Genomic DNA, 47,246 nt, shown 5'->3' with positions numbered 1-47,246 from the left:
ACCAGCGGCCCGCCGCGTCCTGCGACACGGTCACCGTCGACGGCGCCGCGCCCTGCGGCAACGGTCGGGACCAGACGATGTCCAACGGTTCGGACATCTTCGCCAGGGTCAGCCGGCCGGCGCGCCACCGGAACCCGCTGGCGGTGTACTCCGCCGACCGCCGCGACCGCTTCCTCGACTTGAACGACGGATACCGGGCCCGTCTCGCCCAGAAGTCCACAGTCTAGCGATTCGGTGGTGAACCGTGAGGTTGGTGTGCGGTGGACACCGATCCACCTCGGCGACGGACCGGCTTTCCCTGTCCCGCTCCGCAGGAGTTCCGATTCCTCCCCCGGCCGCAACGCCGGAGTATCCACGGAAGGAGTTGATGACCTGACCAGGACCGGACGGGCGGCGCCCGATGTCGCCTAGCCCGTTCCTCGATCCCGATCTGGTCCACGGCGACCTCTACCGGGCCAACGATCGGCTCGCGGACCGCACCCGCACGCCTCGCGAAGGCAGAATCGCCGGCGGGACGCTGGCTTCGGCCCGAAACCCTCAGCTGAGCTAGGTGGGCAAGTGGACAGGAATCAGCCCACCACAGCCCGGACATCCGGGCTGTGGTGGGCTGATTTCGGCAGGTCAGCGTCCTCGCAGGTCAGCGCTTGACGTGCTCCGGAAACCGGGCGATCTGGGCGAACTCGTCGGCGTCCAGGCTGGCGCCGCCGATCAACGCGCCGTCGACGTCGACCTCGGCCATGATCGCGGCGATGTTCGCCGCCTTGACCGAGCCGCCATACAGGATCCGGGTCTGGTCGGCGGTGGCCTGGTCGTACGACTCGGCCAGCCGGGCCCGGACCGCCCCGCACACCTCCTGTGCGTCGGCCGGGGTGGCGGTCTTGCCGGTGCCGATCGCCCAGACCGGCTCGTACGCGATGACGACCTTGACCACCTGCTCGGCGGTCAGCCCGGCCAGTGCGGCGTCGACCTGGTCGCGGCAGTGCGCGACGTGACCGCCGGCCTCCCGCACCTCCAGGCCTTCGCCGACGCACAGGATCGGGGTGATCCCGTTGGCCAGCGCGGCGGCCACCTTGGCCTTGACCACCGCGTCGTCCTCGTTGTGGTACGCCCGCCGCTCCGAGTGGCCGACGGTGACGTACTGGCAGCCCAGCTTCGCCAGCATCGCCCCGGAGATGTCACCGGTGTAGGCGCCGGAGGCGTGCGGCGACAGGTCCTGAGCGCCGTAGCCAATGGCCAGCTTGTCCCCGTCGATCAGCGTCTGCACGCTGCGCAGCGCGGTGAACGGCGGCAGCACCGCCACCTCGACGTCGGTGAGCTGCTGCTCGTTCAGGCTGAACGCCAGCTTCTGGACCAGCGCGATGGCTTCCAGGTGGTTGAGGTTCATCTTCCAGTTGCCGGCCATCAGCGGCCGGCGGGCAACGGTCTCAGGCACTGCTCTCACTTCTCCAGGGCGGCGATGCCGGGCAGGGTCTTGCCCTCCAGGTACTCCAGCGAGGCGCCCCCGCCGGTCGAGATGTGCCCGAAGGCGGACTCGTCGAGGCCGAGGGTGCGCACCGCAGCCGCCGAGTCACCGCCGCCGACGACGGTGAAGCCGTCGACCTTGGTGATCGCCTCGGCGACACCCCGGGTACCGGCGGCGAACGGCGCCAGCTCGAACACGCCCATCGGGCCGTTCCAGAACACCGTCCGGGCCCCGGCGAGGGCCTCGGCGAACGCGGCGACGCTGCGCGGGCCGATGTCCAGGCCGAGCCGGTCGGCCGGGATCGCGGCGGCGTCGACCACGTCGTGGTCGGCGTCGGCGGCGAACGCGGTGGCGGCCACCACGTCCACCGGCAGCACGATCTTGCCGGCGGCCCGCTCCAGCAGGTCACGGCAGGTGTCGACCATCTCGGCCTCCAGCAGCGACTTGCCGACCTCGTGGCCCTGGGCCTTGAGGAAGGTGAAGCACATGCCGCCGCCGACCAGCAGCTTGTCGACGGTCGGCAGCAGCGCCTCGATGACGGCGAGCTTGTCGGAGACCTTCGACCCGCCGAGCACCACGACGTACGGCCGCTCCGGCGCGCCGGTCAGCTTGCCGAGCACCTCGACCTCGCGGTGCACCAGCAGGCCGGCGACGTGCGGCAGCCGCGCCGGTACGTCGTACACGCTGGCGTGCTTGCGGTGCACGGCGCCGAACGCGTCGTCGACGTACGCGTCGGCGAACGCCGCCAGCTGGTCGGCGAAGGCACCCCGCTCGTCGGCGTCCTTGCTGGTCTCCCCCGGGTTGAACCGCAGGTTCTCCAGCAGCGCGACCTGCCCGCCGGTCAGGGCGGCGACGGTGGCCTGCGCCGAGGCACCGACGGTGTCGGTGGCGAACGCGACCGGCGCACCGAGCAGCTCACCGAGCCGGGCGGCGACCGGGGCCAGGGTGTACTTCGGGTCCGGGGCGCCCTTGGGCCGACCCAGGTGGGAGCAGACCACCACGGCCGCGCCGGCGTCGCGCAGCGCGGTCAGGGTGGGCAGCACCGCCCGGATCCGGCCGTCGTCGGCGATGACCCCCGGGTTGTCCTTCTCGAACGGGACGTTCAGGTCGGCGCGCAGCAGCACGCGCCGACCCGACACACCCTCGGCGAGAAGGTCGTCGAGAGTGGTTACCTGGCTCACAGGGACGCGCCCACCAGCTTGACCAGGTCCACCAGGCGGTTGGAGTAGCCCCACTCGTTGTCGTACCAGCCGACGACCTTGACCTGGTCGCCGATCACCTTGGTCAGGCCGGCGTCGAAGATGCACGACGCCGGGTCGGTGACGATGTCGGCCGACACGATCGGGTCCTCGGTGTAGGTGAGGATGCCGGCGAGCGGGCCCTGCGCGGCGGTCTTGACCGCGGCGTTGACCTCTTCGACGGTGGTCTCCCGGCCGACGGTGACGGTCAGGTCGGTGGCCGAGCCGGTCGGGATTGGCACCCGCAGCGCGTAGCCGTCCAGCTTGCCCTTGAGCTCCGGCAGCACCAGGCCGATCGCCTTGGCGGCGCCGGTCGAGGTCGGCACGATGTTCAGCGCGGCGGCGCGGGCCCGACGCAGATCCTTGTGCGGGCCGTCCTGCAGGTTCTGGTCCTGGGTGTACGCGTGGATGGTGGTCATCAGGCCACGCTCGATGCCGAACGTGTCCTGCAGCACCTTCGCCATCGGGGCGAGGCAGTTGGTGGTGCAGGAGGCGTTCGAGATGATCGTGTGCTTCGCCGGGTCGTACTGGCCGTCGTTGACGCCGAGCACGACGGTGAAGTCCTCGTTCTTGGCCGGGGCCGAAATGATCACCTTCTTGGCGCCGCCGTCGACGTGCGCCTTGGCCTTGGTGGCGTCGGTGAAGAAGCCGGTCGACTCGATCACCACGTCGGCGCCGAGCTCGCCCCACGGCAGCTTGGCCGGGTCGCGCTCGGCGAGCGCCTTGATGGTCTGCCCGCCGACGGTGATCTCGTCGCCGCTGGCCTTCACCTCGTGCGGCAGCCGGCCCAGGATGCTGTCGTACTTGAGCAGGTGCGCGGTGGTCGCGGTGTCGCCCAGGTCGTTGAAGGCGACGATCTGGATGTCCGCGCCGGAGGCGAGCACCGCCCGCGTGAAGTTACGGCCGATACGGCCGAAGCCGTTGATGCCAACCCGGATGGTCACAGGTCCCATCTCCTTGCTTCTCGCCCGTCCGGGCCGGAGCCGGACGGATTGGTGTGCGCCGACCGCGTGGCGGGCCGGGCGCCGATCAGATGATCCGGCTGGTCACGCCGCAGCCGTACGTGGCTCGGGCGGGACACCCGAGGCGGTGGTCGCGGCGGGAGAGCCGGGTGCCGGCCCCGTCGCCGTACCCTGCGACCCTATCCGAGAAGCCCGTGCCGTGTTGCGCCGGGGCGTCCGGTCACCCTGGTTCACAACTGGTGTTCACCCGACGAGCATCTCCGCCGTCACCGCGTCCTCGGTGTCCGGAATGCCGAGATCGCGGGCCCGCTTGTCGGCCAGCGCCAGCAGCCGCCGGATCCGCCCGGCGATCGCGTCCTTGGTCAGCGGCGGGTCGGCCAACGCGCCCAGCTCCTCCAGCGACGCCTGGCGGTGCTCCAGCCGCAGCCGGCCCGCCGACGTCAGATGCCGCGGGGCGTCGTCGGCGAGGATCTCCAACGCCCGGGTCACCCGTGCGGCGGCGGCCACCGCCGCACGGGCCGAACGGCGCAGGTTGGCGTCGTCGAAGTTGGCCAACCGGTTCGCGGTGGCCCGCACCTCCCGGCGTACCCGCCGCTCCTCCCAGGTCAGCACGCTGGAGTGCGCGCCGATCCGGGTGAGCAGCGCGGCGATCGCGTCACCGTCCTTGACCACCACCCGGTCGACGCCGCGCACCTCGCGTGCCTTGGCGGCGATCCCCAGCCGCCGGGCGGCCCCGACGAGCGCCAGCGCCGACTCCGGCCCCGGGCAGGTGATCTCCAACGCGCTGGACCGGCCCGGTTCGGTCAGCGACCCGTGCGACATGAACGCGCCCCGCCAGGCCGACACGGCGCAACAGACGTTCGCCGACACCAGGTGCGGCGGCAGGCCACGCACCGGCCGCCCCCGCACGTCCAGCAGCCCGGTCTGCCGGGCCAACGCCTCGCCGTCCTTGACCACCCGGATGATGAAGTGGTTGCCCTTGCGCAGCCCGCTCGGGCTCAGCACGTGGATCTCACTCGAGTAGCCGTAGACGTCGGCCACCTCCCGGCGCAGCCGCCGGGCCACCGCGTTGGTGTCCAGCTCGGCCTCGACGACGACCCGGCCGGCGACGATGTGCAGCCCGCCGGAAAAGCGCAGCAACGCGGCCATCTCGGCACGACGGCAGCACGGCTTGGGCACATCGACCCGGCTCAGCTCGTCCTTGACGGCAGCGGTCATCGCCATAGTCATTCACCTCACGGGGGCCGGTTAGACGGCGGGTACCGATACGTACGTGCTTAACGAGCGGACCCCAGGACAGGCACCAGGGCGGCACCCAACGCGACCGGATCGTGCCGGGGGCTGCCGTCGGCGACCGCCAACGGGGCGAGCGTCAAACGCGCACCCAGCGATTCTGCCGCACGGGCCGCCGGGCCGGGATCGCCGACCGCCGTGCCGTCGGCGAGCACTGTGTCGACCTGCAGCTGCGGCAGGTACCAGCTGAGCGCGGCGAGGTGGTCGGCGACCGACAGCCCGAGGGTCTCCTTCTCCGCCGCCAGGTTCAGGGTGACCAGCCGCCGGGCCGGGCTGGCCACGATCGCGGCGGCCAGGTCCGGCACCAGCAGATGCGGGATGACGCTGGTGTACCAGCTGCCCGGCCCGAAGATCAGCCAGTCGGCGTCGCGCACCGCCGCCAGCACCGGCTGGCAGGCGGCCGGCGCCTTCGGTTGCAGCCGTACCGACTCGACCCGGCCCCGGGTGACCGCCACCGCGTGCTGGCCCCGGACGGTGACCACGTCGGTCGGCCGGCGCGGGTCGCCGCCGCGCACGTCGGCTTCGATCGACACCGGCTCGCAGGACATCGGCAGCACCCGGCCGGTCGCACCGAGCAGCCGGCCGACGTGGTCGAGCGCGGCGACCGGGTCGCCGAGCAGCTCCATCAGCCCGCAGAGCACCAGGTTGCCGACCGCGTGCCCGGTGAGCGGATCGGGTCGGTCGGTGGCCGGTGCCTCCCCCGGCACCGGCACGAACCGGTGCTGGAACAGCTCGGCGGTCAGCTGGTCGGCCGGCGCCGGCCCGGCGAGCGCGGCGAGCGCCTGGCGCAGGTCGCCGGGGGGCAGCGCGCCCCGGTCGGCCCGCAGCCGACCGCTCGACCCGCCGTCGTCACCGACCGTAACCACCGCGGTGAGGTCCAGCGCCAGGTCGGCACCGGCATGGCGCAGGCCACGCAGCGAGGCGGCCAGCCCGTGCCCGCCGCCGAAGGCCACCACCCGCAGTACGCTCACTCGCGCCCCAGGTCGCGGTGCTGGGCGTTGACCGACAGCCGGGCCTGACGCAGCCGTACGGCGAGCTCCTCGGCGATCGCCACGCTGCGGTGCTTGCCGCCGGTGCAGCCGACCGCCACGGTCAGATAGCGTTTGCCCTCCCGCTCGAACCCGGCGGTGGTGGCGTTGACCAGCTCGGCGTAGTTGCGGACGAAGTCGTCGGCGCCTTCCTGGCTGAGCACGTACCCGCTGACCGACGTCTCCCGGCCGGTGTACTCGCGCAGGTCCGGGACCCAGTACGGGTTGGGCAGGAACCGCGCGTCGATCACGAAGTCGGCGTCCGGCGGCAGCCCGTACTTGAAGCCGAACGACAGCACGGTGATCCGCAGCCGGCGGGCGTCCTCGCCGCCGAACAGCTCCTCGACCCGGCGCCGGAGCTGGTTCTCGTTCAGATGACTGGTGTCGATGATCACATCGGCCTGGTCGCGGGCCTCGGCGAGCAGGTCCCGCTCGGCGGCGATGCCGTCGGCCAGCCGGCCGTCGCCCTGCAGCGGATGCGAGCGCCGGACGCTTTCGAACCGGCGGATCAGCACGTCGGCGGCGGCGTCGACGAAGACCACCCGGGGCTGGTAGCCGCGCTCCTTGAGCGCGCGGATCGCGCCGACCAGGTCGGTGGAGAAGGCGCGGCTGCGCACGTCCAGCACCATCGCGGTCCGCCGGGCCGCCCCGCCGGCCCGCATCGCCAACTCGGCCATGTCGAGCAGCAGCGCCTGCGGCAGGTTGTCCACCACGTAGTAGCCGACGTTCTCCAGGGCCCGGGCCACCGTGCTGCGTCCACCTCCGGACACCCCGGTGACCACGACCAGCCGGGCCTCGTTCTGGTCGGCCGCGGTGCCGGCCGGTTCGCCGTCGTGCACGGCGCTGCTGGCCAGGTCGTCGACCGCCGCGACGCCGTCCGGTGTGTCGTCGGCCGGCCGGGTGATGTCGTCGCCCGGGTTCAGGCTGTCCTGCCTCACGGTCCTCCTGCCTCGGGTACGCGGCGCGCCAGGTGCGCGCAGGTCGGCACCACAGATGGGATTCTAGGTGCGATCCGCGCCGTCATCCGGCGACCCGGCGAGCGCAGCGACGATCGTCTCCGCGGTCCGCCGTCCGATGCCGGGTACCTCGGTGATCTCGTCGACGGTCGCCGAGGCGATCCGCCGGACCGAACCGAAGTGCCGCAACAGCGCTTTGCGGCGGGTCTCGCCGAGACCGGGCACCTGGTCCAGCCCGGAGGCGGTCATCCGCTTCGACCGGCGCTGCCGGTGGTAGGTGATCGCGAACCGGTGCGCCTCGTCGCGGATGCGTTGCAGCAGGTAGAGCCCTTCGGAGGTGCGCGGCAGGATCACCGGGTAGTCGTCGCCGGGCAGCCACACCTCCTCCAGCCGCTTGGCCAGCCCGCACAGCGCCACGTCGTCGACGCCGAGCTCGGCCAGCACCGTCGCGGCGGCCTGCACCTGCGGCGCACCGCCGTCGACGACGACCAACTGCGGCGGGTACGCGAACCGGCGCGGCCGCCCGGTCTGCGGGTCGACACCCGCCGGAGGCTGCCCCACGTCGACGGTCGGCTGCGGCGATGCCCCGTCCGGGGTCGCCTGCGGCGGCACGTCGGCCGCGGGCCCCTGCGGCGGCGGCTCGTCGGCGGGCTGGCGGTGGCGGGCGAAGCGTCTACGCAGCACCTCGCTCATCGCGGACAGGTCGTCGGTCGCGCCGCGGACCGCGAACCGACGGTACTCGGCCTTGCGGGGCAGCCCGTCCTCGAACACCACCAGGCTGGCCACCACGTCGGTGCCCTGGATCTGCGACACGTCGAAACACTCGATGCGCAGCGGCGCGGTTGCCAGCCCGAGCGCCTCGGCGATCTCCTCCAACGCCTGGCTGCGGGTGGTCAGGTCACTGGCCCGGCGCAGCTTGTGCCGGGTCAACGCCTCGCCGGCGTTGCGGGCCACGGTCTCCATCAGGGCGCGCTTGTCGCCGCGTTGCGGCACCCGCAGCGTCACCCGGCTGCCCCGGCGGGCGGTCAGCCAGTCGGCGAGCGCCGGTGCGTCCGCCGGCAGCTCGGGCACCAGCAGCTCCCGGGGCACGTCGGTCTCGCCCTGCTCGGGGCCGTACACCTGGGTGCAGAAGTGGTGCACCAGGTCGGCGGTGGTCAGCTGCTCGACCTTCTCCACGACCCAGCCGCGCTGACCGCGCACCCGGCCGCCGCGGACGTGGAAGACCTGCACCGCGGCCTCGAGCGGGTCCTCGGCGAAGGCGACCACGTCGGCGTCGGTGCCGTCACCGAGCACGACGGTCTGCCTCTCCATCGCCTTACGCAGCGCTGCGACGTCGTCACGCAGCCGGGCGGCCCGTTCGAACTCCAACGCCTCGGCGGCGTCGTGCATGTCCCGCTCCAACCGGCGCACCATGGTGTCGGTGCGCCCGGCCATGAAGTCGCAGAACTCGTCGACGATCGCCCGGTGCCCGGCGGTGTCGACCCGGCCGACGCACGGCGCCGAGCACTTGCCGATGTCGCCGAGCAGACACGGCCGCCCGACCTGTCCGGCCTGCCGGAACACCCCGGCCGAGCAGGTCCGGGCCGGGAAGACCCGCAGCAGCAGGTCGAGGGTCTCGCGGATCGCCCAGGCATGCGAGTACGGCCCGAAGTAGCGCACCCCTTTTCGTTTCGCCCCGCGCATCACCTGCAGCCGGGGAAACTCCTCGTCCAGCGTCACCGCCAGGTACGGATAGGACTTGTCGTCCCGGTAGCGGACGTTGAACCGGGGGTCGTACTCCTTGATCCAGAGGTACTCCAGCTGCAGCGCCTCGACCTCGCTGCCGACGGTCACCCAGTCGACCGACGCGGCGGTGGTGACCATCTGCTGGGTGCGCTGGTGCAGCTGCCACAGGTCGCCGAAGTAGGAGTTGAGCCGGCTGCGCAGGCTCTTGGCCTTGCCGACGTAGATGACCCGCCCGGTGGGATCACGGAACCGGTAGACCCCCGGCGAGTCCGGGATGGTGCCGGGGGCAGGGCGGTAGCTGGACGGATCTGGCATCGCCGTCAGCGTAGTCCAGGGCTGTGACAGCTCCGGTCGTCCGCGTCCGCGTGGGCGGCACGCACCCGGCGGACGCGGACGACCGGACCCGTCAGGCCACCGAGATGGTCTCGCCGTCGACGGTGACGGTCTTCTCCTCCAACGGCGACGGTGCCGGGCCGGAGAGCACCGAGCCGTCGGAGATGGAGAAGCTACTGAAGTGGCAGGTGCAGTTGATGGTGCCGTCGTCGAGGTTTGCGACCGGGCAGCCCTGGTGGGTGCAGATGTTGCTGAACGCCTTGAACTCACCCTCGACGGGCTGGGTGACCACGGCCCCCTGAGCAGCGAGGATCACGCCACCGCCGACCGGGACCTGGCTGGTGGTCAGGCCGTCGCCGCCGGAACCGGTGTCGCCGCCGGTCTCCGTGCCGCCGGTGGGGTCGTTGCCGGCCGGAGTGTCGGTGGCGCCGGCACCCAGAATGTCGTCGTCGCCGGTGCCGCACGAAGCGAGCGCCACGGTCGCTCCGACCCCGCTTGCGCCGATCAGCAGCGCCCGGCGGCTGGTCGGACCGGTGTCGGTCGTCGTCTGGTGCTCAGTCATTCAGCTTGCCTCCTGTCAGTTGCCACGGCTGGTCGTCCATGGCCACGCCAGTAGAAACGGCGAGGCGTCACGAACGGTTCATCCCGGAATGACGGCAGGACCATGATCCATGCGCAGCCGTAGACGCCGCTGTACGTCGCTGTGTCAATGCTGTGCGACCGCTTCGGCGGCGCGCCGTGCACCGGAGGAGCCACGCTTCGCCCTGGTCGACGTCCCGGTCGTGCGGCCGGCCGCGCCGTTGGCCTTTGCCGCGCGGGCGGAGGCGGCGGCCGATCCGGCGGCGGAGCCGGTAAGCCCGAGGACCGGGCGCAGGAACGCCCCGGTGTGGCTCTCGGCGACCTCGGCGACCTCCTCCGGCGTGCCGGCGGCCACCACGGTGCCGCCCCGGTGCCCGCCCTCCGGTCCCATGTCGATCAGCCAGTCGGCGGTCTTGATCACGTCGAGGTTGTGCTCGATGACCACCACCGTGTTGCCCTTGTCGACCAGGCCAGCCAGCACGGTCAGCAGCTTGCGGATGTCCTCGAAGTGCAACCCGGTGGTCGGCTCGTCGAGCACGTAGACGGTCCGGCCCGTGGAGCGTTTCTGCAGCTCGGAGGCGAGCTTGACGCGCTGCGCCTCGCCGCCGGACAGGGTCGGCGCCGGCTGCCCCAGCCGCACGTAGCCCAGCCCCACGTCGACCAGGGTCTTCAGGTGCCGGTGGATCGCCGGGATGGCCTCGAAGAAGTCGGCCGCCTCCTCGATCGGCATCTGCAGGATCTCGGCGATGGTGCGGCCCTTGTAGTGGACCTCGAGGGTCTCCCGGTTGTACCGGTCGCCCTTGCAGACCTCGCATGGCACGTAGACGTCCGGCAGGAAGTTCATCTCGATCTTGATGGTGCCGTCGCCCGAGCACGCCTCGCACCGGCCGCCCTTGACGTTGAACGAGAACCGCCCCGGACCGTAGCCGCGCACCTTGGCCTCGGTCGTCTCGGCGAACAACCGGCGGACGTGGTCGAACACCCCGGTGTAGGTCGCCGGGTTCGACCGTGGGGTACGGCCGATCGGCGACTGGTCGACGCCGACGACCTTGTCGACGTGGTCCAGCCCGGTGATCCGGGTGTGCCGGCCGGGCACCAGTCGGGCGTTGTTGATCTGGTTGGCCAGCACGGTGTAGAGGATGTCGTTGACCAGCGTCGACTTGCCGGAGCCGCTGACCCCGGTGACGGCGATCAGCTGGCCGAGCGGGAACGTGACGGTCAGGTTGCGCAGGTTGTGCTCGCGGGCACCGTGCACCACCAGTTCCCGGCCGGGCGTCGCCGGCCGCCGGGTGGCCGGCACCGGGATGACCTTGCGACCGGACAGGTACGCCCCGGTCAGCGACTCCTCGCTGGTCAGCAGCTCGTCAACCGGCCCGCTGTGCACGATCCGGCCGCCGTGCTCACCGGCGCCGGGCCCGATGTCGACGATCCAGTCGGCGGTCCGGATGGTGTCCTCGTCGTGCTCGACGACGATCAGCGTGTTGCCCAGGCCACGCAGCCGCACCAGAGTCTCGATCAGCCGGTGGTTGTCCCGCTGGTGCAGCCCGATCGACGGCTCGTCCAGCACGTACAGCACCCCGACCAGGCCGGAGCCGATCTGGGTGGCGAGCCGGATCCGCTGCGCCTCGCCGCCGGACAGGGTGCCGGCCGGGCGGTCCAGCGACAGGTAGTCCAGGCCGACGTCGACCAGGAACCGTAGCCGGGCGTTGATCTCCTTGAGCACCCGCTCGGCGATCATCTTCTGCCGGTCGGTGAGCACCAGCCCGCCCAGCAGGTCGGCGCACTCGCCGACGGACAGCCCGGTCACCTCGGCGATGTTGCGTCCGGCCACGGTGACCGCGAGCACCTCGGGCTTGAGCCGGGCGCCGCCGCACGACCCGCACGGCACGTCCCGCATGTAGCCTTCGTACTTCTCCCGCGACCACTCCGACTCGGTGTCGGTATGCCGCCGCTCGATCCACTGCACCACGCCCTCGAAGCCGGTGTAGTAGGACCGCTCCCGGCCGTACTTGTTGCGGTAGCGGACGTGCACCTGGTCGTCGGCGCCGTACAGGATGGTCTTCTGTGCCCGGCTGGGCAGCTTGCGCCACGGGGTGTCCAGGTCGAAGTGCTCCGCCTCACCGAGCGCGGCGAGCAGCCGGGCGAAGTACTCCTGGGTCTGCCCGCCGGACCACGGCTGGATGGCGCCGTCGCGCAGGGACCGCTCCACGTCCGGGACGACCAGCTCCGCGTCGACCTCCTTCTTGGTCCCCAGACCGACGCACTCCGGGCAGGCACCGTACGGCGCGTTGAACGAGAAGACCCGCGGCTCCAGGTCCTCGATCGCCAACGGATGGTCGTTCGGGCAGGCCAGGTGCTCCGAGAAGCGCCGCTCGCGGGCCGGGTCGTCCTCGGCGAGGTCGACGAAGTCGAGCAGCACGATGCCGCGGGTGAGGCCGAGCGCCGACTCCACCGAGTCGGTCAGCCGGCGCCGGGCGCTCGCCTTGACGGTCAGCCGGTCGACGACCACCTCGATGGTGTGCTTCTCCTGCTTCTTGAGCTTCGGCGGCTCGGTCAACGGGTGGACCACCCCGTCGACCCGGGCCCGGGCGTACCCCTTGGCCTGCAGGTCGGCGAAGAGGTCGAGGTACTCGCCCTTACGGCCGCGCACCACCGGGGCGAGCACCATGAACCGGGTGCCCTCGGGCATGGCCAGCACCCGGTCGACGATCTGCTGCGGGGTCTGCCGGGAGATCCGTTCGCCGCAGACCGGGCAGTGCGGCTCGCCGACCCGGGCGAAGAGCAGCCGCAGGTAGTCGTAGACCTCGGTGATCGTGCCGACGGTGGACCGCGGGTTGCGCGAGGTGGACTTCTGGTCGATGGAGACCGCCGGGGAGAGCCCTTCGATGAAGTCGACGTCCGGTTTGTCCATCTGGCCGAGGAACTGCCGGGCGTACGACGACAGCGACTCGACGTACCGCCGCTGCCCCTCGGCGAAGATGGTGTCGAACGCGAGGCTCGACTTGCCCGAGCCGGACAGCCCGGTGAACACGATGAGCGCGTCACGCGGCAGGTCGAGGCTGACGTCGCGGAGGTTGTGCTCACGCGCGCCACGGATGATCAATCGGTCGGCCACGGTCCGCCTGCTCCCGTAGAGGCGCACAAAGGTGCGTTTTCTGTCAGGTGTCTGAATCGTCACATTTGACGGCGCCGGGTCAGTAGGTCTGCGCCGACCCGGCCGATGCCTCGGCAACTGTAGCCCCGGGCTCCGACAACTCTGCCCGACCACGTCGTCACCCGATCGGGGTATCCCGGTACCGGTCCCGCCAATACCGCCCGGGCGATCCGGATCTCCCGGCATACTGCACATACTGGTCAAGTCACCCATTGACCTGGCGTGGAGCAGGGGTTCCTCCACGTGTCAGCGGGCCGGCCCGTCCGATCGGGGGGTGGGACGGGTCGGCCCCCGCTGCCGTCCGGCCAGCACTGACCGGCCAAGCCGGCAATGTCGGGCCGGTCGGCGGCACCGTATTCTCTGATCCCATGTCCGACGCGGTCTCCGACGCCACGGTCGACGCGAAAGCTACGCCCGATGCGAGAGTCATGCTCGATGCGAAACCCAAGCCCGACGCGTCCGTATACGGCGACGGGTCGCCGCCCGGCGCGACGGGGCAGCAGTCCTCCCGCCGCCGTGGTGGCCGCTGGCTGCGTCTCGCCCTGCTCGTCGCGGGGCTGTCGCTACTCCTGGTGGCCGGTGGTACCGCCACCGCCGGATGGCTGTACGCCCGATCCGTCGAGTCGCACGTCGACAAGGTGGAGATCTTCACCGCACTGCCCGAGGCGCAACGCCCGGTCAAGGCCGTCGAGCAGGCGAAGAACTTCCTGATCGTCGGCAGCGACTCCCGGGATCCGGACACCTCCGGTTCCCGCACCGACACGATCATCCTGGCGCACCTGCCGGCCGACCGCAGCGGCGTACAGATGATCTCCATCCCCCGGGACACCTGGGTCCAGGTTCCGGACCCGGACGGCGGCGGCCGCCAGGACAAGATCAATTCCGCGTACGCAACCGGCGGGACGCCGCTGCTGGTGCAGACCGTGGAGGCGTTCACCGGAGTCCGGATCGACCACGTGGTGCTCATCGACTTCGCCGGCTTCGCCGAGATCATCGACGCCGTCGGCGGAATCGAACTCGCCGTCGACGAGTCGTTCACCTCGGTCCACCCGCCGTACCGGCAGTTCACCGCCGGGCTGCAGCAGATGGACGGCGACACCGCGCTGGACTACGCCCGGCAGCGCAAGCAGTTCGCCGACGGCGACTTCACCCGGGTACGGCACCAGCAGGAAATCATCGCGGCGGTGCTGGACCAGGCCAGCGGCAGCGGGCTGCTCACCAGCCCGGGCCAGCTGGACGACTTCCTGCGCGCCACCGCCGACGCGGTCACCGTGGACGAGGGCACCTCGGTGTTCGACACGGTGTGGGCGCTGCGGCAGCTGCGCAGCACCGACCTGACCATGCTCACCTCGCCGTCGGCGGGCACCGGCCAGCAGGCCGGGCAGAGTGTCGTCTTCCCCGACGAGGCGGCCGCAGCAGACCTGTACGCGGCGGTCCGTGGCGACACCGTCGACGACTGGCTGCGCGAGCACCCGACCGGCCGCTGACCCGGCCCGTCACCGCTGCCGGTAACGTGCCCGGTTGTCCTTCGAGATCCGCTTCCACTTGGCCCGCTCGGCGGCGGCCAGCCGCGCGTCCCGGCGACGCATCTCGTGCGCGACCTCCCGCTGCAGGCGCTGCCAACTCTCCCAGCGGCGCACCGGCAGGTCGCCCGACTCGATCGCGGCACGCACCGCGCAGCCCGGCTCACCGCTGTGCGCGCAGTCGGCGAACCGGCAGGCGGCGGCGAGCTCGGCCACGTCGGAGAACGCCTCGTCCAGGCCGTCGGCGGAGTCCAGCAGACCCACCGCCCGTACGCCCGGGGTGTCCAGCACCGCCCCGCCGCCGGGGATCGGGATCAGCGCCCGGTAGGTGGTGGTGTGCCGGCCCTTGCCGTCAACCCGGCGGATGGCCTGCACCCCCATCACCTCGGTGCCGGCCAGGGCGTTGACCAGCGTCGACTTGCCCGCCCCGGACGGCCCCAACAGTCCCAGAGTGCGACCGGGCGCCACGAGCCGGGACACCTCGTCGATGCCGTCACCGCGTTGCGCGCTGACCGTGATCACCGGTACGCCCGGTGCCACGGCGGACACCTGGTCGCCCACCGCCGCTGGGTCGACCGCAGCATCACACTTGGTCAGCAGGACCACCGGCTCGGCGCCGGACTCCCAGGCCAACGCCAGGAAGCGTTCGATGCGGCCCAGATCGGGTGCCGGGTGCATCGGTTCGACGACGGCGGCCGTGTCGACGTTGGCGGCGAGCACCTGCCCAGTGGAGTCCTTGTCGGCGGTACGGCGCACCAGCGCGGTCCGCCGGGGCAGCACCTGCTCGACGGTGGTCCGCTCGTCCGGCCAGGTCCGCACCAGCACCCAGTCGCCGGCGCAGGGCAGGGCCACCGGGTCGGACGCGGCGGCGGTGAGGACCGCGCCGGCGACACTGGCCCGCATCGGTCCGTCGGCCACCAGTACGGTGCACACCCCGCGGTCCACCCGGGCCACCCGGCCGGGCTGGTGGTCGGTGTCGGGAGCCGGCAGGGCACGGTCGTGGAAGGCGTCCCAGCCGAGGGACGCGAGATCGAACGTCATGAGAACCCTTGTCAGGTCGTGGGGTGCCCGCCGGCCGGACCGGCCGGACGACCCCGGTGGGAAGGAGAGGCGGACGGACCGCAGGGGACAGTCACGGTCACCACCACCTCCCTCCGGAGAGCTCTGCCTGACGCGTCACGGCAACGGTAGCCTTCTGACGGCAGCCGGGGAAAGCCAATTCCGCCCAGCCACAACCAGCAGGAGGTTCCGGTGCCCTACCAGGGAGACGTCACCGTAGGCGGCGCGCCGGACGTCCGGGAGCTGACCGGGCTCACCATCACCAAGATCGCGGTCGGGCCGATGGACAACAACTCCTACCTGCTGCGCTGCACCAGCTCCGACGAGCAGGTGCTGATCGACGCGGCGAACGAGGCACCCCGGCTGCTGGAGCTGATCGGTCCGGCCGGGCTCGCCGCCGTGGTCACCACCCACCAGCACATGGACCATTGGGTGGCACTGGAGGAGGTGGCCGCCGCGACCGGGGCCGCCTCGCTCGCCCACCCGGCCGACGCCGACGGGCTGCCCCTGGTCACCGCCACCATCGCCGACGGCGACCGGGTCGCGGTCGGCGACTGCGAACTGGAGGTCGTCCACCTGGTCGGACATACGCCCGGCTCGGTCGCCCTGCTCTACCGGGATCCGCGCGGGGTGGCGCACCTGTTCACCGGCGACGCGTTGTTCCCCGGCGGGGTCGGCAACACCCGCGGCGACCGGCGCAACTTCTTATCGCTGATCGACGACGTCGAGCGCAAGCTGTTCGACCGGCTGCCCGACGACACCTGGTTCTACCCCGGTCACGGGAAGGACTCCACGCTCGGTGCCGAGCGTCCGGCGCTGCCGCAGTGGCGGGCCCGCGGTTGGTGACCCGTCACCGGCGACGCGGCGACGGTCAGATCGTGCGGCGACCGCCGGTCACGGCGAGCACCTCGCCGGTGGTGTAACTGGACTCCTGCGAGGCGAAGAAGACGAACGACGGGGCCAGCTCCGCAGGCTGCGCCGGCCGACCGATCGGCGACGTGGTGCCGAACTTGCCCACCGCCTCCGGCGGCATGGTCGCCGGGATCAACGGCGTCCAGACCGGCCCGGGCGCCACCGAGTTGACCCGGATCCCCTGGTCGACCAGGTTCGCCGCCAGCCCTTTGGTGAAGTTCACGATGCCCGCCTTGGTGGTCGCGTAGTCCAACAACGACGGCGACGGATCGAACGCCTGGATCGACGACGTGTTGATGATGCTGGACCCCGGCGGCATGTGCGGCACGGCCGCCCTGCAGATCCAGAACAACGCGTACAGGTTGGTCTTCAGCACCCGGTCGAACTGCTCGGTGGAGATCTCCGCGATCCCCTTCTCCTGCGCCATCTGGTACCCGGCGTTGTTGACCAGGATGTCGATGCCGCCGAGCTCCTCGACGGCGCGTCGCACCAGCTCCACGCACTGATGCTCGGTGGTGATGTCGCCCGGTACCGGCACCGCCCGCCGGCCGGCCGACTCGACCAGCCGGACCGTCTCCCGGGCGTCGCGCTCCTCCTGCGGCAGGTACGACAGCACGACGTCGGCACCTTCCCGGGCGAACGCGAGCGCCACCGCGCGGCCGATCCCCGAGTCCCCGCCGGTGATCACCGCCCGCCGGTCGGTCAACCTGCCGGAGCCCCGGTAACTCTCCTCGCCGTGGTCCGGCGGCGGGTCCATCCTGGCCCCGGTGCCCGGCGGTGGCTGCTTCTGCACCGGCTGCCCCCGCCGCTGACCGTACTGCTCCGTCGGATCCTGCCGGATGTGCTGGTCGGCCATGATCGTTCGCTCCTCACGGTACGGGCGCAACGGGTGTGAACACCGCAGCCGTACCCACACCACCCCGGACCGAAACCGTCGGCTGGTCCCCCGGCACCGGCATCCACCCCCGGCAGGTTTGAGCCACCCGCCGGCGGGCAGCCGTCGTTCGGCATCACCAGACCCGGCTCTCCACGGCCGGCCGGGACAGGACGGGCGGCGTGACCGGATGGGCACACGGGACGCAACGGACACCGCCGGCGCGATCCGGGCGGCCCCGACCCTCGGACCGCCCCGGCTCTGGCCGCTGGCCGTGCTGACCGTCGGGGTGACCCTGCTGGCGGCCACCGGCGCGCTGCCCCGCTGGCCCGGCCTCGCGCACCTGGTCGCCCTGCCCCCGGTCGACCTGTACACCGACCTGCGGCTACTGCTGACCAGAGCGCCGTCCCGGCCGTGGTTCGCCGCCGGGCTGATCGGGGCGCTGGCGGTACGGGTGAGCGTGCTGGCGCTGATGCTCGGCGGACTGGACCGGCAACGGTTACGCCTGGCCGCCACCGTCTACCTCACGGCGCTGCCGGTCCTGCTGTTCGCCGCCGAGGCCACCTACATCGCCGCCGCCGTCCTCTACTCCCGGCTGTTCTGGGCCGGCGTCGGGCTGATGGCGCTGGTCGTGGCCGTCGTCATCACGCTGCCCTGGCAGGGCACGACGCGGCTGCGCCGGGCCTGGCGGCGCGCCTGGCGCCACGGGCTGCGGGTCGAGGTGACCGTTCCGTACGCGGCCGCCCTGATCGGCCTCGGCGTGCTCGCCGAACAGGTCCCGGCGCTGCAGCTGGTCGCGGTGCCGGTCTCCGGGGCGTTGACCGCGGTCGCGGTCCGGCTGCTCGCCCGCCCGGCACCGGCGTTCCCCCGGCTGCGACTCGCCGGCGCCACCATGCTGTTCCTGGTCGCGACCGCCGTGTTCATCGCCACCAGGTCGGTGCCGGTCACCGACCCGGCCGCACCACGTGCCGGCTCCATCCTGCTGATGAGCGGAATCAACTCCGCCTCCGGCCGGGGCACCATCTTCGGCACCCGCACCGACGTCCTCGGCTACACCTGCGCGCAGACGTTCTACTTCTCCTACGCCGGCCCCGGCGACGGCCAGCCGCAGGGCCGGGCCCGCTGCCCGATCCGCACCGGCGCCCCGTACGACCGGACGGACACCCAGCGGCCGTTCGCCGAGCAGGTGGCCATCTTCGCCGACCAGGTCCGGGACCTGCCCCGCCCGCTGGTCGTCGCCGCCCACTCGCACGCGGTGTGGGTGGCCTGGGAGGCGGTGACCGGCGCAGTCACCGCGCAGGTCGACGAGCTGATCCTGATCGGGCCGTTCCCGGACAGCCCGGCCGGCTACCTCCCGCCTGGGCGCGACGGACCCGGTCGGGTCGGCAGCGACCTGTTCCGGCTGCTGGTGCCGATCTCCGACTGGGTGGACTTCCACTTCGAGCCGGACGCCCCGGCCGCCCGGGAACTGCTCGCCCCGGCCAACGGCGGGGCCACCGTGCTGACCGAGCCGCTGCCACCGCCGGTGCGGGCGGTGGCGGTCACCTCGGCGACCGACCTGCCACTCATGCCGCACGGCTGGCGGCTGCCGGTCGCCCGCAACGTCTGCCCGGTCCGCGAGGCACACCCCTTCCTGCCGGACACCCCGGCGTTCTACCACGAAGTCAACCGGTTCCTCGACGACGAACCGCCGCTGCCCTGCCCACCGTGGCGGGACTGGGGCCGGCCGATGGCGCTGCCGTTCGGCGTACCCCCGATGGACTGACCCCTGCCCACCGAGACCGGGAGGAAACCCATGGCCAGACATCTCGACGACCGGGCCGTCGTCGTCACCGGAGCGTCCAGTGGAACCGGCCGGGCCTGCGCCCACCGCTTCGCCGCCGCCGGCGCCACCCTGGTGCTGCTGGCCCGCCGCCGGGACGCGCTGGAGACGGTGGCGACCGAATGCCGCGGGCGGGGCGGGCAGGTGCTGGTGGTCCCGCTCGACGTGACCGACGCCGACGCCGTCGCCGACGCCGCCCGGCAGGCCGTCGCCCGGTTCGGCCGGATCGACGTCTGGGTCAACAACGCGGGGGTCAACCTGTACGGCGCGGTCGAGGAAACCCCCGCACACCTGTGGCATCAGGTGGTGCGAACCAACCTGTTCGGCACGTACCACGGCATCCGTGCCGCGCTGCCGTGGTTGCGGGACCAGGGACACGGGACCCTGATCACCGTCTCGTCGGTGCACGGCTGGGCGCCGACGCCGCAGCAGAGCGCCTACGCGGCGAGCGCGCACGCGATCCGGGCGCTGAGCGACTGCACCCGGCAGGAGGTTCGTGACGTGCCCGGGATCGCGGTGTGCACGGTGCTGGCGGGGCCGGTGGACACCCCAATGTCACGCAGCGCCGCGAACTGGACCGGTCGGCGGATGGTGCCGCCGGCCCGCCCCTGCCACCCCGACGAGGTGGCCAGGGCCGTCGTCCAGCTGGTCCGCCGCCCTCGCCGGGAGGTCCGCGTCGGGCCCGGTGCCCGGCGCGGGGTGCTCGCCGCCCGGCTGCTGCCGGCGCTGACCGAGCGGGCCCGCGCCCGGGCCGCCCGGCGGACCCAGGTCGCCGACGTCCCGGTCGGCTACACCGCCGGCAACCTGCTACGACCCATGCCGCTCGGTGCCCGGGTCGACAGCGGCCGGCGTACGGCGTACCCCGCCTCGCGTGGTGCCCGATGAGTCCGCTGCTGACGCCGTCGCCGCCCGGCTCGCCGACACCGCCGCCGGCCACCCGGCAGGTCGAGGTGCCGGCCCCGCCGATCTGGCGGGTCCGGGCCGGCGCGCCCTCGGACACCATGTGGACGATCACCAGCCTGTGCTGGGACCGACCGGCGGCGCCGGCCGACCTGGCTCCGGCCGACCGTCGGCCGCCGATCGTGCTGGTGCACGGGCTCGGAGTCGCCGCCGGACTCGGCGTACCGGTGGCGGGTCGGCTCGCCGCCACCGGCACCGTACTGGCCCCGGACCTGCCCGGCTGCGGCCGCAGCAGCAAGCCGCAGCCGGTGCCCGGCATCGCCGAGCTCGGCACCGCTGTGGCCAGCTGGCTGCCCGCCGTGGTCACCGCCCCGGCCGTACTGGTCGGTGTGTCCCTCGGGTGCCAGGTGGTGCTGGAGGCGGCCGCCCAGGCCCCCGACTGGGTGTCGGCGGTGGTGCTGGCCAGCCCCACGGTGGATCCGGGTCGCCGCACGTGGCGCGGCCAACTGTGGCGCTGGCAGGCCGAGCAGACCACCCAGTCCGTCCGGCTCAAGCGGATCCAGCTGACCGACTACCGCCGGGCGGGCGTGGGGCCGGTGCTGCGAACCTTCTCGGCGGCGCTGGCCGACCGGCCCGAGGACACGATCCGCCGGGTCGGCGCGCCGGTGCTGGTGTGCCGGGGCACCCGCGACCCGCTGGTGTCCGACCAGTGGGTCGCCGAACTGCGCCGGCAGGCCCCCGACGCCCGGCTGCGCCGACTGCCCGGCGTGGTGCACGCGATGAGCCACGACAACCCGGCCGAGTTCGCCCGGGTGGTCCACGGCTTCCTCGACGAGCTCGCGACGACCGGCGGAGGTGTCGACGGTGCCCGCACCCGCGTTCCTGGCTAGCTTCGACTCGGCCTCGGCGATGCTGCTGGCCACCGCCGCGTACCTACGGGGTGAGTCGTTTCCCGCCCTCGGCCAGTCGACGCTGTTGAAGCCGCTGGTGAAGGCGACCGACCTGCTGCCGGGCCGGGCCAGGGAGAAGGCGTTCATCGTCGGCGGGCTGACCGAGGCGGTACGGGCCGCGAAGATGGGCCGCATCGACGTGGCAGACGTTTCCCGGTGGGTGACCCGGGAGTACCCGCGGCGCCGCTACCCGGCGGTGGCGGTCGGCTCGTCCAGCGGCGCGCTGGTGCACCTGTGGGCAGCGCTGGGGGTGCCGTGGCTGCCGCAGACCTTCTTCATCCCGGTCGCCCAGCGGGTGCATCCGGACGATCCGACGACCGCGTTGCGCAAAGGCCTGAAGCCGGGCCGGGCGCTGCTCGACGCCAACCCGGACATCCAGCTGCACCACATGCACGACGCCAACCAGGACCGGTTGATGGTGCGGGCGCTGACCTACTTCCGGTTCAAGCGCCGCACTCTGGGTGCGGAGTACGAGGCGTTCCTCCGGGATCGGCTGGCGCCTGGTGGGACGATCATCCTCGCCGACTGCCGCAAGCAGTGGCGGACCACTGCGGTCGGTGAGCGGCATGTGTTCCAGCACGGTGCGGTCGGCGGTGCCACCCAGAACGAGTTCCACCGGGGTGGCCCCCGGGTGGCCGCGTACCTGCACCGCTACGACTCTCCGGTACGCCGGTGGGTCGGTCCGGAACCGGACAGCGTCAGTCCGGAGGCGGAGTGGGGTTTCGCCCCGGAACTGGCTGAGGACGTCGACCGGTTCGCCGCCGAGAACGGCTACCAGGTCCGACGGATCGGGTTCGAGCGGCCGTCGGCGCCGTCGCCGATGGTCGCCGACCTCTACCAGTGGTGGTACCGGCAGCGGCGCATCCCGGCGCGCCGGCTGCTGATCGAATCGTTCATCGTGCTCGACCCGTGGTGGACGTTGCGGACCGGCTCGGTGCCCTACTGGATGACGTTCACCATGGATCCGAGCCTGCGCGACGTGCAGCGCTACCTGGACGAACGGGAACCGTTCGCCGACATCCATCTGGCGCTGTTCCAGAACGGTGTGCCGGACGCGGTGGGCTGGCCACCGCCCGAGCGGTGGCAGGCGGTGCTCGACCGGGCCACCCGCAGCGGGCGCTACCTCGGCCGGAACCTGGCGGACTTCCCCTGTGAGATGTCGCTGTACGCACGGTACGACGAGGCGCTGCAGGCGATCCCGGCCCGGTATCCGATGCCGGGTCACCTGACCCTCGCCCAGTTCGACGACTTCTGGCGGCGGTCCGGCGGGTACCCGGGCGTCAGCTGGGAGTCCCTGACACCGGCCGGGTGAGGCCCCGGGCCGCACCGGACCGCTCAGTTCTGCAGGAAGCCCTGGGCGACCCGGGCCTCGGCCAGCAACCGCGAGCAGGCGGCCGGATCCGACTCGGTGATGGTGGGCACCTCGTCCTCGCCGCTGAGGCTGCGCAGGAACGCGAGTTCGGCGGGCCCGATGTGCCGGACCTTGCCGCTGTCGTGCACGACGTAGATCGGGTTCGGGGTCTGGATGGTGCACTGCACGAGGTACATGACGGTGTCTCCCGGGTCGTCGAGGTCGTCGATAATCCATCGTGGTCGGGGTGGTACCGGCGGTCGGATCGCGGTGACGATCTGCGCTGCTCGGGCGACGATCGTCGGTTTCTGAGCGACGATCGCCGGACCGGGACACTGGCTGTGTCCCCAGTCGAAGCCGTTCTCGGCACCCATGCTGTGGTGGCCCAGTCCGCGTTCGCGCGGGCTGTTCGCGTTGCGGACCGGCACGCCGTGTTCGAGGTGTGATCGGGCCAGCAGTTGGGCGTTCGCCTCCAGCTGGGGTGCGGTGAGCCGGTCCGGCAGGAACCCCTCGTTCTCGATACTGAGCCAGGTGCGGTTGCCGGCCCGCTGTGTCCACGCCCGGATCTCGGTGTCGACCATCTGCGCGATGCGCCCGTCCTTGGCCACGACGAAGTGCGACGACACCCGCGACGCGGGGTTGCGCTGCCAGGCGATGGTGCCCTCGAAGTATCCGGCGGCGATGTGCACCACGATGCCGTGGTGCGCGTCGAGGCGGTCCTCCGGCTCGTTCAACGCACCGGTGCCGTTGCCGCTGTTCACGGTGGGACCCCGCCAGGTAGCGAGATCGGTCCAGATTCCCATGTGGTGGTGCCTCCTTTCCCAGCCGGCGGATGGGGTGGGTGGATCGATTCCGGTCGGCGTCGGAGGAACGTGGGACCGTGGACCGGCTCGGCCGTCGCCTGCCGGGTGGCCCCGCTCACCGGGGCGGTTCCGCTCGCCGGTGCGGGCGCCGCCGCGACATCAGGTCCACTGTGCGCACCGGCTGGCCAGGCCGGTGACTCACCTCGACTGGCACGTCCGGCGACAACTCGACTCCGGTCCTCCCGGTGTCGTCAGTCTTGGTGACCGACGCCCTCCCGACGGTGCCATGTATCGAGAATAGCGTGACTAACAAGCTCCTGACCAGGGCAAATAACTCTGAGTATTGGCGACGATGCGCAGGGTGTGAGTCGCTGCCGACTCTGACCGGATGACACCGGCCCGCCGCCGGAAGATCCTCAGTCCTGTGTGACCGGCAACCAGACCACCGACGGCCGCTGCGGGTCGTGGAAGATCCACCGTTCGCTGCTCCGCAGCCGGGCGGCGGTACCCAGCGGCTCGCCGGATCCCGGGTTCCTCGCCCACCGCGGATGCGCGCCACCGCTGACCTGTACCCGTAACCGCTCCCCTGCTGCCAGCCGGCAGGCGGTCGGCCAGAGGGTCACCGGCACCCGGACCGCCTCGCCGCCCGCCTCGCCATCCACCCGGGACAGTCCATCACAGATGTTCCAGGATCTACCGCGCCGGTCGACGCGGCACAGCCGGACGAACACGTCGAAGTACGCGACGCTGCAGCGGACGTACACCTCGGCCGTCACCGGGCCGATCAGCTCCACCGGCCGGTCCAGCGGCCCGCTCGTATAGGTCAGCACGTCCGGGCGGGCCTCCAGCTCCCGGTTGTTGCGCACCCCGGCGTGCTGGGCGATCAGCATCGGCCCGCCCACCGCCGGAGTCGGTGCGGCCGGGTCGTAGCGGTGCCGGTCCGGCGCCGACCGGGGCGGCACCGACCGGCCCAGCCGACCGTCCGGCCACAGGTACCACCCGGTGGTCGTCACCGGCGGCGGCCAGTCGGCGAGGTCACGCCACCCGGCCCCGGCGACGTGCACCCGCACCGGCCGGTGCCCGGACGCGGCGGGCCCTTCGCCGAAATGGGTCGCGAAGAACTCCGCCGCCTCCCGGTACGCCGTGACGAACAGCCCGGGACTGCCGTGCGTCCACGGCCCGACGGTGAGACGGGGCCGCCGGCCCGCCGCCCGCAACGCCGCGTAGTCGGCCAGCTGAGCCGGCAGGAAGATGTCGTGCCAACCGGTCACCATCGACACCGGGGCCCGGACCTGGGCGACCTCCCGGTGGAAGGTACGGGGCAGCCAGTACGGTGCCGCCGGACGGTGCTGGGTGAGCCACTCCTGGAAGAACGGCACGGTGGCGCCGGTCGCGACCCGGTCAGCCTCGGCCAGTGGCAGGTGCGCCAGACCTGCGGTCAGCCGGGGCAGGCCACGACGTAGCTCACGCTGGCGGGTCAGCCACGGCACCTGCTGGGCCGACATCAGCTCCGCCCAGGTCAGCACCGTGTCCAGCGAGAACCCCCCGCCGGAGTACGTGGAGTCGCGGGTCTGCGCGGCGGTGACCACCGCGACCATCGCCCGCAGGTCGTCGCCAGCGTGGGCGGCCGTGGCCCACTGCCCGAAGCCCTGGTAGGAGATGCCGAAGGTGCCGAGCCGGCCGTCGTACCAGGGTTGCCGGCGCAGCCACTCCAGGGTGTCCAGCCCGTCGGCCCGCTCGTGCAGCAGCGGCTCGAACAGCCCGTCGGACCCGAACGTGCCCCGGCAGGACTGGACGACGCAGTGCCAGCCACGGCGGGCGAACAGCAGACCGAGCAGCCGGACCGGACCGCCCCGACCGTACGGGGTCCGGATCAGCACGGTCGGCGCGGTGCCCGCACCCACCGGCCGATAGTGGTCGGTCCGCAGCCGCAACCCGTCGCGGGTCCGCACGGCGAGGTCACGCCGGATCCGCACCCGCGACGGACCCCCGGCCCCGAACCGCCGCAGGCCCGCAACCCCGAACCGCCGCAGGCCGGCGACACCGTGCCGCCGATCGGGCCGGCCGCCGGCTACGCCGTCAGCGCCCACGGCCACCGTCCCGGGCGGCGGCGCGCACCTCGTCTCGGTGCGCCCGGGTTGACTCGCCCATCGCTGCCAGGAACCGGCGGACCGTCTCCAACTCGTCGTCGGTGAAGTCGGCCATCACGGCGTCGGTACGCCGGCCCAGCGGGGCGAAGAACTCGCGGGCCAGGGTGGCGCCCTCGGCCGCGTACCGCAGCCGCACCTTGCGCCGGTCGTCCGGGTCCCGGTCGCGGTACAGGTGTCCGGCCCGCTCCAGCCGGTCCACCAGTGCGGTGACCGAGCCGGAGGTCAGATTGAGGTGTGCGCCCAGGCCGCCCGGGGTGATCGGTTCCCCGCTCTGTTCGGCATCCATCACCGCGATCAGCGCCTGCAGGTCGGTGGCGTGCAGGTCGTGCAGTGCGGCGAAGGCGTGACCGACGTGGCCGGCGTCGACGGTGTAGCTGCGCAACCGGCGGATGATCTCCGCCACCACCGCTGACCGACCGCTCGGCCGGGTCCCCCATACACCGGCGCCCACCGTGTGCCCTCCGATCCGTGCCCTGGCCTGACCCTATCCCAGCCTGGATATAATCTTGATGAACGAGATACTGGATAACCGTGGGATTTTGCCCCCGCCCAACCGGCGACGAACGAGGTGCACACATGCCCACACCGCTCGGCACCCGGCTGACCGCGATCATCTGCGGCCGGTGGACCGCCTGGCTGGTTCTGCTCGCCGCCGCGGCCTTCTCCGCGCTGGTGATCGGCTTCGCCGGCGACCCCCGCACCGGCGACAACCCCACCGGGGCGCTGCCCGACTCCGCCGAGTCGGTCCAGGTCGCCGAACTGCGCCGGCAACTGCCCGGCGGGCAGGTCAACCCGGCCCTCGTCGTCTACTCCCGCGACGGCGCCCCGCTGACCGCCGACGACGACGCCGCGATCACCGCCGACCGCGAGGCCTTCGCCCGCGACGCCGCCGGCGAGATCGGCCCACCGGTGTACGCCCCCGACCGCACCGCCGCCCTGGTCGCCGTCCCACTCCCCGCCGAAATCGACATCGAACGTCTCGGCGAGATCGTCGACCGGCTCCGCGCCGAGGCCCGCGCTGGACTTCCCGCCGGCGCCGAAGCGGAACTCACCGGCGGTGCCGGCTTCACCGCCGACGTCGCCGCCGCCTTCGACGGCGCCAACGTCACCCTGCTCGCCGCCACCGTCGCCGTCGTCGCCGCGCTGCTGCTGATCACCTACCGCAGCCCCTGGCTGTGGCTGGTGCCGCTCGCCGTGGTCGGCACCGCCGATGTGGTCAGCAACGGCCTCATCGCCATCGTCAGCCGCGCCGTCGACCTGCGGATCGACCCTTCCACCACCGGCATCGTCGACGTGCTCGTCTTCGGTGCCGGCACCAACTACGCCCTGCTGCTGATCGCCCGCTACCGCGAGGAACTGCGCCGCGAACCCGACCGCCGCCGAGCCTTGCGCCGGGCGCTGAGCTCCGCCGGCCCAGCAATCGCCGCCAGCGCCCTGACCGTTGTGCTGAGCCTGCTCACCCTGCTCGCCGCCGTACTCGCCAACGACCGCGCCATCGGCGTCGCCGGCGCCGTCGGCATCACCACCGCCATGCTGTACGGCCTGATCGTGCTGCCCGCCGCGTTGTCCGTCTGCGGACGCGGCCTGTTCTGGCCATTCGTCCCCCGCACCGGCCAGCCCGACCCCACCCGCAGCGGCATCTGGGCCCGGGCCGGCGCGCTGGTCAGCCGCCGACCCCGCACCGTGCTCGCCGGCTCCCTGCTGCTGCTCGCCGTGCTGGCCACCGGCCTGTTCGACGCCCGGATCGGGCTGAGCAAGACCGAACAGTTCCGGGTCAGCGCCGAATCCATCGACGGGCTGGCCACCCTGTCCCGGTCCTTCCCACCCGGCGCCGCCGACCCGGTGATCGTCGTCGCCGACGCCGCCCAGACGCCGGCGGTGCTCGCCGCCATCGAAACGGTCGACGGGGTCGCCAGCGCCCGACCCGCCGGCGGCACCGACGACCTCGCCGTCGTCGAGGTGGTGCTACGCGCCGAACCGGACAGCGCGGAAAGCTACCGCGCCATCCGGGACCTGCGGGCCACGCTCGACTCGGTACCGGCCGCCGACGCCCTCGTCGGCGGCTCCGTCGCCGCGAACCTGGACACCCGCGACGCCGCCCTGCGTGACCTGCGGGTCGTCGTCCCACTGGTGCTCGTGGTGGTGCTGGTGGTGCTGATCGTGCTGCTGCGCTGCATCGTCGCGCCACTGATCCTGGTCGGTACGGTCGTCGCCACCTTCTTCGCCGCCCTTGGCGCGGCCACCACCCTGTTCACCCAGGTGCTCGGCTACCCGGCGTTGGACACCAGCGTGCCGCTGCTGGCGTTCCTGTTCCTGGTCGCCCTCGGCGTCGACTACAACATCTTCCTCACCACCCGGGCCCGGGAGGAGGCGGCGGTCGACGGCACCCGGCAGGGCATGCGGACCGCGCTCGCCGTCACCGGCGGAGTGATCACCAGCGCGGGTGTCCTGCTCGCTGCGGTCTTCACCGTCCTCGGCGTGCTGCCGCTGGTCCCCCTGACCGAGATCGGGGTGATCGTCGGGTTCGGCGTACTGCTCGACACGTTGCTGGTCCGGACCCTGCTGGTGCCGGCGATCGCGATGGTGCTCGGCCGACGGTTCTGGTGGCCGAGCGCGCTCGCCCGCCGCAGCACCCCTCTGCAGGTGCCCGTCGGGGCCGACCCGATGCCGGGCCGGCGCGTCGATGCCGGAGGATAGGAGCATGCAGACCCGCTCCGATCTCCGTAACGTGGCCATCATCGCGCATGTCGACCACGGCAAGACCACGCTGGTTGACGCGATGCTGCGCCAAGGCGGCCAGCTGCACGCCCGCGCCGAACTGCCCGACCGGGCGCTGGACTCCATGGATCTGGAGCGCGAAAAGGGCATTACCATCCTGGCCAAGAACACCGCGATCAGCTACGTGCCCGGCCAGGGCGACCCGGTCGTCATCAACATCATCGACACTCCGGGGCACGCCGACTTCGGCGGCGAGGTGGAACGCGGCCTCACCATGGTCGACGGCGTGGTGCTGCTGGTCGACGCCAGCGAGGGGCCGCTGCCACAGACCCGGTTCGTGCTGCGCAAGGCGCTGCAGGCCCGGCTGCCGATCATCCTGGTAATCAACAAGGTGGACCGGCCGGACGCGCGGATCAAAGAGGTCGTCGACGACACCTACGAACTCTTCCTCGACCTCGACGCCGACGAGACTCAGATCGACTTCCCGATCGTGTACGCCTGCGCCCGCGACGGCGTCGCCTCGCTGACCCAGCCGGCCGGCGGCGCGGTGCCGGATGACAGCGACAACCTGGAACCGCTGTTCCGCACCCTGCTGGAGACGATCCCGGCACCGGCCTTCGACCCGGACGCGCCGCTGCAGGCGCACGTGACCAACCTCGACGCCTCGCCGTTCCTGGGCCGGCTGGCGCTGTGCCGGGTCCGGCAGGGCACCATCCGCAAGGGCCAGACCGTCGCCTGGTGCCGCACCGACGGCAGCCTGCAGAAGGTCCGCATCTCCGAGCTGCTGATGACCGAGGGACTGGAACGCAAGCCCGCCGAGGCCGCCGGACCGGGCGACATCATGGCGGTGGCCGGCATCCCGGACATCATGATCGGCGAGACCCTGGCCGACGCGGACGACCCCCGCCCGCTGCCGTTGATCACCGTCGACGAGCCGGCGATCTCGATGACCCTGGGCACCAACACCTCACCGTTGGCCGGCAAGGTCAAGGGGTCGAAGGTGACCGCCCGGCTGGTCAAGGACCGGCTGGACCGGGAACTGATCGGCAACGTGTCGCTGCGGGTGCTGCCCACCGAACGCCCGGACGCCTGGGAGGTGCAGGGTCGTGGTGAGCTGGCGCTCGCCATCCTGGTCGAGCAGATGCGCCGCGAGCAGTACGAGCTGACCGTCGGCAAGCCGCAGGTGGTCACCCGGGAGATCGACGGACGGGTCTGCGAGCCGGTGGAGCGGCTGACCATCGACGCCCCCGACGAGTACCTGGGCGCGATCACCCAGCTGCTGGCCACCCGGAAGGGCCGGATGGAGCAGCTGGTCAACCACGGCACCGGCTGGATCCGGATGGAGTGGCTGGTACCGGCCCGCGCGCTGATCGGGTTCCGGACCGAGTTCCTCACCGAGACCCGCGGCACCGGCATCCTGCACCACGTCTTCGAGTCCTACGAGCCGTGGTTCGGCGAGCTGCGGACCCGGCCCACCGGATCACTGGTCGCCGACCGGACCGGCGTGGCGACCAGCTTCGCCATGTTCAACCTGCAGGAACGCGGCTCGCTCTTCGTCGAACCGGGCACCCCGGTGTACGAGGGCATGCTGGTCGGCGAGAACTCCCGCGCCGACGACATGGATGTCAACATCACCAAAGAGAAGAAGCTGACGAACATGCGCTCGTCGACCGCCGACGAGTTGGAGCGGCTGGTGCCGCCCCGCAAGCTCTCCCTGGAGCAGGCGCTGGAGTTCTGCCGCGAGGACGAGTGCGTCGAGGTCACCCCAGAGGCGGTACGGCTACGCAAGGTGATCCTCGACCAGACCGCACGGGCCCGGGCGGCGGCCCGCCGCAAGCACCAGAGCTGAACCGCACCGGCCGCTGGGGTCGCCGGCTGCCGGCGACCCCAGCGGCCGGTCACTTGACGATCTCAGCGAGCTCCCGCTTACGGTCCCGGGACGACTTGACCAGGCTGGCCACCGTGGTGACCAGCAGGGTCACGAAGATAACGGTCAGCGACAGCCAGATCGGGATGTGCGGTGCCCAGCCGACCGGATCGCCACCGTTGACGAAGAACAGGGTGTTGTCGGCCAACGCCTCCAGCACCAGCTTCACCCCGATGAAGCCCAGCACCACCGCCAGGCCGTAGCTGAGGTAGACCAGCCGGTCCAGCAGGCCGCCGAGCAGGAAGTAGAGCTGCCGCAGCCCCATCAACGCGAAGACGTTGGCGGTGAACACCAGGTACGGCTCCTGGGTGATGCCGAAGATCGCCGGGATCGAGTCGAGCGCGAAGATCAGGTCGGTGACGCCGATCGCGATCATGACGATCAGCATCGGCGTGAACATCCGCCGGCCGGCCTCGGTCACCGTGGTCAGCCGGCCACCGTCGTAGGAGCCGGAGACCGGCAGCACCCGCCGGCTCCACCGGATCAGCGCGTTCTCGGAGAACTCGTCGGTCGTCTCGGGCTGGCGCAGCTGGCCGATCGCGGTGTAGATGAGGAAAGCGCCGAAGATGTAGAACACCCAGGAGAACTGGGAGATCAGCACGGCGCCTGCCGCGATGAACCCGCCGCGCAGCACCAGCGCCAGCACGACGCCGACCAGCAGCACCTTCTGCTGGTACTTCCGGGGCACCACGAACCGGCCCATGATGATCACAAAGACGAAGAGGTTGTCGACGGAGAGGCTCTTCTCCGTGACGTAGCCGGCGAAGAACTCGCCGGCGTACCGCCCGCCGGACGTGGCCCACACCCCGAGGCCGAAGATCACCGCGAGCGCGACGTAGAAGACGGTCCAGCCGGCTGACTCGCGCATGCTCGGTTCGTGCGGCCGCCGGACGATGATCAACAGGTCGGCGATCAGCACCGCGGTCAGTACGACCAGGCTGACCAGCCAAACCCAGGCAGGGATGTTCACTCGGACCTCCGGCAGGCACAGGGCACCGCCGACCGGAACCGGGGCGGGATGCCCCGGTCTTCGTGGAGGTGCGCACAGCAGTGACTGACGGAGGTCTCTTCCGCCGCCGTCCACCGAACTCTGTCTACCTTGGTGACGACGACCGCTGGTGCCGGGTCGGTCCACCATGCGGGCCAACCGTGCTGACGACACCAACGCGGGGGAATACTCCCCTCCTCCTGCGTCATTGTTGCGCAACTACCGGGCAAACGACACACCGGGGCGGCCTACCGGTGATGACAAGCACAACTCCTCTGCCGTCCTAGGAGGCTAGATAGGCATCGGACGACCGTGGGCATGCCCGTCAGAGCCGCCCAGAAACGGCCCCTCGGGCCGGTCCGAACGCAGCCATGTGGCAGGCTGCCGCCATGGTGCTTGAGATCGCGCTGGTCGATGTCCAGGCCGGCCGGGAAGCCGACTTCGTCGCAGCGTACGCCGCCGGCCGCCACCTGCTGGCCACCACCGACGGCTGCCGGTCGGTACGGATGACCCGGGGGGTGGAAAGCCCCAGCCGGTTCGTGCTGCTGGTCGAGTGGGACTCCGTCGACGCACACGAGCAGAACTTCCGCGCCACCGACCGGTACCTGCGGTGGCGGGAACTGATCGGCCCGTACTTCGCCGCGCCGCCGGTGGTCGAACACTTCGTCGACCTGCCGACGTGACCCGGACCATGCCGATGTCCGGCCGGTCCGGACCAATCCGGAGCCCGCAGTGCGGATAGAGATTGTGACCGCCGGCAGCCGCGGCGACGTCGCACCGTACACCGGGCTGGGACAAGCCCTACGCGCCGCCGGCCACCGGGTCACTGTGGCGACCCACGGCACCTTCCACGGGTTGGTGACCGGCAGCGGTCTCGCCTTCCGTCCGCTACCCGGTGACCCGTACGCCGCCCAACTCACCCCCGGCGGGCGGAGGCTGCACCGGCTCGGCGGCGGGCTGCGCGGCACCGCCGAGTTCGTCCGGCAGGGCCGGCGCTACCTCGACGATCTCGCAACCGGACTGGTCAACGTCGGTGCCGACGCCGACGTGCTGCTGCTGGCCACCACGACCGCGCCGCTGGGCTACTCGGTGGCACAGCGACGCGCGATCCCGAGCCTCGGGGTCTTCCTGCAACCGGTCGCGCCGACCGGCGACTTCCCGCCCGTGCTGCTCGGCGACCGCTCCTTCGGACCGGCCGGCAACCGGGCGCTGGGCGGCGGCGCCGAGGCGGTCAGCGCGCGGGCGTATGACCGCTCCTCCCGGCGGCTGCGCCACCAGCTCGGCCTGCCGCCGGTCCCGCTGGCCAGCCTGCTGAAACAGGCCCGGCGGTCGGGCTGGCCGGTGCTGCACGGGTTCAGTCCGAGCGTGCTGCCCCGACCAGCCGACTGGCGCCCCGGGCTGGAGGTCGTCGGCTACTGGTGGCCGGCCGACGATCCGCACTGGACTCCCCCGCCGGAGCTGACCGGATTCCTGCGCGACGGTCCCCCACCGGTGCTGATCACCTTCGGCAGCATGGCGGTCCTCGACGCCGAACTCCCGGCACTGGTCGGCACCGCGCTGCGCCGGGCCGGCGTACGGGCGATCGTGCAGGCCGGTTGGGGTGGGCTACAGGTCGGCGACGACGGCGTCCTCGCCGTCGGCGACGTACCGCACGACTGGCTGCTGCCCCGGGTGGCGGCGGTGGTCCACCACGCGGGAGCCGGCACCACCGCCGCCGGACTGCGGGCCGGGGTGCCGGCGGTGACCGTGCCGCTCATCGCCGACCAGCCGTTCTGGGCCGCCCGGCTGACGCGTCTCGGAGTCGCCGCCGAGCCGCTGCCGGCCCGACGGCTCACCGCCGACCGGCTGGCCGACGCCATCCGCACGGTGCTCGACCGGCCGACGTACGCGCAACGGGCCCGGCACCTCGCGGGCCGGATCGCCGCCGAGGACGGGCACGCCGCGGTGCTGCGCGCCGTCGACCGGGTCACCCGCCGCTGACCGGATCCGCAGCGGCGGCCGGACCGGCCGCGCCTGCGACCTCCGACACCGTTTCGGGGAAGGCGTGCGGGATGCGTTCCAGGACGCCGCCGGCGAAGACGTCGTACAGCGGCAGCTCCCGCAGATGTACGTAACCGATGTGGCAGTCGCACGAGACCAGTGGGCAGGGGCGCGGGCGCAGTGCGGCCCGGTAGGAGCCGTCGTACAGGTTGCCCAGCGGTTCGGCGACGAAGTGGCACCGGCGTACCGTGCCGGACCCGTCGACCGAGACCACCGACTCCCCGGTGCGGCACGACCGGCCGGCCGACGGGTGCGGGTGCACGCTGTAGCCGAACAGCGGGTCGAGCTCGGTCCACGCCCGCTGCTGGGCGGCGTCGTAGCGGTGCCCGTCGGCGGCGTTGACCCAGAGGTAGACCTCGGCCGGCAGCGCCGCCCGCAGCGACCGGGCGGCCGCCAGGTGCTCGGGCAGGCCGACGACCCCCACCGAGAACCGCACCCCGGCGGTACGCAGCGTGCCGCAGCGGCGCAGGAAGACCTCCCGGTCGACCTGGCCCGGGTGGTACGTGGCCCAGAACGCCAGCCGGCGACGCTGGTCGGTGTCGGCGTCGGCCAGGAAGTCCAGCCGGGCGGCCAGGTTGGTCTGGATCGCCACCCGGCCCACCTGCGGCAGCCCGGCCAGCCGCAGCAGCGCCCGCCGGTACCAGGATCGGGTCAACGCCTCGCCCCACGGGGTGAACAGCACCGAGATCCGGTCGCCGTGCGGATTACGCACGGCCCAGTCGACGAACCGGTCGAGCGCCACCCGGTCGGTGCGCAGCGTTGCCGGGTCGTCGCGGCGCTTGGCGAACGGACAGTACGGGCAGTCGTAGTTGCAGCTGGCCAGCGGACCCCGGTAGAGGATGCTCAGGTCCATCCGGCTCACCGGGCCGGCAGGCCGACCATCGCCGCCCGGACCCCGGTCGAGACCAGCCACGGGCCGATCGCGTCGCTGCGGGCCAGGCCGGACCCGGTCAACGCCAGCCGATCCGGGGTGACCGTCAACCAGCCCCGGTCGACCAGCGTCGCCAGCTGCGGGAAATCGTCGACGGCCCGGGTGGCGAACCGCGCCGCGTACGCCGCCTGGTCGCACCCGTCGGCGCGCAGCAGCGAGGTGATCAACCAGCGCCGGCGCTGCTCGTCGCGGTCCAGCCGGAAACCCACCTCGGCGACGTCGAAGTCGGACTCCGGCCGGCGCAGATAGTCGTCGATGATCGCCCGCACCTGCCCGACGGAGACCGCATAGTCGAACGAGTAGTGCAGGTCGCTGGTGTAGGACCGGGCGCCACAGCCGAGTCCGACCATCCCGTCCTCCTGGCAGGAGTACGCCGGGGCGTCGACGGCCGGCAGCGACGCGCGACGGAAGTGCCGCATCGACAGTTGCCGGTAGCCGGCGGCGCGCAGCCGGTCGACGCCGTGCCGGTACAGCGCCTGCCGTTGCGCGTCCCACTGCGGATCAGGCAGGTCGGCCGGGGCGCGGCGGGCCAGGCCGGTCAGTGGGCGGACGTAGAGCGGGTAAAGGTAGATCTCCTCCGGCTCCCAGCGCAGCGCCGCGTCGAGCGACTGCGCCCAGGTGGCATCGGTCTGGCCGGGGATGCCGTAGATCAGGTCGATGTTCAGCTCCGGGATCGGCTGGTCCCGGATGGCGGCCAGGGCGCGCTCGACCTCGACGCGACGCTGCGGCCGGCCGGCGGCCCGCGCCTCGGCGTCGAGGAAACTCTGCACCCCGATGCTGATCCGGGTGGTGCCGCGGGCGGCGAGCACCGCGAGCCGGTCCGGGGTGGCGGTGGCCGGTGAGGTCTCCACCGCCGTCGGTACGCCCGCCGGCCGGAACCTGTCGACCAGGTCGAACATCGTGGACAGCTCGTCGGCGTCCAGGTAGGTCGGCGTACCGCCGCCGACGGCGACCCGGGCGAACCGGGCGTCGTCGCCGAGCGCGGCGGACACCCGTACCGCCTGGCGGCGCAGCTGGTCGAGGTAGGCGGCCACCTGCCCGGCCGGCGGGTTGGCCCGGGTGAACAGGTTGCAGAAGCCGCAGCGCATCTCGCAGAACGGCAGGTGCAGGTAGCAGAACAGCTTCGTGCGGCGCTGCCCGGACCAGACGTCGGCCAGCACGGGACGCGGCCGCAGCGGCCGGTACGCCGTCTTGTGCGGATACCCGTACAGGTAGCCCTGGTACGGCGAGGCGTCCAGGTCCGCGACGGTCACGTCGGGTCCGGCGTCGCGGCGTCGGACCAGTCGCCGGGGGCGATCACGAAATCGGCATACGGCACCGTCCACACCACCTCGTGGCCGACCCGGTGCCCGCTGTGTCCGTCCTCGCCGTACGCGGTGCCGTGGTCGGCGCAGATGATCGTCAGGCAGGGCCGGCCCCGGGAGCTGGCCAGCGCGAACAACCGCCCAATGTGCCGGTCGACGTATTCCAGGGCGGCGGCGTGGCTGTCCCGGTTGTCGCGTTCGGTGCCCGGCAGGTAGTGCCGGTTCGGCTGGTGCATGGCGGCCACGTTGACGAACAGGAACAGCGGCTGGTCGGCGGGGACGGCCGGGACGACCTCGGCGATCCGGTCCAGCTGGGCCTCGAAGCAGCCGGGCGCGGTCACCCCGAACGCCGACTCCCAGTGCGCCTCGGCGAACAGTCCCGGCAGGGTCGCGCCCAGCGGCGAGGACCGGTTGAAGAACCCGACACCGCCCACGCACACCGTGTGGTAGCCCTCCTTGCGCAGCGCGGTGACCAGGTCGGGTGCGTCGAACACCCAGGTGTGCTCGTCGGTGGTGGCGCTGCCGGGGAAGGCCGCGGCGAACATCCGGGGGTGGCTGCCCGGTTCGGCCGGGGTGGGCAGGAAACCGGTGAAGAACGCCTGATGTGCGGCGTAGGTGAAGCTGGCCGGGCTGTGCCGGCGCTGCCACTGCCCGTCGGGCAGCGCGCGGGCCAGCTGCGGTGTCCGACCGGCGGCGAGCAGCTCGACCGCCACGTCGTAGCGCAACGTGTCAAGCGTGACGAACAGCAGGTCGTGGCTGCCGATCAGGTCCTTCATGCCGACCTCCCCATCGCGGCCGTGGTCCGCCAGGCGGCGAATTGGCCGGTACGTATGGCATGCAGTTGGGCAGCGTAGCTGTCCCGCCCGGCGGCGTCGCGCACACCGGGGAGCAGATCCCCGAAGGCGTTCACCTCCGCCACGGCGTGCCGCCGCCAGTCACTGCCGATCATCAGGTCCACTCCGACGTGCAGGCTGCCGGTGAAGCAGCGGGCCGTGCGTACACAGTCGGCCAGCGCCGCCGCCCACCGGCGCGGGCCGAGCGCCGCCCGCACCGCCGCCGGGTCACCGCGCCGGTTGCCCAGGTGCAGGTTGGTCAGCGGGCCGTCGCTGCTGCGTACCACGAGGTGGCCCGGCTCCCCGGCGATCACCAGCACCCGCAGGTCGACGACCCGGCCGTGCAGGCCGGCCTTCGAAAACCAGCGCTGCACCAGCAACCCGTCCGGTGCCAGCTGGTCCACGATAGAGGCGACCTCCCGCTCGGTGCGGTAGGTCCGCACCCGCAGCGAGTTAAACAGCCGCCCGTCGTCAGCCAGCTCGACCGAGGTGACCGCCTGCACCCGCCGGCCGTGCACGTGCAGGGCGAGCACCCCGGACGCCGACGACCCGTGCACCGGTTTGACGAAGACCCGGGCCCAGCCGACGTCGGACAGGGCGGTACGCAGCTGCGCCCAGTCGCTGGGTGCGGTGTCCAGGATGACCGGTTGCGCCACCCCGGCGGCGGCCAGCCGCCGATGCCCGGCCCGTTTGTCGAACAGCACGGCGATGTCGGCCGGGTCGTTGAGCAGGGTCGCGCCGGCCCGCCGGGCGGCGTCGGTGAGCCGGCCCAGGGCGGCGCGCAGCCCGGCGTACCAGGCGGCACCGCCGCTGATCTCGCCGTGGTCGAGCGGCCGGTCGGCGCCGCGCAGCAGCCGGTCCGCCTCGGAGTCCTCGCCGGGCGAGTCGATCCGCACCGTCGCCCCGCCGGGCAGGGCGACCTCGTCCCCGGCTGCGAGCTCCCGCCAGGACAGCACCCGAACCCGCAGGCCAGCGGCGTGCGCGGCGGCACGGAACGCCCCGACCCGCCGGTTGCCCGGGTTGCCGACCACGACCAGCGGCGTGGTGTGGCTCATCGGGTGAGGTTAACAACCGGTCATTCGCCGACCGAGACGTACCGCCCCCGGTGCGCGTCGACCTCCTGCTGGTCGCTCAGGTCGATGTCGACGCCGGGCAGCGCGGCCGGCAGTCGGACCATCATCGCGTCGGACAGGTAGTGCCGGTGCAGGTCGAGTCGGCGCAGGTGGGTCAGCGGCTGCCCGGCGAGCAGGGCGGTGGCACCGTCGTCGCCGAGAGTGCCCAACGACAGGTCGATGGTTTCCAGGCGGGGCACCACCGCCGCCGCGGTCAGCGCGGCGGCGACCGCGTCGGCGATCTCGGCGTTGCGCAACCCGAGGGTACGCAGCACGGGCAGCCGGGTGCCGTCGAGGATCGGCGCCAGGTCGTCCACTGAGGTGTCACCTTCGTAGTCGGGGGTGCCCAGCCACAGTTCCAGGTGGGTGCAGGCCGGCAGGTCGCTGGCGGCGACGGCGCGGGTGAGGGTGGCCGGCAGCCCGCCGGACTCGATGGCGAACTCCCGCAGCCCGGTGTGGCGCACGGGCTGCAACTGCAGGGACATCGCGCCGCGTACCCGCAGCACCTGCAGCGCCGGGTAGGCGGCCAGCAGCGGGGTGACGTCGGGCTGCAGGATCCAGGAGATCTCGCACTCGTCGAAGGTCATCTCGCCGAGGAAGACGGCCCGCAGGTTGGTCAGCCGGGGCGCGGCGTCGACCAGCAGCTCCAGCGGGAACGCGACGTCCCACGGTTCGCCCCAGTCGCCGGTCACCAGCGTCTCGACGCTCGCCGGGTCGACGGTGTCCAGCCAGGTGGCGAAGAGCTGGGCGAATTCGACCTCGTCCTCCTCCGACGCGCTGAGCCGCCAGGCGACCGGGGTGCCGGCGTGCTGCGCCGCCGTCTGCGGGTCGAAGTCGACCACCGGCAGTCCGGCGAAGTGGGTGATGTGTTCGTTGATGGTCATCGACGGTGCTCCGGGGAGGGCGTGGGGCTGCGGACCCGGCACGATAGCAACCCGGTGCGACGCGGCGCTGCCCGTCGCGCCCTACTGCGGCGACCGCAGTTCACTTGGTTGCCCGGAGTCGGCCACTGGTGGAAGGGCCGCGGCGATGCAGTCGAAAACCCGCTGGAGTCCGTCTCGGAACTGGTCGTCGCGGCTCAGGTGTGGCTGACGCGCCTGCGTTACGATCTTGGTGAAGATCGGGTACTCGCCACTTTTCACCAGTTGGTCGACGTACGGGTGGCTCCGCGCCATCCACTCCGACTCGCTGAGCCCACTGCGGCGCAGCTCCTTGGTCGAGCTGATCTCCTCGCGGACGGTGCCCTCGATGTAGCCGCTCAGCATGGTTATGAGGCCGAGGTTCTCGTCGATGGGGACGACGTCATCGAGCACTCCCATCAACCGTTCGATCAGGAGCAGCTGGTTAGGGCCGAAGCTGGGCAGTGACCGCTGCACGGTGGCCATCCAGGGATGTCTCAGCCACATGGCCCGAAGCCCGTCGGCGTAGCGCGTCAGGTCCGTGCGCCAGTCGCCCGAGGGCATCCCCGCGACGTCGATCTCGCCTGTCACCTGGTCGGCCATGAGATCGACAAGGTTGTCGCGACTCGGGACGTACCGGTAGAGGGACATCGCACCGGCGCCGATCTCGGCGGCGATCCGTCGCATGGTGGCGGCCTCCAGCCCTTCGGCGTCGGCGATCCGGATCGCCACCTCGGTGATCTGCGCGCGGCTGTAGACCGGTTTCGGCCCGTGGGCCGGGCGCTCGGGTCGCATCCAGATGTTCACGTACTCGCCGTCGGTCACCGTATCCACCCCCTCTGTTGCGTACAGAGTACCCAGTCTCTTACAGTGGCCACCATGACCGCGTACAACGTACCCAGTAAGGAGACAGGGGCGGATCCGATCGTCGTCGCCGACGGGCTGCGCAAGTCCTTCGGCACCGTCCCTGCGCTGCGAGGTCTGGACCTGAGCATTCCGAGGGGAACGGTGTGCGGCGTACTGGGGCCCAACGGGGCAGGGAAGACGACCGCGGTACGCATCCTGGCGACCTTGTCCGATCCCGATTCCGGACACGCCCGGATAGCCGGATACGACGTCGTCCGCGAGGCGGGCAGGGTACGCGAGCGGATCGGGCTCGCAGGCCAGTACGCCGCCGTGGACGAGAAGCTCACCGGCCGTGGCAACCTGCGCATGTTCGGACGCCTCTACCACCTGTCCCGCCGCGAGGCGCACCGGCGGGCCGACGAACTGCTCGACCGCTTCGACCTGACGCACGCCGCCGACCGCCCGGTCGCCGGCTACTCCGGTGGCATGCGCCGCCGGCTGGACCTGATCACCAGCATCATCCTGCGCCCCGAGGTGCTCTTCCTGGACGAGCCGACCACCGGCCTGGACCCGCATAGCCGCGTCGAGATCTGGGACAGCATCCGCGAGCTGGTGGCCGAAGGCACCACCGTGCTGCTCACCACGCAGTACCTGGATGAGGCCGACCGGCTGGCCGACGACATCGCCGTCATCGACCACGGACAGGTGATCGCCACCGGCACGCCGGACGAGCTGAAGGCCACGATCGGGGACCGCCTCGACGTCACCGTCGAGGACCCCGCCGCGTTGCCTGCGGCAGCGACGGTTCTGACCGTCCTGACCGGCGCCGAAACCACGACGGCCGGAGTCGACCGGCTCAGCGTCGCACTGCCCGCCGCCGGCACGCGTCTCGCTGACATCGTGCGCGAGCTCGACCACGCCGGAGTCGCCGCCGCCGACGTGAGCCTGCGCCGCCCCACCCTCGACGAGGTGTTCCTGCGCCTCACCGGTCACAGGCAGGCCGTCCGATGACCGCCACCACACCTCTGGGTCGCCTGGGCTGGACGCTCACTGACGGGCTGACCCTGATCGGCCGCGAGCTCACACGGCTACGGCAGGAGCCCGGGCAGATCGTCGCCGCGCTGGTCTTCCCCGCCGTCATGGTGGTGCTGTTCGGCTACGTCCTCGGCAGCGCGATCCAGGTGCCGGGTGGCGGTGACTACCGCGAGTACCTCATGCCCGGCCTGTTCGCGATGGTGACCTTCTCCGCATGGTTGGGGGTCATGACGCGGACGGCCAGCGACGCCACCCGCGGCGTAATGGACCGATTCCGCTCCATGCCGATGGCGCGCTTGGCGGTGCCGTTCGGACAGACCGGCGCCGACCTGCTGACCGGCCTGTTGATGCTGACCATCATGGTGGGTGCGGGACTGCTGGTGGGCTGGCAGCCCCACCGTGGCCTGATCCCCACGATTCAGGCGTTCCTGCTGATGATCGTGCTGCGGTACGCGCTGAGCTGGGTAGGCGTCTATGTGGGCCTAGCGGTCGAGAACGACCAGGTCGCCGACGCGATGGTGCCGCTTGGCCTGCCGTTCACGATGCTGTCGAACGCGTTCGTCCCGACCGACGGCATGCCGGGCTGGTTGCGCCTTCTGGCGGACTGGAACCCGGTGAGCGCGCTCACCGCCGCCTCCCGGGAGCTGTTCGGCAATCCGGGCGCCCCCTCGGGAAACGCGGCCTGGCCACTCGCGCATCCGGTGACCGCCGTCCTGCTCTGGTCGGCCGTACTGTTGGTGACCTTCGTCCCGCTGTCGTTGCGCGCCTACACGCGCCGGGGACGCTGAAGGCTCCTGGTTTCATTACTCTTATGGCGCCAGGCGGGGCGGCTCGTCAGAGTGCGCCCAGCGGCGGTGCCAGCGGGCCGGCGGCCCGCTGCCGCACCAGACGCCCGGCCTCGATCAGCAGGTCGACGAGGCTCACCGCGACGATGACGGCGACCCAGAACTTGGCTGTACGGTCGGCTTCCGGGCTCAGGTAGACCGGTCCGGCGAACAGCACCCAGGTCAGCACAGCGCAGATGGCCAGTCCGAGGAGCATCCCGGCGGTACGGGTCACCGGCCGCCACCGGCCGTGGATGGTGACCAGGAGGTGGTGCACCAGTGTGGCGATCAGCAGGGCGAGCACGAGTGGGCCACGGAGCTGGGCGAACTCACGGTCGAAGGTGAGGGCCTGCACGGCCTGCGGCGCGGCCCCGAGCTGATCCAGCAGCCAGGCCGCGTTGACCAGCACGACCGTACCGGCGACGTAGAAGGCGAAGGCGGCGATCCGGCCGGACCGGACGACGAAGCCGGCGGCCGACCTGCGCGGCCGCCAGGCGAAGCGGTCCGGCCACCGACGTCGCGCCCAGCCGGCGAGGCCGAACGCCACGACGAGGAATCCGGGCCACCAGAACGCCGGCAGCCCGTACGTCCAGTACCAGTCGACGACGTCGGTCGCGGCGGCCACGCCGAGCAGCCAGATCACCAGCACACCGGCGACGCCGAGCCGGACGAAGCGGCGGGTGTCTGCCGGGTCGACGGCGATCGGCGGCTGCCCGTACCGGGCGGCCACCTCGGCAGGGCGGCCGAAGGCCCGCAGCCGGGTCACCGGATCGTCGCTGTCGGCCAGTTCGTCGCGCAGCAGCGTCGTCAGCTCGAGAGCCACGTCCCTACGCTGCCGGCGGGGCAGCAACCGCGCCACGTCGGCGACGTACGCATCGATCAGTTCCTCGGTGGTCAGCATCTACCTGTCACCTTTCAGCAGCTGGCCCATGGCCTCGTTCATCCCATGCCACGAGTCCCGGAGCCGGTCGTACAGCTCTTCCCCGGCGGGGCTGCGGCGGTAGTAGCGGCGTGGCTGCCCTTCGGTCCGCCACTCGCTGACCAGGACGCCCTGGCTCTCCAACCGCCGCAGCAGCGGATAGAGCGTCCCCTCCTCGATCGGGAGGCCGTTGTCGGACAGCGACTGCCGCAACTCGTAGCCGTAGCGGAACTCGCCCAGCTGTGACAGCACCGCCAGGACGACCACGCCCCGGCGCAGCTCAAGCTCCAGCCTGTCGCCAACCATGTGCCACACAGTACTGTGCGCCACACAGGCACGTCCAGTGCCAGGGACGCGGTACGGCGGTCAGGGCTTCGGCCAAGGAGCGCTGCTTCCCGCAACAACGCCCCTGGCAACGGTCAGGCTTGCCCTGCCCCGGCGGGGTGACGGGTGTGCCGCTGCCGGATCCGGGAGGATCGACGCCATGAGCCTGGAGGAGTCGCGCGGGCACACCCGCGTCCTGTCGGCGTTGCGGGAGACACAGCTCGACCACTACGCCGAACACAAGGCGGACGCTGCGGAGATCAAAGCCGGGGTGGCACAGATCGTGCGGCTACTCAAAGGGATCGGCGGCACCCCGGAGTCGTGACCGGCCGCCGACGCCTGCCGGTCGAGGTTCCCGACCGCCCTAGTTCGCCCACACAACGTCAGGCGCGCAGGCCGTCCACGAAGGAGCGCCAAGCGGTGGCGGGGAAGGCCAGCCGTGGACCGGTCGGGTCGGTGGAGTCGCGGACCGCCACCACCCCGCCGGCCGGGGCGACCTCGACGCAGTTACCGTTGGCGTTGCTGCGGCTGCTCTTACGCCAACGCAGCCACTCGGTTGGGGTCGACTCCATGCCGCACCCCCTTTCGGCAGGCGATTCAATCAACTCTCTGCCACCAGCTTAGCCAGCAGATCCCGGCTTTCATCGACCGGCAGCGCCGCCTGCTGCAACCAGCGGCCGATCCGAGCGTAGAGGACCACGTCCTCGTCGTCGGTGAGGTGAATGTCGCTGGTCAACGTCTCCAGCACGACGGTGCGGGGATCGGCCGGGTCAGGGAACGAGTAGAGCGAGAAGCTGGTGTGCGGCATGAACGAGTCGTGCACGACCGCTTCGAGCGGCAGCACCTGGATGGTGACGTTGTCCAGCTCGCTGAGCGCGGTCAGGTGGCGCAGCTGGCCGCGCCGGGTCTCCGGCGGCACGCTGGCCCGCAGCAGGGCGCTCTCGTCGATGACCGCCTCGTAGTGCGGCGGATGTTCGCGACGCAGCACTTCCTGTCGGGCGGTGCGCGCCAAGGTGTCAGCGTTGATGTCGAGGTCTCCGTAGACGTCGCGACCGGAGCGGACCCTCAGCCGGGCGTACTCCGGGGTCTGCAGCAGCCCAGGCACCAACAGTTGCTGGTACTCGAAGATCGTGGCAGCGCTGGCTTCGAGCTCGGTGTAGCCACGCTGGCGTTGACCCATCGACCCGAGCGCCTTCCACCACCCTCGGGTGGCGGCGGCGTCGCGGGCGATGATGATCAGCTTCTCCCGTTCGGCCGGTACGACGTGGTAGACGTCGAGCAGGTCCAGGATGTCGGCCAGGTCGGGTCGGCTCTGGCCGAGCTCCAGCCGGGACAGTTTCGACGTTGACGCCCAGCCGAGCTGGTCGCACACCTGCTCCAGCGTCATTGCGGCCGCGCGGCGCAGCCGCCGCAGCTCGCCGCCGAGCCGTTGGCGTCTGATCGTGGGACTTGCAGGCATCGCCACTTCTGTCCACCTCCATCCGCGACAGAGGGTAAGCGAGCCATCGCCAAACTTCAAGCCTTGATTGTCTGGCAAACCTCCGGAACCATGGGAATCCCATTAGATACAACTTGGAGGAACAGTGAGCGACACTTCAGTTCCCGCGCAGTTCCTGCTGATCGAGCCGGTCGACCCGGCGGACGGAGCACCGAAGTTTCCGGCCATCGGCTGGGGTCTGGAGTACGCTGACGAGGCGCTGGTCTACTTCCGGCACCCGCAGCGGGAGATCCGTGAGGTCGGCGTCTTTCGCACCGTCGAGGACGCCTGGGACTTCTACCTGCAATGGGGCGAGCTGGAGCTGATCCGCCCCGGCGACCCGGGCTGGCCTGCCCCGCCTGCGCAGCCGTCAACACCGCTCGGGCAGGCAGCTCCCGACAACGATCCTGCCGAGGAGCAGCGCCACGACGAGGCAGGTCTCGACGACACCTGGGGGCTGCTGTGGCGGGCCAGTCAGCGCCCCGGGGCCGAGCTGGCCCACCTCTACCGCACCGCCGACCGGCTCAGCTGACTCCGGACCCGGCCCGACAACAAGCTGATACGGCGACCCCACCGCCTGTCGTGCCCGATACGTGGCGTCAGCCCTGCGAGGTGTCCACGAACGAGCGCCAGTTAGTCATCAGGAAGGTCGGCAGCGACCTGACCGGGTTGGTGGAGTCGTGGTCTTCCCCAGGAGGGCTGATGACCTGATACCTCGACATCACGCCACGCGCTCTCCTGGGCGGGAGATGTGCGCCGCGACTCAAACCCCCAGGTCACGTTGTCATACCTGCCTGGGTTACACAGTTGCTTTGGGTTCCAGAGATACTGTCCGGATGAGTTCGGATCAGGTCACCGTCTCTGAAGCCGACGGCGAGTCTTCGCAGGATGATCTTGTTCGGTTCCACCCACAGCTATCGTCCGTCGCAGGTGCTGATGCCGAGGCGATTGCCCTTGGCCAGCGATACTGGGACCTCAGTGGCTTCGACAAGACGTTCGACCCGCCCTCAGTGCTGTGGGCGGAGAAGACGACGTCGCTATGTGCCGAGTACGGAGTTCCCAACAGCCGCATGTACGTACATGCTGCTGCCGGGGTGCGAGCGATGTTGCCCACGTTTCGTTGCCCATCGTGCGATCAGCCGCTCTCACTGAGGTCGCGACAGAACCTAGTAAAGCTACTTGCCGGCGAGGCTCCGGAGCGATGCGTCGACTGCGACGAAGACCTGATCAAGGCCGTCCGGCGAGAGACCACACCTGCGGTGAGGCAAAAGCGTCAGTTTGCGCGCCAGGCGGCTCGACGGCGCGGACAAGCAGAACAGGCACAACAGCAGTGGAAGGTTGCACAAACCGCCTACCTCGCTGAACGGTGTGCCGTCGACGTGGCTTCGGCATGCGACTGGCGCGCGAGGCCGAAAACCTCCCTGCGCACCGAAGCGGTTGCACTGGCTGCGATTCGACATGCCCCAAGCGTTACCCCGATTCCGCCGATGGCCGCCTGGCCGTTACCGCTGGCACCCCTCAATGATCTGACGCCCGTGCTGCTCCGTGGCTGCGATAACGCCGGACTCTTCGCCATCCACCCAAACTCTCCTTTGGCAGCGTTCGTGTGGACCCCGACCTTCGAAGAGGCCGTCGCCGAAGCTGACGGTGACCTTTCGGACCTCACGCAGCCAACCTGGAGCAGTTACTATCTGTCTCTGATCTGTCGATACGTGCCAGGCGGCCCGTCACTCGGCACCGCCGCGAAGAAGCTCGACGAGCATCTACTTAGCAAGCTCAAGCCGGCCACGCTGACCCCCAACCGGCGCGCCGAACTGCTGGAACTAGTCCAAGACCTGATCGCCTGGGAAACCCGCCGCTACTTCGACTTCCAGCTCGAGGAACACAACCTGCCCCCCATCCCAGAAAACCATGAAGCACGCTTCGATGAAGTCGCCCGACGCCTCGCCGCAGTGCGGTCGCTGGCCGAGTGCTATCACATCGCCTGGACTATGGCCCGCGCCGCCGCCGCAACCGCTCAGGCTAAGCAGTTTGCGCCTAAAGCAAACATGACCACGCACGCCGTGAACTTGTTTGAGGACAAGTCAAGTCAAGCGATCGCGAACCCATCTCTACACTTCAAGCCCTACCGGGAAGACACACGCGTGCCCTTGTCGGCACTGACCAGGACCGTGTTCCTCAGCCTGCTCCATGCCGAGCCCATGTCGACAACCCTGGCCGACGCGAACTCGATCATCTCCACGATGCACGCCGAGACCGCCCTGGCTGAAGATGACGACGGGCCATACACTGAGTACGCTCGCACCATCTCGCGGCTTGGTCCCGAGTGCGACATGCAGACTATTTACGCTGTTCTCGGCCGCGAGAGCGGCAACAACGATCCCATCATCGCCGCTGCGGCCACCAGCCTCGTCCTGGTTGTAGAAGACATGCGCATCGTCGCCAGAGACCTACGCCCGTCACTCGCGGCGGCTATCAGCTCGTGCAGGCTGCTGACCACTCACACCCTCGTACGGGACCCTAAGGGCGGAAAAGATGCCATCACCAGCCAGCCCGTGGGCTTGTACCTGGCGCGCCTTCTGTACGAGGCCGCCGTAGCCTTCGGTCGCGAATAGCCGAGCCTCATTGTGGTTCCGACTGTGGTGGGACGAACGATCATGAGGAACCGTCGGATGACGTCCGACAGATAGGTCGAGGGCTTGGCTGCTAGTACTCCAGCCGCGCCTGTTTGAACTGGGGTTCTTGCAGCTCATCGGCGCGATCGACGTCCAAGTCGCACCGGCAATATGGTTGCACATGTCGATGCAATCGACTGCTGGGTCGCGTGGTCGCACCGCTTGTCTGTTGTGGTCGGTCGAGGAGCGGGCAGGCTCCCACGCTTGTGTTGATCGACGAGATCGTGGGCTGGCGGGCAGGGTTGGAGGATCTGTTGGCGCGGTTCGCGCACCGGTTCGGGCGGGCGGAGCCGCGTCGGCAGGCGCTGAGTTACCTGGTCGGGTTGCTGTCGCCGTTGGCGAGTAAGAACGGCTGGACCCTGGCCGAGGCCGCCGGCGACACGACGCCGGACCGGATGCAACGGCTGCTCAACAGATCCGTGTGGGACCCGGACGCGGTCCGCGACGACGTGTTCGCCTACGTGGCCGAGCACCTCGGCCACGACGACGGGGTGCTGATCGTCGACGAGACCGGCTTCCTCAAGAAGGGAGTCAAGTCGGCCGGGGTGCAGCGCCAATACTCCGGAACTGCCGGGCGGACGGAGAACTGCCAGCTCGGGGTGTTCCTGGCCTACGCCGGCCCGTACGGGCGCACACTGATCGACCGGGAGTTGTACCTGCCCCGCGGCTGGTGTGACGACCCCGCCCGCCGTGTCGAAGCCGGCATCGGCGCGGACGTCGAGTTCGCCACCAAGCCCGCGCTGGGGCTGCGGATGGTCGAATGCGCCCTCACCGCCGGCCTGCCGGTGAAATGGGTCACCGCTGACGAGGCCTACGGACAGGACTCCAAGTTCCGGACCTGGCTTCAGCAGCGACGCATCGGCTACGTCCTGGCCGTGCACCGCAACCAGCGGATCCCCGCCGTGACGGGCAACTCCCGCCCGGACGTCCTCGCCGACGACGCGCCAGCCCTGGCCTGGAAGCGCCGCAGTTGCGCGACGGCGCCAAAGGACCATGACTCTACGACTGGGCCGTGGCCTCCCTGCCCGGCACCACCGACGGCTACGGCCACTGGCTGCTGATCCGACGCGGCATCGCTGACCCCACGGACCTGGCGTACTACCTGTGCTTCGGCCCCGCCGACACCTCCGATGAGGACCTCATCCGTATCGCCGGGACCCGGTGGGCGATCGAGGAGTGCTTCCAGACCGCCAAGACCGAGATCGGCCTGGATCACTACCAGGTACGTCGGTACGACGCCTGGTACCGCCACATAACACTGAGCCCTTTTCATGCTGCGTAGCGGTCGGTCTCGACGTGGTGCAGAACGAGGATGGCCTG

Annotated in this window: 40 protein-coding genes and 1 pseudogene; 16 read left to right on the top strand and 25 right to left on the bottom strand. The window is 71.3% G+C overall.

All coding sequences use genetic code 11. From position 1 onward, the window contains the following. Nucleotides 1-637: 637 nt before the first annotated feature. The 9 genes from tpiA to uvrA form a co-directional block, all read right to left on the bottom strand. Complete coding sequence (gene tpiA / locus ACFHWS_RS25740; RefSeq protein WP_416555633.1) at nt 638-1,402, bottom strand: triose-phosphate isomerase; 765 nt, start codon at nt 1,400-1,402, stop codon at nt 638-640. A 35-nt stretch (nt 1,403-1,437) separates the two neighbouring features. Beyond that, on the bottom strand, nt 1,438-2,643 hold the full coding sequence (locus tag ACFHWS_RS25735; RefSeq protein WP_416555462.1) for a phosphoglycerate kinase: 1,206 nt from the start codon (nt 2,641-2,643) through the stop codon (nt 1,438-1,440). Next, a complete protein-coding gene (gene gap, locus ACFHWS_RS25730) occupies nt 2,640-3,644 on the bottom strand; it encodes a type I glyceraldehyde-3-phosphate dehydrogenase (RefSeq protein WP_416555464.1) in 1,005 nt (334 codons plus the stop codon). The genes ACFHWS_RS25735 and gap overlap by 4 nt, the downstream gene beginning before the upstream one ends. A gap of 261 nt (nt 3,645-3,905) precedes the next feature. Continuing rightward, nucleotides 3,906-4,886, bottom strand: a complete 981-nt coding sequence (whiA, locus tag ACFHWS_RS25725; RefSeq protein WP_123602428.1) for a DNA-binding protein WhiA — start codon at nt 4,884-4,886, stop codon at nt 3,906-3,908. A gap of 53 nt (nt 4,887-4,939) precedes the next feature. Beyond that, nucleotides 4,940-5,926, bottom strand: a complete 987-nt coding sequence (locus tag ACFHWS_RS25720; RefSeq protein WP_416555466.1) for a gluconeogenesis factor YvcK family protein — start codon at nt 5,924-5,926, stop codon at nt 4,940-4,942. Beyond that, nucleotides 5,923-6,822, bottom strand: coding sequence for an RNase adapter RapZ (rapZ, locus tag ACFHWS_RS25715; RefSeq protein WP_416555635.1), 900 nt, complete (start codon nt 6,820-6,822; stop codon nt 5,923-5,925). Before rapZ ends, ACFHWS_RS25720 begins: the two co-directional genes overlap by 4 nt. 162 nt (nt 6,823-6,984) lie before the next feature. Beyond that, nucleotides 6,985-8,979, bottom strand: coding sequence for an excinuclease ABC subunit UvrC (uvrC, locus tag ACFHWS_RS25710; RefSeq protein ID WP_416555468.1), 1,995 nt, complete (start codon nt 8,977-8,979; stop codon nt 6,985-6,987). A 91-nt stretch (nt 8,980-9,070) separates the two neighbouring features. Beyond that, nucleotides 9,071-9,559, bottom strand: coding sequence for a Rieske (2Fe-2S) protein (locus tag ACFHWS_RS25705; RefSeq protein WP_416555470.1), 489 nt, complete (start codon nt 9,557-9,559; stop codon nt 9,071-9,073). 144 nt (nt 9,560-9,703) lie between these two features. After that, nucleotides 9,704-12,691: an excinuclease ABC subunit UvrA gene (uvrA, locus tag ACFHWS_RS25700; protein WP_416555472.1), complete on the bottom strand. Its 2,988-nt coding sequence runs from the start codon at nt 12,689-12,691 to the stop codon at nt 9,704-9,706. A 407-nt stretch (nt 12,692-13,098) separates the two neighbouring features. Between uvrA and ACFHWS_RS25695 the strand changes: the two genes are divergently transcribed. Further along, complete coding sequence (locus tag ACFHWS_RS25695; RefSeq protein WP_416569283.1) at nt 13,099-14,217, top strand: LCP family protein; 1,119 nt, start codon at nt 13,099-13,101, stop codon at nt 14,215-14,217. Nucleotides 14,218-14,226: 9 nt separating this feature from the next. Here ACFHWS_RS25695 and rsgA read toward each other — a convergent pair whose 3' ends face one another. After that, nucleotides 14,227-15,294: a ribosome small subunit-dependent GTPase A gene (rsgA, locus tag ACFHWS_RS25690; protein WP_416569282.1), complete on the bottom strand. Its 1,068-nt coding sequence runs from the start codon at nt 15,292-15,294 to the stop codon at nt 14,227-14,229. Between the two features lie 210 nt (nt 15,295-15,504). Here rsgA and ACFHWS_RS25685 point away from each other — a divergent pair, with 210 nt between their 5' ends. Then, nucleotides 15,505-16,158 carry an MBL fold metallo-hydrolase gene (locus tag ACFHWS_RS25685; RefSeq protein WP_416555474.1) on the top strand — a complete coding sequence of 218 codons (654 nt, stop codon included), beginning with the start codon at nt 15,505-15,507 and terminating at the stop codon, nt 16,156-16,158. Nucleotides 16,159-16,183: 25 nt separating this feature from the next. Here ACFHWS_RS25685 and ACFHWS_RS25680 read toward each other — a convergent pair whose 3' ends face one another. Next, entirely contained in the window at nt 16,184-17,080 is an 897-nt protein-coding gene (locus tag ACFHWS_RS25680; RefSeq protein WP_416555476.1) for an SDR family oxidoreductase, read from the bottom strand. 208 nt (nt 17,081-17,288) lie between these two features. On the opposite strand from ACFHWS_RS25680, the gene ACFHWS_RS25675 reads away from it, so the two are divergent. From ACFHWS_RS25675 to ACFHWS_RS25660, 4 genes are read left to right on the top strand one after another with little or no spacing between them, the layout of a single operon-like run. Beyond that, the gene (locus tag ACFHWS_RS25675; protein ID WP_416569281.1) at nt 17,289-18,863 is read left to right on the top strand and encodes a hypothetical protein; all 1,575 of its coding nucleotides are present in this window, start codon (nt 17,289-17,291) and stop codon (nt 18,861-18,863) included. A gap of 30 nt (nt 18,864-18,893) precedes the next feature. Continuing rightward, nucleotides 18,894-19,805 carry an SDR family NAD(P)-dependent oxidoreductase gene (locus ACFHWS_RS25670; RefSeq protein ID WP_416555484.1) on the top strand — a complete coding sequence of 304 codons (912 nt, stop codon included), beginning with the start codon at nt 18,894-18,896 and terminating at the stop codon, nt 19,803-19,805. Further along, nucleotides 19,802-20,710: an alpha/beta fold hydrolase gene (locus ACFHWS_RS25665; RefSeq protein WP_416569280.1), complete on the top strand. Its 909-nt coding sequence runs from the start codon at nt 19,802-19,804 to the stop codon at nt 20,708-20,710. The genes ACFHWS_RS25670 and ACFHWS_RS25665 overlap by 4 nt, the downstream gene beginning before the upstream one ends. Further along, a complete protein-coding gene (locus ACFHWS_RS25660; RefSeq protein WP_416555488.1) occupies nt 20,685-22,082 on the top strand; it encodes a hypothetical protein in 1,398 nt (465 codons plus the stop codon). Before ACFHWS_RS25665 ends, ACFHWS_RS25660 begins: the two co-directional genes overlap by 26 nt. A gap of 23 nt (nt 22,083-22,105) precedes the next feature. Here ACFHWS_RS25660 and ACFHWS_RS25655 read toward each other — a convergent pair whose 3' ends face one another. The 3 genes from ACFHWS_RS25655 to ACFHWS_RS25645 all read right to left on the bottom strand — a co-directional run bounded on the left by ACFHWS_RS25655 (nt 22,106) and on the right by ACFHWS_RS25645 (nt 25,525). Then, nucleotides 22,106-22,924: an N-acetylmuramoyl-L-alanine amidase gene (locus ACFHWS_RS25655; RefSeq protein ID WP_281550432.1), complete on the bottom strand. Its 819-nt coding sequence runs from the start codon at nt 22,922-22,924 to the stop codon at nt 22,106-22,108. A gap of 416 nt (nt 22,925-23,340) precedes the next feature. After that, nucleotides 23,341-24,957, bottom strand: a complete 1,617-nt coding sequence (locus ACFHWS_RS25650; protein ID WP_416555639.1) for a CocE/NonD family hydrolase — start codon at nt 24,955-24,957, stop codon at nt 23,341-23,343. A 46-nt stretch (nt 24,958-25,003) separates the two neighbouring features. Next, the gene (locus ACFHWS_RS25645) at nt 25,004-25,525 is read right to left on the bottom strand and encodes a MarR family winged helix-turn-helix transcriptional regulator (RefSeq protein WP_416569279.1); all 522 of its coding nucleotides are present in this window, start codon (nt 25,523-25,525) and stop codon (nt 25,004-25,006) included. Between the two features lie 125 nt (nt 25,526-25,650). On the opposite strand from ACFHWS_RS25645, the gene ACFHWS_RS25640 reads away from it, so the two are divergent. Together ACFHWS_RS25640 and typA are read left to right on the top strand one after the other, a co-directional pair. Next, nucleotides 25,651-27,771 carry an MMPL family transporter gene (locus tag ACFHWS_RS25640; protein ID WP_416569278.1) on the top strand — a complete coding sequence of 707 codons (2,121 nt, stop codon included), beginning with the start codon at nt 25,651-25,653 and terminating at the stop codon, nt 27,769-27,771. Nucleotides 27,772-27,775: 4 nt separating this feature from the next. Continuing rightward, nucleotides 27,776-29,641: a translational GTPase TypA gene (typA, locus tag ACFHWS_RS25635; protein ID WP_416555494.1), complete on the top strand. Its 1,866-nt coding sequence runs from the start codon at nt 27,776-27,778 to the stop codon at nt 29,639-29,641. 49 nt (nt 29,642-29,690) lie between these two features. Here typA and ACFHWS_RS25630 read toward each other — a convergent pair whose 3' ends face one another. Further along, nucleotides 29,691-30,689, bottom strand: coding sequence for a TerC family protein (locus tag ACFHWS_RS25630; protein ID WP_416569277.1), 999 nt, complete (start codon nt 30,687-30,689; stop codon nt 29,691-29,693). 407 nt (nt 30,690-31,096) lie between these two features. Between ACFHWS_RS25630 and ACFHWS_RS25625 the strand changes: the two genes are divergently transcribed. Further along, the gene (locus ACFHWS_RS25625; RefSeq protein ID WP_416569276.1) at nt 31,097-31,390 is read left to right on the top strand and encodes an antibiotic biosynthesis monooxygenase family protein; all 294 of its coding nucleotides are present in this window, start codon (nt 31,097-31,099) and stop codon (nt 31,388-31,390) included. A 64-nt stretch (nt 31,391-31,454) separates the two neighbouring features. After that, nucleotides 31,455-32,687: a glycosyltransferase gene (locus ACFHWS_RS25620; protein WP_416569275.1), complete on the top strand. Its 1,233-nt coding sequence runs from the start codon at nt 31,455-31,457 to the stop codon at nt 32,685-32,687. On the opposite strand, the gene ACFHWS_RS25615 is transcribed toward ACFHWS_RS25620, so the two are convergent. The 6 genes from ACFHWS_RS25615 to ACFHWS_RS25590 form a co-directional block, all read right to left on the bottom strand. Continuing rightward, entirely contained in the window at nt 32,674-33,600 is a 927-nt protein-coding gene (locus ACFHWS_RS25615) for an STM4011 family radical SAM protein (RefSeq protein ID WP_416555502.1), read from the bottom strand. The two genes, ACFHWS_RS25620 and ACFHWS_RS25615, sit on opposite strands and share 14 nt — an antisense overlap. A 5-nt stretch (nt 33,601-33,605) precedes the next feature. Then, entirely contained in the window at nt 33,606-34,931 is a 1,326-nt protein-coding gene (locus tag ACFHWS_RS25610; protein ID WP_416569274.1) for an STM4012 family radical SAM protein, read from the bottom strand. Then, nucleotides 34,928-35,758, bottom strand: a complete 831-nt coding sequence (locus tag ACFHWS_RS25605) for an STM4013/SEN3800 family hydrolase (RefSeq protein ID WP_416555506.1) — start codon at nt 35,756-35,758, stop codon at nt 34,928-34,930. The genes ACFHWS_RS25610 and ACFHWS_RS25605 overlap by 4 nt, the downstream gene beginning before the upstream one ends. Beyond that, nucleotides 35,755-36,870 (bottom strand): STM4014 family protein, encoded by a 1,116-nt coding sequence (locus tag ACFHWS_RS25600; protein WP_416555508.1) that lies wholly within the window; start codon nt 36,868-36,870, stop codon nt 35,755-35,757. Before ACFHWS_RS25600 ends, ACFHWS_RS25605 begins: the two co-directional genes overlap by 4 nt. A gap of 20 nt (nt 36,871-36,890) precedes the next feature. Then, nucleotides 36,891-37,811 carry an STM4015 family protein gene (locus ACFHWS_RS25595; RefSeq protein ID WP_416569273.1) on the bottom strand — a complete coding sequence of 307 codons (921 nt, stop codon included), beginning with the start codon at nt 37,809-37,811 and terminating at the stop codon, nt 36,891-36,893. Between the two features lie 81 nt (nt 37,812-37,892). Beyond that, on the bottom strand, nt 37,893-38,651 hold the full coding sequence (locus tag ACFHWS_RS25590) for a TetR/AcrR family transcriptional regulator (RefSeq protein WP_416569272.1): 759 nt from the start codon (nt 38,649-38,651) through the stop codon (nt 37,893-37,895). 54 nt (nt 38,652-38,705) lie between these two features. Between ACFHWS_RS25590 and ACFHWS_RS25585 the strand changes: the two genes are divergently transcribed. Together ACFHWS_RS25585 and ACFHWS_RS25580 are read left to right on the top strand one after the other, a co-directional pair. Continuing rightward, a complete protein-coding gene (locus ACFHWS_RS25585) occupies nt 38,706-39,683 on the top strand; it encodes an ATP-binding cassette domain-containing protein (RefSeq protein ID WP_416569271.1) in 978 nt (325 codons plus the stop codon). Next, on the top strand, nt 39,680-40,495 hold the full coding sequence (locus ACFHWS_RS25580) for an ABC transporter permease (protein ID WP_416569270.1): 816 nt from the start codon (nt 39,680-39,682) through the stop codon (nt 40,493-40,495). The genes ACFHWS_RS25585 and ACFHWS_RS25580 overlap by 4 nt, the downstream gene beginning before the upstream one ends. Nucleotides 40,496-40,541: 46 nt before the next feature. Here ACFHWS_RS25580 and ACFHWS_RS25575 read toward each other — a convergent pair whose 3' ends face one another. Continuing rightward, entirely contained in the window at nt 40,542-41,432 is an 891-nt protein-coding gene (locus ACFHWS_RS25575) for a hypothetical protein (RefSeq protein WP_416569269.1), read from the bottom strand. Beyond that, complete coding sequence (locus tag ACFHWS_RS25570; RefSeq protein ID WP_281550445.1) at nt 41,433-41,756, bottom strand: PadR family transcriptional regulator; 324 nt, start codon at nt 41,754-41,756, stop codon at nt 41,433-41,435. A gap of 178 nt (nt 41,757-41,934) precedes the next feature. Between ACFHWS_RS25570 and ACFHWS_RS25565 the strand changes: the two genes are divergently transcribed. Next, complete coding sequence (locus ACFHWS_RS25565) at nt 41,935-42,099, top strand: hypothetical protein (protein ID WP_416569268.1); 165 nt, start codon at nt 41,935-41,937, stop codon at nt 42,097-42,099. A gap of 58 nt (nt 42,100-42,157) precedes the next feature. Here ACFHWS_RS25565 and ACFHWS_RS25560 read toward each other — a convergent pair whose 3' ends face one another. Further along, nucleotides 42,158-42,346, bottom strand: a complete 189-nt coding sequence (locus ACFHWS_RS25560) for a DUF397 domain-containing protein (protein ID WP_416569267.1) — start codon at nt 42,344-42,346, stop codon at nt 42,158-42,160. 29 nt (nt 42,347-42,375) lie between these two features. Further along, nucleotides 42,376-43,239 (bottom strand): helix-turn-helix domain-containing protein, encoded by an 864-nt coding sequence (locus ACFHWS_RS25555; RefSeq protein WP_416569266.1) that lies wholly within the window; start codon nt 43,237-43,239, stop codon nt 42,376-42,378. 118 nt (nt 43,240-43,357) lie between these two features. Between ACFHWS_RS25555 and ACFHWS_RS25550 the strand changes: the two genes are divergently transcribed. The 3 genes and pseudogenes from ACFHWS_RS25550 (at nt 43,358) to ACFHWS_RS25540 (ending at nt 47,208) form a co-directional block, all read left to right on the top strand. After that, a complete protein-coding gene (locus ACFHWS_RS25550; protein ID WP_416569265.1) occupies nt 43,358-43,783 on the top strand; it encodes a hypothetical protein in 426 nt (141 codons plus the stop codon). A gap of 304 nt (nt 43,784-44,087) precedes the next feature. Further along, nucleotides 44,088-45,866: a hypothetical protein gene (locus ACFHWS_RS25545; RefSeq protein WP_416569264.1), complete on the top strand. Its 1,779-nt coding sequence runs from the start codon at nt 44,088-44,090 to the stop codon at nt 45,864-45,866. Nucleotides 45,867-46,135: 269 nt separating this feature from the next. Continuing rightward, nucleotides 46,136-47,208 (top strand): annotated as a pseudogene (locus ACFHWS_RS25540) (IS701 family transposase). Nucleotides 47,209-47,246: the final 38 nt, after the last annotated feature.

The organism is Micromonospora sp. LOL_013, assembly GCF_048060315.1.
GTDB lineage: Bacteria > Actinomycetota > Actinomycetes > Mycobacteriales > Micromonosporaceae > Micromonospora_E.
Note: the sequence above shows the minus strand (reverse complement) of the source record. Positions and strands in the feature narration are given on the sequence as shown.

Bases quoted from the DNA above. Each gene is read 5' to 3' on its own strand.
- ACFHWS_RS25665 (WP_416569280.1), top strand. From the start codon at position 19,802: ATGAGTCCGCTGCTGACGCCGTCGCCGCCCGGCTCGCCGACACCGCCG.
- ACFHWS_RS25565 (WP_416569268.1), top strand. From the start codon at position 41,935: ATGAGCCTGGAGGAGTCGCGCGGGCACACCCGCGTCCTGTCGGCGTTG.
- ACFHWS_RS25695 (WP_416569283.1), top strand. From the start codon at position 13,099: ATGTCCGACGCGGTCTCCGACGCCACGGTCGACGCGAAAGCTACGCCC.
- ACFHWS_RS25570 (WP_281550445.1), bottom strand. From the start codon at position 41,756: ATGGTTGGCGACAGGCTGGAGCTTGAGCTGCGCCGGGGCGTGGTCGTC.
- ACFHWS_RS25615 (WP_416555502.1), bottom strand. From the start codon at position 33,600: ATGGACCTGAGCATCCTCTACCGGGGTCCGCTGGCCAGCTGCAACTAC.
- ACFHWS_RS25705 (WP_416555470.1), bottom strand. From the start codon at position 9,559: ATGACTGAGCACCAGACGACGACCGACACCGGTCCGACCAGCCGCCGG.
- ACFHWS_RS25605 (WP_416555506.1), bottom strand. From the start codon at position 35,758: ATGAAGGACCTGATCGGCAGCCACGACCTGCTGTTCGTCACGCTTGAC.
- ACFHWS_RS25670 (WP_416555484.1), top strand. From the start codon at position 18,894: ATGGCCAGACATCTCGACGACCGGGCCGTCGTCGTCACCGGAGCGTCC.
- ACFHWS_RS25655 (WP_281550432.1), bottom strand. From the start codon at position 22,924: ATGGGAATCTGGACCGATCTCGCTACCTGGCGGGGTCCCACCGTGAAC.
- ACFHWS_RS25625 (WP_416569276.1), top strand. From the start codon at position 31,097: ATGGTGCTTGAGATCGCGCTGGTCGATGTCCAGGCCGGCCGGGAAGCC.
- ACFHWS_RS25575 (WP_416569269.1), bottom strand. From the start codon at position 41,432: ATGCTGACCACCGAGGAACTGATCGATGCGTACGTCGCCGACGTGGCG.
- rsgA (WP_416569282.1), bottom strand. From the start codon at position 15,294: ATGACGTTCGATCTCGCGTCCCTCGGCTGGGACGCCTTCCACGACCGT.
- ACFHWS_RS25585 (WP_416569271.1), top strand. From the start codon at position 38,706: ATGACCGCGTACAACGTACCCAGTAAGGAGACAGGGGCGGATCCGATC.
- ACFHWS_RS25560 (WP_416569267.1), bottom strand. From the start codon at position 42,346: ATGGAGTCGACCCCAACCGAGTGGCTGCGTTGGCGTAAGAGCAGCCGC.
- uvrC (WP_416555468.1), bottom strand. From the start codon at position 8,979: ATGCCAGATCCGTCCAGCTACCGCCCTGCCCCCGGCACCATCCCGGAC.
- ACFHWS_RS25545 (WP_416569264.1), top strand. From the start codon at position 44,088: ATGAGTTCGGATCAGGTCACCGTCTCTGAAGCCGACGGCGAGTCTTCG.
- typA (WP_416555494.1), top strand. From the start codon at position 27,776: ATGCAGACCCGCTCCGATCTCCGTAACGTGGCCATCATCGCGCATGTC.
- ACFHWS_RS25580 (WP_416569270.1), top strand. From the start codon at position 39,680: ATGACCGCCACCACACCTCTGGGTCGCCTGGGCTGGACGCTCACTGAC.
- ACFHWS_RS25640 (WP_416569278.1), top strand. From the start codon at position 25,651: ATGCCCACACCGCTCGGCACCCGGCTGACCGCGATCATCTGCGGCCGG.
- tpiA (WP_416555633.1), bottom strand. From the start codon at position 1,402: ATGGCCGGCAACTGGAAGATGAACCTCAACCACCTGGAAGCCATCGCG.
- ACFHWS_RS25595 (WP_416569273.1), bottom strand. From the start codon at position 37,811: ATGACCATCAACGAACACATCACCCACTTCGCCGGACTGCCGGTGGTC.
- ACFHWS_RS25680 (WP_416555476.1), bottom strand. From the start codon at position 17,080: ATGGCCGACCAGCACATCCGGCAGGATCCGACGGAGCAGTACGGTCAG.
- whiA (WP_123602428.1), bottom strand. From the start codon at position 4,886: ATGGCGATGACCGCTGCCGTCAAGGACGAGCTGAGCCGGGTCGATGTG.
- ACFHWS_RS25600 (WP_416555508.1), bottom strand. From the start codon at position 36,870: ATGAGCCACACCACGCCGCTGGTCGTGGTCGGCAACCCGGGCAACCGG.
- ACFHWS_RS25675 (WP_416569281.1), top strand. From the start codon at position 17,289: ATGGGCACACGGGACGCAACGGACACCGCCGGCGCGATCCGGGCGGCC.